The 57,671-nt window shown below is 39.0% G+C and carries 44 protein-coding genes (1 of these 44 running past the window's edge); 28 read left to right on the top strand and 16 right to left on the bottom strand.

Annotated elements, in window-relative coordinates:
• Positions 1 to 68 carry the 5' end (the start) of a hypothetical protein gene (locus MSG66_RS08085; RefSeq protein ID WP_202742856.1) on the bottom strand. The gene continues 160 nt to the left of window position 1, outside the view, so the window shows 68 of its 228 coding nt (coding positions 1–68); the start codon lies at positions 66 to 68; the stop codon falls past the left edge of the window.
• Positions 69 to 704: 636 nt separating this feature from the next.
• On the opposite strand from MSG66_RS08085, the gene MSG66_RS08080 reads away from it, so the two are divergent.
• Positions 705 to 1,427 (top strand): pirin family protein, encoded by a 723-nt coding sequence (locus MSG66_RS08080; protein WP_202742855.1) that lies wholly within the window; start codon positions 705 to 707, stop codon positions 1,425 to 1,427.
• Positions 1,428 to 1,498: 71 nt separating this feature from the next.
• Here MSG66_RS08080 and MSG66_RS08075 read toward each other — a convergent pair whose 3' ends face one another.
• Positions 1,499 to 2,122, bottom strand: coding sequence for a TetR/AcrR family transcriptional regulator (locus MSG66_RS08075; RefSeq protein ID WP_133974563.1), 624 nt, complete (start codon positions 2,120 to 2,122; stop codon positions 1,499 to 1,501).
• A 524-nt stretch (positions 2,123 to 2,646) separates the two neighbouring features.
• Between MSG66_RS08075 and MSG66_RS08070 the strand changes: the two genes are divergently transcribed.
• The 4 genes from MSG66_RS08070 to MSG66_RS08055 all read left to right on the top strand — a co-directional run bounded on the left by MSG66_RS08070 (position 2,647) and on the right by MSG66_RS08055 (position 7,040).
• Entirely contained in the window at positions 2,647 to 3,606 is a 960-nt protein-coding gene (locus tag MSG66_RS08070; RefSeq protein WP_133974565.1) for a metal-dependent hydrolase, read from the top strand.
• Positions 3,607 to 3,671: 65 nt separating this feature from the next.
• Complete coding sequence (locus MSG66_RS08065) at positions 3,672 to 4,505, top strand: SDR family NAD(P)-dependent oxidoreductase (protein ID WP_133974567.1); 834 nt, start codon at positions 3,672 to 3,674, stop codon at positions 4,503 to 4,505.
• A gap of 22 nt (positions 4,506 to 4,527) precedes the next feature.
• Complete coding sequence (locus MSG66_RS08060; RefSeq protein WP_133974569.1) at positions 4,528 to 6,051, top strand: flavin-containing monooxygenase; 1,524 nt, start codon at positions 4,528 to 4,530, stop codon at positions 6,049 to 6,051.
• 113 nt (positions 6,052 to 6,164) lie between these two features.
• Entirely contained in the window at positions 6,165 to 7,040 is an 876-nt protein-coding gene (locus MSG66_RS08055) for a class I SAM-dependent methyltransferase (RefSeq protein WP_133974571.1), read from the top strand.
• A gap of 9 nt (positions 7,041 to 7,049) precedes the next feature.
• Here the strand turns inward: MSG66_RS08055 and MSG66_RS08050 are convergent, their stop codons facing one another.
• Entirely contained in the window at positions 7,050 to 8,063 is a 1,014-nt protein-coding gene (locus MSG66_RS08050; protein ID WP_133974573.1) for an AraC family transcriptional regulator, read from the bottom strand.
• A gap of 136 nt (positions 8,064 to 8,199) precedes the next feature.
• On the opposite strand from MSG66_RS08050, the gene MSG66_RS08045 reads away from it, so the two are divergent.
• The 4 genes from MSG66_RS08045 to MSG66_RS08030 all read left to right on the top strand — a co-directional run bounded on the left by MSG66_RS08045 (position 8,200) and on the right by MSG66_RS08030 (position 13,254).
• Positions 8,200 to 9,687, top strand: a complete 1,488-nt coding sequence (locus MSG66_RS08045; RefSeq protein WP_324653505.1) for an NAD(P)/FAD-dependent oxidoreductase — start codon at positions 8,200 to 8,202, stop codon at positions 9,685 to 9,687.
• Between the two features lie 43 nt (positions 9,688 to 9,730).
• On the top strand, positions 9,731 to 10,585 hold the full coding sequence (locus tag MSG66_RS08040) for an SDR family NAD(P)-dependent oxidoreductase (RefSeq protein ID WP_324653503.1): 855 nt from the start codon (positions 9,731 to 9,733) through the stop codon (positions 10,583 to 10,585).
• Positions 10,586 to 10,661: 76 nt separating this feature from the next.
• On the top strand, positions 10,662 to 11,555 hold the full coding sequence (locus MSG66_RS08035) for an alpha/beta hydrolase (RefSeq protein ID WP_324653501.1): 894 nt from the start codon (positions 10,662 to 10,664) through the stop codon (positions 11,553 to 11,555).
• Between the two features lie 28 nt (positions 11,556 to 11,583).
• On the top strand, positions 11,584 to 13,254 hold the full coding sequence (locus MSG66_RS08030) for a GMC family oxidoreductase (RefSeq protein ID WP_324653499.1): 1,671 nt from the start codon (positions 11,584 to 11,586) through the stop codon (positions 13,252 to 13,254).
• Between the two features lie 65 nt (positions 13,255 to 13,319).
• Here the strand turns inward: MSG66_RS08030 and MSG66_RS08025 are convergent, their stop codons facing one another.
• The 3 genes from MSG66_RS08025 to MSG66_RS08015 all read right to left on the bottom strand — a co-directional run bounded on the left by MSG66_RS08025 (position 13,320) and on the right by MSG66_RS08015 (position 18,428).
• Positions 13,320 to 15,518, bottom strand: a complete 2,199-nt coding sequence (locus MSG66_RS08025; protein ID WP_324653497.1) for an OsmC domain/YcaO domain-containing protein — start codon at positions 15,516 to 15,518, stop codon at positions 13,320 to 13,322.
• A 251-nt stretch (positions 15,519 to 15,769) separates the two neighbouring features.
• A complete protein-coding gene (locus tag MSG66_RS08020) occupies positions 15,770 to 17,050 on the bottom strand; it encodes an OprD family outer membrane porin (RefSeq protein WP_324653495.1) in 1,281 nt (426 codons plus the stop codon).
• Positions 17,051 to 17,081: 31 nt separating this feature from the next.
• Positions 17,082 to 18,428 carry an MFS transporter gene (locus tag MSG66_RS08015; protein WP_324653493.1) on the bottom strand — a complete coding sequence of 449 codons (1,347 nt, stop codon included), beginning with the start codon at positions 18,426 to 18,428 and terminating at the stop codon, positions 17,082 to 17,084.
• A 552-nt stretch (positions 18,429 to 18,980) separates the two neighbouring features.
• Between MSG66_RS08015 and MSG66_RS08010 the strand changes: the two genes are divergently transcribed.
• The 5 genes from MSG66_RS08010 (at position 18,981) to MSG66_RS07990 (ending at position 25,112) form a co-directional block, all read left to right on the top strand.
• Positions 18,981 to 20,666 (top strand): arylsulfatase, encoded by a 1,686-nt coding sequence (locus MSG66_RS08010; protein WP_324653491.1) that lies wholly within the window; start codon positions 18,981 to 18,983, stop codon positions 20,664 to 20,666.
• Positions 20,667 to 20,691: 25 nt separating this feature from the next.
• The gene (locus MSG66_RS08005; protein ID WP_324653641.1) at positions 20,692 to 21,645 is read left to right on the top strand and encodes a formylglycine-generating enzyme family protein; all 954 of its coding nucleotides are present in this window, start codon (positions 20,692 to 20,694) and stop codon (positions 21,643 to 21,645) included.
• A 12-nt stretch (positions 21,646 to 21,657) separates the two neighbouring features.
• Positions 21,658 to 22,845, top strand: coding sequence for an OprD family outer membrane porin (locus MSG66_RS08000; RefSeq protein ID WP_324653489.1), 1,188 nt, complete (start codon positions 21,658 to 21,660; stop codon positions 22,843 to 22,845).
• Positions 22,846 to 23,078: 233 nt separating this feature from the next.
• Positions 23,079 to 24,155 (top strand): aromatic ring-hydroxylating dioxygenase subunit alpha, encoded by a 1,077-nt coding sequence (locus tag MSG66_RS07995; protein ID WP_324653487.1) that lies wholly within the window; start codon positions 23,079 to 23,081, stop codon positions 24,153 to 24,155.
• Positions 24,156 to 24,167: 12 nt separating this feature from the next.
• A complete protein-coding gene (locus MSG66_RS07990; RefSeq protein ID WP_324653485.1) occupies positions 24,168 to 25,112 on the top strand; it encodes a PDR/VanB family oxidoreductase in 945 nt (314 codons plus the stop codon).
• Positions 25,113 to 25,154: 42 nt separating this feature from the next.
• Here the strand turns inward: MSG66_RS07990 and MSG66_RS07985 are convergent, their stop codons facing one another.
• The 3 genes from MSG66_RS07985 to mhpT all read right to left on the bottom strand — a co-directional run bounded on the left by MSG66_RS07985 (position 25,155) and on the right by mhpT (position 27,729).
• The gene (locus MSG66_RS07985; protein WP_128814486.1) at positions 25,155 to 25,847 is read right to left on the bottom strand and encodes a GntR family transcriptional regulator; all 693 of its coding nucleotides are present in this window, start codon (positions 25,845 to 25,847) and stop codon (positions 25,155 to 25,157) included.
• Between the two features lie 123 nt (positions 25,848 to 25,970).
• Positions 25,971 to 26,426: a MarR family winged helix-turn-helix transcriptional regulator gene (locus MSG66_RS07980; RefSeq protein ID WP_324653481.1), complete on the bottom strand. Its 456-nt coding sequence runs from the start codon at positions 26,424 to 26,426 to the stop codon at positions 25,971 to 25,973.
• Positions 26,427 to 26,496: 70 nt separating this feature from the next.
• A complete protein-coding gene (gene mhpT / locus MSG66_RS07975) occupies positions 26,497 to 27,729 on the bottom strand; it encodes a 3-(3-hydroxy-phenyl)propionate transporter MhpT (RefSeq protein ID WP_202742839.1) in 1,233 nt (410 codons plus the stop codon).
• Positions 27,730 to 27,977: 248 nt separating this feature from the next.
• Between mhpT and MSG66_RS07970 the strand changes: the two genes are divergently transcribed.
• The 8 genes from MSG66_RS07970 to MSG66_RS07935 all read left to right on the top strand — a co-directional run bounded on the left by MSG66_RS07970 (position 27,978) and on the right by MSG66_RS07935 (position 37,626).
• Positions 27,978 to 28,817: a p-hydroxycinnamoyl CoA hydratase/lyase gene (locus MSG66_RS07970; protein WP_170834062.1), complete on the top strand. Its 840-nt coding sequence runs from the start codon at positions 27,978 to 27,980 to the stop codon at positions 28,815 to 28,817.
• 37 nt (positions 28,818 to 28,854) lie between these two features.
• Positions 28,855 to 30,306, top strand: a complete 1,452-nt coding sequence (locus tag MSG66_RS07965) for an aldehyde dehydrogenase (protein WP_324653478.1) — start codon at positions 28,855 to 28,857, stop codon at positions 30,304 to 30,306.
• Positions 30,307 to 30,387: 81 nt separating this feature from the next.
• Positions 30,388 to 32,274 carry a feruloyl-CoA synthase gene (locus MSG66_RS07960; RefSeq protein ID WP_324653476.1) on the top strand — a complete coding sequence of 629 codons (1,887 nt, stop codon included), beginning with the start codon at positions 30,388 to 30,390 and terminating at the stop codon, positions 32,272 to 32,274.
• A 76-nt stretch (positions 32,275 to 32,350) separates the two neighbouring features.
• Positions 32,351 to 33,490 (top strand): acyl-CoA dehydrogenase family protein, encoded by a 1,140-nt coding sequence (locus MSG66_RS07955; RefSeq protein ID WP_324653474.1) that lies wholly within the window; start codon positions 32,351 to 32,353, stop codon positions 33,488 to 33,490.
• 81 nt (positions 33,491 to 33,571) lie between these two features.
• Positions 33,572 to 34,822, top strand: coding sequence for an OprD family porin (locus tag MSG66_RS07950; RefSeq protein WP_324653472.1), 1,251 nt, complete (start codon positions 33,572 to 33,574; stop codon positions 34,820 to 34,822).
• 57 nt (positions 34,823 to 34,879) lie between these two features.
• Complete coding sequence (locus MSG66_RS07945; protein ID WP_324653470.1) at positions 34,880 to 35,416, top strand: DUF3237 domain-containing protein; 537 nt, start codon at positions 34,880 to 34,882, stop codon at positions 35,414 to 35,416.
• Positions 35,417 to 35,455: 39 nt separating this feature from the next.
• Complete coding sequence (locus MSG66_RS07940; protein ID WP_042897828.1) at positions 35,456 to 35,845, top strand: PaaI family thioesterase; 390 nt, start codon at positions 35,456 to 35,458, stop codon at positions 35,843 to 35,845.
• Positions 35,846 to 35,880: 35 nt separating this feature from the next.
• Complete coding sequence (locus MSG66_RS07935) at positions 35,881 to 37,626, top strand: tannase/feruloyl esterase family alpha/beta hydrolase (protein ID WP_324653468.1); 1,746 nt, start codon at positions 35,881 to 35,883, stop codon at positions 37,624 to 37,626.
• Between the two features lie 74 nt (positions 37,627 to 37,700).
• On the opposite strand, the gene MSG66_RS07930 is transcribed toward MSG66_RS07935, so the two are convergent.
• From MSG66_RS07930 to gudD, 4 genes are all read right to left on the bottom strand, one after another.
• Positions 37,701 to 38,414: a FadR/GntR family transcriptional regulator gene (locus tag MSG66_RS07930; RefSeq protein ID WP_009387748.1), complete on the bottom strand. Its 714-nt coding sequence runs from the start codon at positions 38,412 to 38,414 to the stop codon at positions 37,701 to 37,703.
• A 243-nt stretch (positions 38,415 to 38,657) separates the two neighbouring features.
• Positions 38,658 to 40,244: an aldehyde dehydrogenase (NADP(+)) gene (locus MSG66_RS07925; RefSeq protein WP_324653465.1), complete on the bottom strand. Its 1,587-nt coding sequence runs from the start codon at positions 40,242 to 40,244 to the stop codon at positions 38,658 to 38,660.
• Positions 40,245 to 40,274: 30 nt separating this feature from the next.
• The gene (gene kdgD / locus MSG66_RS07920) at positions 40,275 to 41,186 is read right to left on the bottom strand and encodes a 5-dehydro-4-deoxyglucarate dehydratase (RefSeq protein ID WP_324653463.1); all 912 of its coding nucleotides are present in this window, start codon (positions 41,184 to 41,186) and stop codon (positions 40,275 to 40,277) included.
• A gap of 248 nt (positions 41,187 to 41,434) precedes the next feature.
• Positions 41,435 to 42,769 (bottom strand): glucarate dehydratase, encoded by a 1,335-nt coding sequence (gene gudD, locus MSG66_RS07915; RefSeq protein ID WP_324653461.1) that lies wholly within the window; start codon positions 42,767 to 42,769, stop codon positions 41,435 to 41,437.
• 282 nt (positions 42,770 to 43,051) lie between these two features.
• Between gudD and MSG66_RS07910 the strand changes: the two genes are divergently transcribed.
• The 3 genes from MSG66_RS07910 (at position 43,052) to MSG66_RS07900 (ending at position 47,049) form a co-directional block, all read left to right on the top strand.
• Positions 43,052 to 44,410 (top strand): MFS transporter, encoded by a 1,359-nt coding sequence (locus tag MSG66_RS07910; protein WP_133974614.1) that lies wholly within the window; start codon positions 43,052 to 43,054, stop codon positions 44,408 to 44,410.
• A gap of 70 nt (positions 44,411 to 44,480) precedes the next feature.
• The gene (gene garD, locus MSG66_RS07905; protein WP_324653459.1) at positions 44,481 to 46,028 is read left to right on the top strand and encodes a galactarate dehydratase; all 1,548 of its coding nucleotides are present in this window, start codon (positions 44,481 to 44,483) and stop codon (positions 46,026 to 46,028) included.
• A 124-nt stretch (positions 46,029 to 46,152) separates the two neighbouring features.
• The gene (locus tag MSG66_RS07900) at positions 46,153 to 47,049 is read left to right on the top strand and encodes a DMT family transporter (RefSeq protein ID WP_133974618.1); all 897 of its coding nucleotides are present in this window, start codon (positions 46,153 to 46,155) and stop codon (positions 47,047 to 47,049) included.
• 14 nt (positions 47,050 to 47,063) lie between these two features.
• Here MSG66_RS07900 and MSG66_RS07895 read toward each other — a convergent pair whose 3' ends face one another.
• Positions 47,064 to 48,134, bottom strand: a complete 1,071-nt coding sequence (locus tag MSG66_RS07895; RefSeq protein WP_324653456.1) for an AraC family transcriptional regulator — start codon at positions 48,132 to 48,134, stop codon at positions 47,064 to 47,066.
• 130 nt (positions 48,135 to 48,264) lie between these two features.
• Here MSG66_RS07895 and MSG66_RS07890 point away from each other — a divergent pair, with 130 nt between their 5' ends.
• From MSG66_RS07890 to MSG66_RS07880, 3 genes are all read left to right on the top strand, one after another.
• Positions 48,265 to 49,725: a coniferyl aldehyde dehydrogenase gene (locus tag MSG66_RS07890; protein ID WP_324653454.1), complete on the top strand. Its 1,461-nt coding sequence runs from the start codon at positions 48,265 to 48,267 to the stop codon at positions 49,723 to 49,725.
• A 150-nt stretch (positions 49,726 to 49,875) separates the two neighbouring features.
• Positions 49,876 to 50,397, top strand: a complete 522-nt coding sequence (locus MSG66_RS07885) for a hypothetical protein (RefSeq protein ID WP_324653452.1) — start codon at positions 49,876 to 49,878, stop codon at positions 50,395 to 50,397.
• A gap of 2 nt (positions 50,398 to 50,399) precedes the next feature.
• Positions 50,400 to 50,978, top strand: coding sequence for a hypothetical protein (locus MSG66_RS07880; RefSeq protein WP_420714251.1), 579 nt, complete (start codon positions 50,400 to 50,402; stop codon positions 50,976 to 50,978).
• Positions 50,979 to 51,056: 78 nt separating this feature from the next.
• Here the strand turns inward: MSG66_RS07880 and MSG66_RS07875 are convergent, their stop codons facing one another.
• Positions 51,057 to 51,614 carry an SMI1/KNR4 family protein gene (locus tag MSG66_RS07875; protein ID WP_324653448.1) on the bottom strand — a complete coding sequence of 186 codons (558 nt, stop codon included), beginning with the start codon at positions 51,612 to 51,614 and terminating at the stop codon, positions 51,057 to 51,059.
• 15 nt (positions 51,615 to 51,629) lie between these two features.
• Positions 51,630 to 57,671, bottom strand: a 6,042-nt coding sequence (locus MSG66_RS07870) for a DUF637 domain-containing protein (RefSeq protein ID WP_324653446.1), incomplete at its 5' end; no start/stop codon positions are given.

Genomic DNA, 57,671 nt, shown 5'->3' with positions numbered 1-57,671 from the left:
AAGTAAGCCCAATACCCTAATACAAAGACAATACCCACACATAACACTATTAATACTTTATTGATCATTATTATTATCTCTATGTTTTTAATGTTAATGATCTTAACAAAAAAAAATAGCTTTGTGAATGTTTTCACATTTATTTACAATAACACATATTTACTCAAATATTTGAAAAGAAAAGTGATTTTAGATATACACAACTATTAATTGATAAATATAAAACTTTTCTCTTGAAAAGTAATTTATTTATCAATCTGTAATGTTTAGTTATTTTTAACATTAGGTTTTTATCAGGTTTAATTCTTAAGCTTACTTAAATATATAGATTAAAAATAATGGTACACATAAATTGAAATATCTCTGTTTTTGTAAAAATTCTATAGGATAAAAAAATTTTATTTTTACTTAATTTTCTATCTTATAAATTTTCTATTTAGATTGTTATTTTTTGAATTCATCTCGAGCTTAAAAAGATATTTTTAACTGCAAATAGAACAGCCTCATCCCCATTTAAGAAGTAATTATTTTTTAAGTTCGAATGCCCCTTTACTCTATCTGTAGCGACTAGAAAAGTAGTCATTTTATAGCTTTTTTCATCGTTCCATAAATCGCACCAAGCTTTCCATTTTCATAGCTTTATTACAATAATCGATACGATAAAATGTGCTCATAGACAGAAAAAACTAAATTAGGAGTAGATCATGTTTGATATGCGTTTATCTCATGAACGTGGTGCAGCACATCACGGCTGGTTACAGTCAAAACATAGCTTTTCATTTGCTAACTATTGGGACCCAAAACAAGTCGGTTTTTCAGATTTACTCGTAATTAATGATGACAACGTTGCTCCATCTAAAGGCTTTGGTACTCACCCTCATCGTAATATGGAAATTATTTCATATGTACTTGAAGGTGCATTAGAGCATAAAGATTCAATGGGTACGGGTTCTGTGATTGTCCCAGGTGATATTCAGTTGATGAGTGCAGGTCGTGGAGTTGCCCATAGTGAATTTAACCATTCAGCACAAGAAGGTGTACATTTCTTGCAAATTTGGGTCGTTCCAAATGAAGTAAATACAGATCCAGATTATCAACAAATTCACGTTGATGAAGCAGACAAACGCGGTAAATTGCATTTGATCATTTCACCAAAAGGTGGTGAGAAAACTTTAACAATCAAACAAGACATTAATATTTATTCAGGTCTTTTTGATGGTGAAGAAACTGCTGATTTTACGATTCCTGATGGTCGTTATGTGTACTTACATGTGGCGAAAGGCCGTATTGATGTAAATGGTAAAACCTTTAACACAGGTGATGCAGCTCGTATTCGTGATGGCGGAAACTTATCGATTACCAATGGCGATAATGCCGAAATTTTGATTTTCGATATGCGTCCGGAAGAAGTTCCAACCATGCCATAATGTAACTAAGCCCTCACATACAGCTTTATGTGAGGGCTTTTCATTAATATTGCGATTGAAAAAATTCTAATTTATGAATGCTCTTCTGAGCGTGCCATCTCTGTATTGATATAGCTCATGATCATTGTGGTTAAACCTTGCACCATCTCATCGAAACTAATGAAGGGATTTGGCAAAATAAGATGTCGTGCCACATTAAAAATCCCACTATTAATACAGATATAAGTGATAACAGCCAAATTATTGATTTTTAGATATTTTGGATTATGCATCATATATTTCATGATGACTTCCATTAAAGCCTGCTCAATTTTTGGAATATATTTATCGTATTGCAACTCACCTGCATAACGTAAAACAGTCAAATAACGGTCATTATTTTTCTTTAGTAAATCACTAAAGGTATAAAAAATCATTTCAATGACAGGCTCTAACTCCAACTGTAAAATCGTCGGTGTAAGTTCCGTAATCATGTCCAGAATTTCCCGAACAAAAAAATGATTCATCGCATCATAAATTTCTTCTTTATTTTTAAAATATTCATATAAAGATCCGACACTCACCCCTGCCATTTCTGCAATATGACGTGTAGTGGTGCCGCTGGGACCATGAAGCGCGACCGCAATAAAACCAGCTTCAATAATTGTGTCGACAGTAACTTTGGCTCGAGTTTGACGAGGTTTACGCGTGGTCATACGATCTAATCAATAATCCGAACATAAAGTCAGATTAGCATGTAATCAGACACGGTTGAAATAAAAAAACAAAATCCGAATAGTTGTCAAACTTCATTAAAAGAAAGCTAAAAAATCAAGCTTATCTAAATCATTTAAGATGTATTCTATCTATGATTCTACATATTTAAAAATTTAATTTATTGATATTTTTCAAATATATATTAGTTTAAAATTTAATAATCACTTTATAAAGTTTAAGTAAAATTAGTGTTGCTATATTTAAAAATTTACCCGAATTGAATCCGAACATAAAGTCAGATTAATATGAAAAAATTAAAGAAGAGTCATTCATTGGCTTTAGCCTGCATCGACTCTTCTTTCCGTTATTCAGCCAAATAATCAAATAAATAACGGAGCAACAACACCGTAGTCAATTACAGAGAATACTCTGCCTTTGAAAATGGAATTTATTAGTGCTTTGTTGATCATTGAATTTATTAGTTTTCAGCAAAATGCACCACTACTTGTCTCAAGGTGTCGCCATGATCTCGACCACAGTTAAAAAATCATTAAATAAACTTAAATTTCACCGTGAAATCGAGTTACCTGATTTTGCTAGCAAAGCCTCTATTCCAATCCGTCATTTAAATATTGGTTTTGATGGCAAGGAAATTGATGTCAAATTCTATATGAACAATCAATTTGCCACCTTGTTTTTTGCCACACTTTCTGTGTTTTTGACTTATGGTGAAGATCTGGTGATCGAAACAGCTCGTCATCATCGTGAGTTTATTAAAGATCCGATACTTAAACAACGCGTTACGTCGCTCATTGGTCAAGAAGCAATTCATTCAAAATTGCACAATGAATATAATGATGCACTTCAGGATGCTGATTATCCTGTTGCGCTCTATCGTTTCCTTGGATCGAACTTCTTTAAATATGTGTTTTTGAAGTTTCCACAGCCGCTTAAGTTATCGATGATGGCTGGTATTGAGCATTTTACCGCGGTACTTGCTGAATATATGATGAAGCATGAAAAGAATTTCTATCATTCAGATGATGCCAAGAGCCGTGCATTGTGGATGTGGCATATGCTTGAAGAATCTGAGCATAAAGATATTGCCTATGATGTCTATCAACTCTTAAATGGAAACTATCCATTACGAATTTCAGGTTTCTTACTTGCTCTAGTTACCATTTTGGGACTAATTCCTGCGACTACTTTGTTTGTACCAGTTTTAAGAAAGCCGCAAGAAATGCTCACCTTAAAATTCTGGAAAGATGCCCGTCGTGGCGTGGGTTTAATCTTTGGTCCGAAAGATGGTGTTTTCGGAAGTACAATTGGTCAGATTCTTGACTATTTACGCCCAGACTTTCACCCAAATGACCATGATACAACTGAATATCTTGAGTATTACAAAAAGAAATTACTGAACGAAGGCGGAGCCATTGCCCCTTACTTTGTTAAAGAATTTACCCCGCCTGTACGCGTATCTTAATCGTCCTTTATTACTAGCTATCTCGTAGATAGCTAGTTTCTCTTAAAGTTATTTATGGATGAATCATGATTTTATTTGGCAAAAAGAAAGTTAAACCAAGCCAAAAAGCTTATGCCGTGGTGACAGGTGCAGGCAGTGGGATTGGACGCAGTTTTGCAATTGAACTTGCAAAACGTGGTGGCAGTGTAGTTTGTGCAGACATTAATCTGGAAGCTGCTGAAGAGACCGTAAAATTACTTGAGCAACAAGGTGCAAAAGCTTTTGCTATACGTTGTGATGTAGGTAATGCTGAACAGGTTACAGATCTAGCTGAAAAAGCTGAAATTTTAATGCAACACCCTGTGACCCTACTGATTAATAATGCCGGTGTAGGTTTAGGTGGCAAGTTTGATGAGCTTAGCTTGGAAGACTGGAACTGGGTAATGAATATTAACCTTTGGGGTGTTATTCATGGCTGTCATGCATTCGTTCCAAAGTTTAAAAATTTGGGTTACGGCGCGATTATTAATGTTGCATCTGCTGCATCTTATACAGCCGCACCAGAAATGACAGCCTACAACGTGACTAAAGCAGGTGTGCGTGCGCTGTCAGAAACGCTTTCTGCCGAACTGCATAAGTTCAATATTAAAGTTAATGTACTCTGCCCTACTTTGGTTCCAACCAATATCATTAAAAATGGTCGGATTCCGGGACGCTACTCTAAGCTTGCAGACCATGCACTCATGAACTATGCCCTGACTACAAGCGATGATGTAGCCAAATTAACACTTAACCGCCTTGATCAGGATGAGCTGTATACCATTCCTCAACTTGATGCAAAGTTATTCTGGTTAATGAAGCGGGCATCACCGAGCTTGTATACCAAGTTCCTTGGCACATCTTACAAATTATTTAAATAAGAAATTTATAGGTAGTACGCATATGACTGCTCAAATGAAAACAAATGCATCAGCAAAAAAAGCTGTCAATTCACCCAACCACGTTTTCGATACCTTTATTGTAGGTGCCGGCATTTCAGGTATAGCCACTGCCATCCGCCTAGATCAAGTGGGCTATACCAATTATAAAATTATTGAAAAAGCGAGCCGTGTAGGCGGTACATGGCGTGAAAACACCTATCCAGGTTGTGGTTGTGATGTCCCTTCAGCACTTTATTCTTACTCGTTTGCACCCAGTGCAAAATGGAGCCATTTATTTGCTCGTCAGCCGGAAATTTTAAGTTATCTCGAAGATGTAAGTAACGAGTTTAATGTCGCATCTAAAATCGAGTTTAACAACGAACTGCTAAATGCCGCATGGGATGACTCACGCCATTTATGGGTGCTTGATACAACGACAGGTCAGTATTTATCTAAAACCGTTATTTTCGCTACAGGTCCAATTACCGAAGCTCAAATTCCACGTCTTGAAGGTTTAGATACGTTTAAAGGCGAGATGTTCCATTCAGCAAAATGGAATCATGATTATGATTTAACTGATAAACGAATTGCCGTAATTGGTACAGGTGCTTCTGCTATTCAGTTTGTGCCACAAATTCAACCAAAGGCGAAAGAGCTTTTGGTGTTCCAGCGCACAGCTCCGTGGGTACTACCAAAACCAGACACTGACTTGGGTGAATTTAGTAAATCAGTCATTGCAAAATATCCATCCATTCAGGCGAGCTGGCGTAAAAGTGTAGCTCTCACACTGAATGCAATTAATTTTGGTTTACGTAACCCACTTGCACTTAAACCGGTAAACTTACTGGGCAAACAATTACTAAAACTACAAATTAATGACCCTGTACTGCGTAAAAATGTGACGCCAAACTTTGATATTGGCTGTAAACGTATTTTATTTGCCAATAATTATTATCCAGCTCTACAAGCACCAAACACGACCCTGATTCCTCATGGTTTGGTTAAAGTTGAAGGTAATACGGTTGTTGCTGCCAATGGCGAACGACATGAAGTTGATGTAATTATTTGGGGTACTGGTTTTGAGGTATCTCACCCACCAATTGGTAAACGTGTTCATAATGAAAAAGGTCAACGTTTACAAGATTTATGGAAAGATAGTTCACCTGAGGCTTATTTAGGGACCAACATTGAAAATGTACCAAATGCATTTTTAATTTTAGGACCGAATGTCTTAGTTTATGACTCTTTTATTGGCTTGGCTGAGGCACAGCTAGACTATATTGTAGATGGCTTATTGAAAATTAAAAATAAAGGTATTAGCAAGTTCAATGTTAAGCCCGAAGTGATTAAAAAGCATAATGATCTGGTGCAAAAGCACTTAAAAACAACTGTCTTTAATAGTGGTGGTTGTAAGAGTTATTATCTTGATGCCAACGGACGTAACTTTGCTGCATGGCCATGGTCATTGAAAAAGCTTAAACAACGTTTGAAAAGCGTCGATTTGAAAGATTATGAAGTAACGTATCAAACGACGAAAACTCATTAATTTGTAATTTTGATCAAATCAGTTGTAAGAAGTGGGCAGTGTTTTTTATGTTTTCATGAAATACACTGCCTTCTTCGTTGAATATCTTCAAGAAATAAAAGAACAGGATAAAGATGAAAGAAGGCCAATCAAGCCGTACTGCAGAAGCCGCTGCTGCATTACGAGCGAATCATTTTAAAAATACAACGGACCCTGTATTTTCAGATCCTTATGCTTTTGAACTGACCAGCAAAGGCTGGAAAAAACTTCTATCTAGCCCACTTCTTGTTAAATTAATGAATTCACCTGTCTTAAACCGTACTCTTGGGTTACTCAGTGGACAGGTGGTTGGACGTTCACGTTATGCCGAAGATTTGCTTGATCAGGCAGTTCATCAAAACATTCAACAATATGTATTAGTGGGTGCAGGCTTAGACTCTTTTGTACTACGCCAATCGCACCATTACCCAACTTTAAAAATCTTTGAAGTTGATCACCCCGATACGCAAGCTGCAAAACAATCTAAATTAAAAAAACTAGGCGACCTTCCCTCTACTGTTGAGTTTGTCGCAATTAATTTTGAGAAAGAATCGATTTCAGATGCTTTGGCTCGGAGTTTATATCAACAAACAGCACCAGCTTTCTTTTCTTGGCTGGGTACTACTCACTATTTAAACCCTCAAACCACCTTGCAAACTTTAAAAAGTATTGCTGAATTTGCGGTAAATGGCAGTGAAGTTGTACTCGACTATTCAACCGATTTTCAAGAGTTAACTGGCATTGAACGCATTGGTAGCATGGGTGTTGCACAGTTTACGCATTTGCTCAAAGAACCTTTATTGGGACAATTCAAACCAACTGATTTACATCGTGCAGTTGAACAGATGGGATTTGAAGTCATTGAAGATCTGTCAGGTGAAGCTATTACTGAACGTTATTTTAATGCGCGCCCAGATGAAATCCGTCATACGGCAGCAACACGCTTATTGCATTTGCGTTTGAATAAATAAAATCAGTTATTATTTAATGCTTAACCGCATCGCATGCGGTGTCTTTCCATACCATCTTTTATAGGCATGAATAAAACTGGCTGGTTCTGCATAGCCTAACCATTCGGCAATTTGCTCAACTGAAATTTTAGGCAAGGCCAAATATTGTTCTGCTAAAACCTGCCTAACTTCTTCACGTATTTGAATAAAAGTCATCTCTTCTTGTGCCAAATGACGGCGTAAAGTACGGGCATTTATATGCAATCGATCAGCAACTATTTCCATAGATGGCATTTCTCCACGAATATGCATTAATTGCTGCTGCACTAAAGCCGTAAACTTTTTTTGCGATTGGCGTTTATCTAAAGTTTGCCGACACTGCTCTTCAGCCGTATGTAAAATCAGGTCATTGGCCATTTGCAGTTTTTGATCCACTTTGTGTGGATCGAGTAAAACAAAGTTCTGAGCTGCACCAAACTCCGGCAGAATTCCAAATAAATCGATATAAGGTTGTGCATCCCCTTTAAGCTGAAAAGCAAAAGCCAAATATTGGCAAAAATTATCTTGTACTAAATCACGTTGCACAGTGATAAGAGCAGCGGCATCGCGTTCAATAATAAATTTTTTAACTGAAGGAGGTATGCCCTCACCTTCAATCTCAATACGTGTGCCTTCATCGGTATCAGAAACTAAAAAACGAGTAAAAGCAAAAGTAAGTGAAAAATAAGTCAGTGCAAAATCAAGGGCTTCACGAATGCTGGCACTACTCATAAGGGCCATACCTAATGGTCCAAATGTTGTAAAGTGGTATCGTGCGCCCACTTCTAAGCCTAAGGTAGGCCGATCTGCAAATTGCTCAACTAGATTATGAATCAACTGTAATTCTTGTTGGCCTGAAACCACCATATTAGGGTCAAGCAATTGCTGTTGATTAATTCCTGTCTCTTTTAAAATGGTCTGATAAGAGACACCTGCTTCTGCTGCAAAATCAGCCATAAGGCGAACACTGTGTATGCTACGTTCAAAAGCCCAAGTGTACGTCACTGTACCATCCAGAATGTCCTCGAATCACAATATTTTGTCCTCATCCATCCTCTAAATCAAGAGAATAAATGTCTATGCTGTATATAGGAAATTGCGATTTTTTCGCCCACTGTTTTTAAGGATTTTAGAGCAGCCTATGTTTAATTCGTTATCTAATTCAAATAAAAATGTACGTATCGCCATTATAGGCACTGGTTTTGGTGGTTTAGGTCTGGCGATTCGACTCAAACAAGCTGGTTTTGATCAATTTACACTCTATGAAAAAGCCGCCGATGTTGGTGGTGTCTGGCGCGACAATACTTATCCAGGTGCTGCGTGTGATGTTCCGTCACATCTTTATTCTTTTTCTTTTGAACAGGAACTCGGCTGGAAAAACCGTTACGGCACATCTCAAGAGATTTATCAATATTTACGCCACTGCGCTGATAAATATGACCTTCGCCCGCATGTTCAATTTAATACCGAAATTGCCAGTGCCGAATTTGATGCCCTACAAGGTGTCTGGCACATTCAAAGTACCAATGGCGAAAGTTTTGAAGCCGAATTTTTAGTAGGTGCCGTGGGCCAGCTCAACCGTCCCGCCTACCCGAGACTCAAAGGCATTGAAAACTTTAAAGGTAAGGCTTTTCACTCCGCTCGCTGGGACCATGACTACGACTTAACTGGCAAACGTGTTGCTGTAATTGGGACAGGTGCAAGTGCTATTCAGTTTGTTCCCGAAATTGCTAAACAGGTTGCTCATCTTGATGTTTATCAACGTTCGGCACCTTACGTCATTCCAAAGCCAGATCGGGTTTATCAACCTTTAGAGAAAAAAGCTTTTCGTAAATTACCGATTTTGCAAAGTTTAGATCGTGCTTTGCAATATGGTCACCATGAAATTCGCCTACTTGCCTTCACAACATCTTTAAATGAAATGCCTTTGGTGGAATATCTATTCCAACGCCATATTCGTAAGGTAGTTAAAGACTCCAAATTACGTCACCGTTTAATGCCGGACTACCCAATTGGCTGTAAGCGTATTTTGATTTCTAATCATTGGTATGAAACGCTCACTCAACCTCATGTTGATGTCATTCATACAGGCATTCAAGAAATCACTGAAAATGGCATTTTAGATACGGATGGAAATCTGCGCGAAGTTGATACCATTATTTATGGTACCGGTTTTGCTGCAACTGAATTTATGGCACCAATGCAAATTACTGGATTGGACGGACGTACCTTAAAAGATACATGGAAAGATGGTGCAGAAGCATACCTTGGCTTAACTGTTAGCGGTTTCCCTAATTTCTTTATGCTTTATGGTCCAAATACCAATCTTGGACATAATTCAATTGTCTATATGATTGAAAGTCAGGTGAATTATATTTTAGATGCCATTCAAACACTGATAAAAAATAAGTTGTTATTCACCAACGTTCGGGCGGAAATTCAACACGAGTTTAACCAAAACATTCAAGAAAAAATGAAGAAAACCGTATGGGCGCAAGGTTGTACGAGTTGGTACCAGACTGCTGATGGCAAGAATACCAATAACTGGCCGGGTTTTACCCTTGAATATCGTCAACGCACTCGCCGCTTTGATATTGAAAATTACACTCAGGTCACGGCTATTTCTTAATCAGCTTTACGATAGGAAATCAGAAAAATAAACGGAGAAAATTATGAAGTCATTTAAGAACAAAGTCGCGGCTGTGACAGGTGCGGGTTCTGGTATTGGACAAGCACTTGCAATTGAACTGGCAAAACAAGGCTGCCATCTAGCGCTTTCCGATGTAAACGAAGCGGGTTTAGCCAAAACTGTCGAGCTATTGGCGACCTACCCAGTCAAAGTGACCACTCAACAAGTTGATGTTGCCAATCGTACCGAAATTGCAGATTGGGCAAAATTTGTTGTAGATCAACATGGACAAGTTAACCTGATTTTTAATAATGCTGGTGTGGCAATGGGCAGCACTGCCGAAGGTATAAGTTATGAAGATCTTGAATGGTTGATTGGTATTAACTTTTGGGGTGTGGTTTATGGCACCAAAGAATTCTTACCATTCTTAAAGCAAAGTGGTGATGGGCACATTGTTAATATTTCCAGCATGTTTGGTTTAACAGCTCAACCGACCCAAAGTGCTTACAATGCCAGTAAATTTGCCGTTCGTGGTTTTACTGAATCTCTGCGTCAAGAACTTGATATGCAAAATGCGGGGGTTAGCGCAACCTGTATTCACCCGGGTGGTATTCGAACCAATATTGCCAAAGCTGCCCGCATGAATAACAGTGTTCAATCTTTAGGAATGGACCCTGTTAAAAGTCAGGATGCCTTCGATAAATTACTTCGCACCCCTGCTGACGAAGCTGCTCAACAAATTTTAGAGGCTGTTCGTAAAAACCGTCGCCGTTTACTGATTGGAGCTGACGCGAAAGTCGTTGACGTAATTCAGCGTATTCTTCCACAGGGTTACCAAAAGATTTTTGCAACAGCAACTGCTTTGCAAACTCGTTTACTTAACAAACCAGCAAAATAAAAATCACTGATCAGCATCTTCTAAATTGAGGAGATGCTTATTCAATAAATGACAAGCTCTAGTATGAGTTCTTATTATGAAGCAGCTTCTTGCATGGACCATCCGGACGACATTACGTCCGGCTTTGTCTCCTAAAATTCCGGTGAAGCTACAACGTTTTTGTAGCGATGCAGCCAGTGCTATTGTGCGTGGACCACGTGGATATAAAACTCAAAAACAAAATATTGCCCAAGTTCCCACACTTCATATTTTGCCCAAGTCTACCAAAAATGGACTAGGAATTTTATATTTACACGGTGGTGGCTATGTCGTGGGCAGTAGTAAAAGTCATTCTAAACTTGCCGCCCAAATTGGACATGCAGCTCAAGCTCAAGTCTGGTTACCTGAATATCGCCTTGCTCCAGAGCATGCCAGTCCTGCTGCTATTGAAGATGTCATTGCTGTCTATAAAGCTTTACTTGCTCAAGGACAAGATCCGAAAAAGCTTGTAATTGCTGGGGATTCTGCGGGTGGTGGGCTAAGTTTAAGTACAGCAATTGCTATTCGAGATGCAGGGTTGCCCTTACCAGCCGCATTGGTTTTACTTTCACCGTGGGTAGATTTAAGTCTGTCTGGGGAAACGATGAAAACACATGCGGCTCAAGATGCCATGCTGTCTGAAGACTGGCTGTCTTGGTGTGCAAAAAACTATTGCGGACAAAAACCTGCCACCGATCCAAGCTGTTCGCCACTCTATGCTGACTTAACAGGTTTATCCCCTGTTCTGATTCATGTCGGCACCGAAGAAGTCTTATTAGATGATGCAAAACGCCTTGCTGAACAAACCGGAAAATATGGTATTCCGATGAGCTTTAAAGTTTATGACCAAGTCGGACATGTTTTTCAGTTTCACGCGGGTATACTAAAAGAATCTGATGACTCAATTGAGCACATTGGACAATTTATTCATAAATATGCCCAGTCAATATAAAAAGTATCGCCAGACAGGAGTCCTCGGCATGACAACAAACAATTATGACTATGATTATCTCATTATTGGTTCAGGCTTTGGCGGTAGTGTTTCTGCCTGCCGCCTAACCGAAAAAGGTTACTCAGTTGCCGTGATGGAAATGGGGCGTCGCTGGAAAGCTGAAGATTTTGCTAAAAATAACTGGAACTCCCGCCGTTGGATCTGGCGTCCAGGCATGAAGCTTTTCGGCTATTTCAATATGCGTTTTTTTCGCCATGTCACCATTATTTGTGGTAACGCCGTAGGTGGCGGCTCAATTACCTATGCCAATACGTTACTTGTTCCGCCTGAACATATTTGGGATGAAGGTACTTGGGCAGATGCTGCTGACTGGAAAAATGAAATGCCACAGCACTATGCTGAAGCAGAACGCATGTTAGGGGTAACTGATAATAAAATTCTTGGCCCTGCCGACCATATGCTTAAACAAATGGGTGAAGCTATCGGTGTAGGTCACACATTTAAACCGACTCGCGTTGCGACTTTCTTTCCGCCCGAAGGTGAAGAAGGTGGAAAGATCTACCCTGACCCATATTTTAATGGTAAAGGCCCAGACCGTGGGACATGTACAGCTTGTGGTGGCTGCATGACAGGTTGTAAACACAACGCAAAAAATACTTTAGATAAAAACTATTTGTACTTTGCCGAAAAAAATGGCGCCAAGGTTTATGAAGAAACCAAAGTTGTTGATGTTAAACCGCTCAATGGTAAAGCTGATGGTAGCGATGGATATGAAGTAACCACCGAATGCTCAAGTTCATGGTTTAACAAACAGCGCCGCACTTGGCGCGTTCGTAATGTGATTTTCTCGGCATCGTCTTTGGGTACTCAAGAGATGTTGTTTCGCTTAAAACAGTCTGATTCTCTGCCAAATATTTCTGATGACTTGGGTAATCGGGTACGTACCAATGCCGAGTCTATTTTAGGGGTTCGTTTCTTTGGTAAAGATGTCGACATGAGTAAAGGCGTTGCCATTGGTTCAAGCATCTATATTGACCATGACACGCATATTGAAGCCACCCGATACCAAAATGGTTCCGATGCAATGGGTCTCATGTGTACCTACATGGCAAAAGGCAAACCGGGTTGGACACGTATTTTCTTTTGGTTATGGGCTTTGATCTGCCATCCATTTATTTTTCTACGCATGAGTAATCCAGTTGGTTTTGCGCGTCAAACCTTAATTTTCTTGGTCATGCAAACAGCAGATGCCTCAATTAACATGCGCTTGAAACGTAACTGGTTTTGGCCTTTTGGCAAGGTTTTATCGAGTGAGGGCCAAAAGCTACCGGTTTATATTCCGCAGGCCAATACTTTTACCGAAAAGGTTGCCAAAATGTTTAATGGGCATCCTATGACGACCATTACAGAAATTTTGTTCAACGTGCCCTTTACTGCGCATTGCATGGGTGGCTGTGCCATTTCTTCAAGCCCCGAACAAGGCGTTGTTGATGGACAGAACCGTGTGTTTAACTATAAAAACTTATATGTAGTCGATGGTTCAATGCTAGGTGCAAATTTGGGCGTTAACCCGAGTTTAACCATCACAGCTCTAGCAGAACGTGCAATGTCGTATATTCCTGCTAAAAACACTTTAGGCGAACATCAAGATGATACAGCAGAGGCAGAAATCTTAGAGATCACGAAAGTGCCTGCTTAAAATATAGATTTGTTTTATAAAAAAAGCCTATTTTAAAAATAGGCTTTTTTAATTCGCTTTTTAAATTACATCGTCACGGCTTTAGCACGAGCTGCATGTAATTTTTTATAACTATCGATCAGACGTAAATGTCGATCTAGTCCTTCTAGTTTCATGCTGGTTGGTGTTAAACCATAGAAACGAACGCTACCATCGACAGAACCTAATACTGCATCCATTCGCGTGTCACCAAACATACGGCGGAAATTAGTCAGATAGTCTTCAAGCTCTAGTTCTTCATCTAACATCACTTCAAGCACAACGTTCATACATTGATAGAACAAACCACGCTCAACCGTGTTGGTATTATATTGCAGGTAAGTTTCGACTAACTCTTTCGCTTCTTCAAATTGCTGTAAAGCAACATAAATCAACAATTTCAACTCTAAAATTGTGAGCTGTCCCCAAACTGTATTGTCATCAAATTCAATGCCAATGAGTGTGGTGATTTCGGTGTAATCGTCTAATTCACATTCTTCTAAGCGCTCAACCAACGCCTCAAGTTGTTCATCATCTAAACGGTGTAGATTTAGAATATCTTCACGGAATGAAAGTGCCTTATTGGTATTGTCCCAAATCAAATCTTCAACGAGATAAATTTCTGAATAATCCGGTACTAAAATACGGCAAGCTGTCGCACCTAGGTGCTCATAAACTGCCATATACACTTCTTTGCCCATCTCTTCGAGAATACCGAGCAATGTTGCAGCTTCGTCTGCATTCGACTCTTCGCCTTCTCCAGAAAAATCCCACTCAACAAAGTCATAGTCAGATTTAGAGCTAAAGAAGCGCCAAGACACTAAACCGCTTGAGTCAATAAAGTGCTCAACAAAGTTGTTCGGCTCAGTCACCGCATTACTTTGGAAAGTCGGTTGTGGTAAATCATTTAAGCCTTCGAAACTACGACCTTGAAGCAGCTCAGTCAAACTACGCTCTAAGGCAACTTCAAAACTTGGATGTGCACCAAACGATGCAAAAACACCACCAGTACGCGGGTTCATCAAAGTCACACACATTACAGGGAACTGGCCACCTAACGATGCATCTTTAACTAAAACAGGAAAGCCTTGCTCTTCTAAACCTTTAATACCAGCAACAATACTTGGGTATTTCGCTAATACTTCTTCAGGTACATCTGGAAGTGCAATTTCACCTTCCAAAATTTCACGTTTAACAGCACGTTCAAAAATTTCTGACAAGCATTGAACTTGGGCTTCAGCCAAAGTGTTACCTGCACTCATACCATTACTTAAGTACAAGTTTTCAATTAAATTTGATGGGAAATATACAACTTCATCGTCAGACTGGCGCACAAAAGGTAGCGAACAAATGCCACGCTCTACGTTGCCTGAATTGGTGTCATATAAATACGTACCGAGTAATTCATCATCTGGGTTATAAATCTCAAGACAATATTCATCTAAGATTTCTTTAGGTAATTCACCATTCGGACTCGGTTTAAACCATTTTTCATCTGGATAATGCACAAATTCAGCATTGGCAATCTCTTCACCCCAGAACTGGTCGTTATAGAAGAAGTTACAATTAAGGCGCTCAATGAACTCGCCCAATGCAGAAGCTAAAGCACTTTCTTTAGTTGCACCTTTACCATTGGTAAAACACATCGGAGACTGCGCATCGCGGATATGTAATGACCAAACATTCGGGACAATATTACGCCAAGACGCAATTTCAATCTTCATGCCCAAGTTGGCCAAAATAGCGGACATATTGGCAATGGTTTCTTCTAATGGCAGGTCTTTACCCTGAATAAAGGTATGGCTTTCTGAAGTTAAGCTTGGCAATAACAATGCTTGCGCATCTGCATCAATGCTTTCAACTTCTTCAATAATAAATTCGGGACCAGTTTGAATCACTTTTTTAACAGTACAACGGTCGATTGAACGTAAAATCCCTTGGCGATCTTTCTCTGAAATATCGGCTGGTAATTCAATTTGAATTTTAAATGTTTGCTTATAGCGGTTTTCAGGATCAACAATATTATTTTGCGATAAACGAATATTATCGGTTGGGATATCTCGAGCTGCACAATACACTTTTACAAAGTAAGCGGCACACAATGCAGAAGATGCTAAAAAATAGTCAAATGGGCCCGGTGCCGAACCGTCACCCTTGTAGCGAATTGGTTGATCGGCAATTACCGTAAAGTCATCGAACTTAGCTTCCTGTCGAAGATTGTCGAGATAATTAACCTTGATTTCCATGCTGGCACCTAAATATTTTTATGTGTCAGCACAGACACATAAAATTCTAAATATTGAAATATAAGCCGAATCACAGCGAAGAAATTGACTTAAAAAAATGAGAGATTAAAGCCATGTGTTTAATGAACGACTCAATTGGCTTTAATAAGATTGGCGTATTATAGAGTGATTTTGTGAAGTTGATAACTAAAGTTAAAACATTGATGCTCACAATGTTTTAACTTGTCTTTAATTTACTTAAATATTGAGCATTAAAATTTAAAGGTGTAATCAACATTCAACCTTGTTTCATTTGCCGAGTGAAATGTCATATTGCTTGGCATATCGTTACGATAGTGAGAAAAACGAGCTCGCATGCCTAGGCCTTTTAATTTCCCTTCAGGAATTTTATAGCCCAAATCAAACTCCATCGACTCTTCTTTAAAACGCTGATCGCCATATTGCAGCAAATCAATATCTTCCCCTTTTGCATAACGGGTCATAAAGCGCAGTCCATTTAACGAAACATCACCTAACTGCACATTTTTAAAGTCATATTCATAACGAATCGAATATACTTTTTCATCTTTATTCGAATAGTCTGAACTCATAAAATCAAGCACGACTGGACTTTCTGTTCCCGACAAAAACGGCAGACCTGTTGAACCAAACGACTGCATGTAGCCCAAAGAAACCGTATGATTTTGGTAGTTCAAACCAAATAAGCCACTCATATGGCGGTTATCGACCTCTCCTATTTTTTTACTTCCTGTTTCCTCACTATTAAAAAAACGCACGTCACTTAAAAAATTAAGCTGATCGTTTAAAGGTTGTTTCCCGTTAAAACCCAAAAATTGTTGCTGGTAAATATCTTTTAGTTCGGCATGATAAGCACGTAAACGGTAGTCTTTTAATTGATAACTTCCTCCCAGCGTGTAAAAAGAATCAGTCGTTGCCGCTTTGTCAAAACGATGGTTAATGTTGTCTGTTCCAACATCTGTAAAGCGGATTGAATCGCGTTGACGCACTTCGTCAACATAAAATCCCTCTAATTGAAGATTTGGGATTTCATTTGAAACAAAGCGGATACCGCGATAAGTCTGGGGGAACAAGCGTGCTGGCGATGAAAATATGGTCGGTAATTGTGGAACCAGATCCCCCACAAAAAGCTCATTTTTTCTAAATTTGGCCTTACCTGTAATGCCGATTTTTCCATAATAATCGTCACGCGAGTTATCGGTATTGACTTGTAATAAGCCACTCCGAGCATAGTCATCGGCCCGACTTCCCATCAGGTTAAAGCCTGCCATTGCTAGTACATCAACACCGAAACCGACCGTACCCTCGGTATAACCAGACTGTCCTTTAAAAATTAAACCCTGCGCCCAATCTCTGGCAGCAGTATAGGGATATGGGTCTTTTTTATAGTCTCGGTCAAAGTAAAAATTACGCAGTGTCAGCTCAGCTTTACTGTCTGAAATAAACTCGGCATGCACAATTTGACTAAATAATGGGCACAAGCATACCCCCACCCATAATGGTGTCTTTTTCATTTTTTATCTCAACTATTTAATTTTTAATGGATTACGGCGCTGTTTTAAGCGAGTAGTTTTGCTCTTTTTTACTTCGGTAAAAAGCGCTACCCAGACTTAAAATCAGGAAAATAGCCAAAATAAAGACCACACCGTAATAGGTATAAAGCGTTGCGGGTGCAATACCTTTATCCAGAAAAATCCCTGCAACCGTTGGCGATAAAATTGCCCCAATCCGACCAAAACCAATCGCATAACCTACGCCGCGACTACGGATTTCAGCATCATAAATTGTTGGTGAAATAGAATATAAGCCTGCTACACAGCCATTAATGAGTGTGCCAAGTAATAACCCCACCATGAGTGCGACACCCACTTGAGACGAGACTGAAACAAATAGAAAAACACAAGCAGAGGTTAGCCCTAAAAATAGACTTAAGGCATAGAAAATTTTCATGCGAGAAGCGAGTAAACCAATAATCGCTGCCCCGAAAATACCGCCAATACTAATTAAAATACCAGTACTTACCCCTTGTTCAGGCGACATTCCCATTGAAATAAGAATTTTTGGCGTCCAGCTCATCACGAAGTAAAAACCAAACATCACTAAAAAGAACGCAAACCAAAGACAAAGAGTTTGCAACCCCAGCTGCCCTGCAAATAACTTACTGAGTTCACTTCCATTTTGTGTAGTATTTTTTTCATAGCGCGGCAGAACTGGTAACTCGTTAAGCCCCATACGATTTACAGTTGTATTAATTCGTTCTAGAGCCTGTTTTGGTCGTTTCGCTAATAAATAATCTAAAGATTCAGGTAATAACCATGCGCTGATTAGCAACATTGCAATGGTGGTGATTCCACCCGCTAAAAAGATTGACCGCCAGCCTAAATGTTCAATCAACGCCAGTGATAATACTCCGCCGAGTGTCGCGCCAATTCCATAACCTGTAGACATTAAGCTAACAGCAAGACTGCGCCAGCGAGCATTGGCATATTCACTTGCTAAAACATTACTGCTGGCAAGAATCCCACCTACCCCAATTCCTGTAATAAACCGAAGTGCTGCTAACATGCCGTGGCTTTGTACAAAAGCACAGGCCAACATGCTAAGGCCAGCAATAACAAGACAAACTAAGATGAGTAAACGGCGACCGATTTTATCAGCTAACGGTGCGAGAAAAATTGAACCAGCGGCCATCCCAAAAAGTCCTGAACTAAGCAGCAAGCCAATTTGTGAGCCTGAAAGTGCCCATTCTGCTGACACGGATGGTGCGGTAAATGCCATCACCATTACATCAAAGCCATCAATAATATTGAGACAGATACAAATCAAAATGACGAACCATTGGTAACGGCTCATATTATTTTGATTGATCTCACTCAGCACGTCTCTTTCCATTTGTGTATCTCCCAATGTGGATAAGACATACACACGACACTGCTGATATGAGCGATTGGGTGGTTATGCACATCCGTATCCATAATGACCTAGAGGAATATTTGTTTTTTGAGCATCCTGCTCTTTTTCTATACTGAATATTTGGATCCAAAAAATCAACAAAAATTTAAAACCTATTATTAAAAATTATATAAATACATAAATTAACTCACTATTAAATTATTAAAAACCTAAAATTAAGATGAGTTAAGATTTTTATGGATCCATAATAAAAAATCTATTATGATCAACTCAGAGTGTTTTTTAGCCAAAATTAATCACTTACCAATAAGGATTCAACTCAATGAAAAGATTTAACTTTCACTCTCAACAAAATAGCAGTTAAACTTATAAAAATTTATATTAATAAAATAATTTAACTATAAAAACAATGAGTTAAAAATAGATTATTTTTTATTTTATTGACTTTTTTGTAAGCTTAACTGACATTATTTTCATTTAAGAAGTTTTAATTAATTGCATGATGCATAAACACACAAAAGGATTGTTGTTATGAAACTCAAAAGAGTAAGCCAACTTACACTGGGACTTTTTTTTGCCAGTCAATTGTTTTACACAGCGCAAGCAGCCCCTCTAAAAAATCAGCAGCCGCCTAACATCATGATTATTTTGGCCGATGATCTTGGATTTTCAGATATTGGTGCGTATGGCGGCGAAATTAAAACACCTCATATTGATAGCTTGTTAAAACAAGGGAAAATGCTTTTTAATTTTCATGCCTCATCAATGTGCTCACCTACTCGTGCACAGCTTATGACAGGCGCAGACAACCACTTGGTCGGTTTAGGCGCCATGTATGAAACTTCAAAACGACAAGAAAAATTGGTTGGAGCCGATAACCCGCGCGCACTACTCAAAATTGATGGATATTCAGGACACTTAACGCAAAATGCTTATACACTCGCCGAGATTTTAAAAACAAAAGATTATTACACCTTCATGGTCGGTAAATGGCACTTAGGCTATGCTCCCAAACAAAACCCTAAGGCTCGTGGTTTTGACCAATCTTTTGCCCTACTCGATGGCTTCGATTTACATTTTAAAGACCAACCTAAAAATTATCCGCGCAATACACAATATACTGAAAACGGCCAAAAGGTCACATTGCCTGACAACTACTACTCAACAGATTTCTTCACACAAAAAGCGTTTGAGTACTTAGATAAAAATAAAGCGCAAAAGCCATTTTTTGCTTATTTAGCCTACACTGCTCCTCACTGGCCAATTCAGGCACCTGCTCACTATAGAGACTTATACAAAGGTAAATATGATCAAGGTTACGACGCAATTCGCAAACAACGCTTTGAAAGACAAAAGAAACTAGGCCTAATTCCTTTAAATGCAGAATATCCAACCGAACGTGGCAACCAAGCTCTACACACCAAAAACTGGAATGAGCTAACTCCACAAGAGCGCAAATATGAAGCCCGTAAAATGGAAGTTTACGCTGGCATGGTCACTCAGTTAGATGATCGAATTGGCGATGTCATTCAATATCTAAAAAAGAATCATTTATATGACAATACTTTGATTGTATTTATGTCAGATAACGGCGCTGAAGGTGGTGATCATAATTTCCCAATGGGTGATGCCGACAACCGTTATGAAAATATAGGAAACACAAGCTCATATGTTTATATGGGACCACGTTGGGCCGAAGTGAGCAGTACACCATTTACCCACTGGAAGTCAGCCGCTTCAGAAGGCGGAGTGCGCGTTCCTTTTATTGTTAAATCCCCTGTTCAAATTTCTAAAGATCGCGGAATTAACAATAACTTTGCGACAGTCAGAGATATATTCCCAACTGCCATGGAATTAGCTGGCATTCAAAATAATCAAATCTATCCAGCTACAAGCACAAAAATTAAACCGTCTGGTTTTAGCTTGATTCCTGCTTTTAAAAACAATAATGCCCGCATTCGACCTGTTAATTATTATGACTTTAAAGAGTTGCATGGCAGCCGCTATGCCCAAACTGACGAATGGAAACTTGTCGAAAACTCACCTTCTAAATTTAAAAGCCACGGCTGGGAACTCTACAATTTAAAAAGAGATTTTAATGAACAACATAATGTTTACGCAGAACATCCTGAGATTGTCAAAGTCTTAAATGACAAATATTTAAGATACGCCGATGAAAATGGTGTGGTGGATTTTGAGCAATATAACAAAAAGTAGGAAAAACCAGATGAAACAGATCATGATACTTTCATCGTTCCTCTTACTTTGTGCATGCCAAAAAACCACACCTCAACTAGAACAGACCACCTTGCCCAACTTAGGCAGCAAAGCTAAATGTAATTCTTATTCAGGCCTTCCTTTGGGTTGGCCTAAAAATAAAGAAGCAGGTATGGTCAAGCTTCCGCAAGGAAAAATTGTTTTAGGCACCACACAAGGTTATGAAGATGAACGCCCATTAAACTTACAGGCAACTTCAGTTCCCGCTTTTTTAATTGATGCGACTGAAGTCACCAATGCTCAATTTCAAGAGTTTGTCAAACAAACGGACTATGTCACCGATGCAGAGAAGCAAGGCGGCGCAGCTATGTTTGTACAACCAGATCATCCAGTTGAAGAATTACAATGGTGGCGATTTGAAAAAGGTGCCAACTGGAAACACCCATGGGGCTTAAATAACCCTAAACAACCCGCACTTCACGAACCTGTTCGCATGGTGACATGGAATGATGCCTATGCTTATGCAAACTGGCTGGGTCATGACTTACCGACCGAACTTGAATGGGAATATGCAGCCAAAGGTTTCCAGCAAAATTCCGATATTGGTCCGGCCCATGAAGGCCATATTGTAGCCAACTTCTGGCAGGGTGAATTTCCTTATAATAACGTTCAGGAAGATGGTTTTAAGGATGTTGCCCCTGTTGGGTGTTTTAGTAAAAACCCATTTGGTTTATATGACTTGATTGGCAATGTATGGGAATGGACACAAACACCCTACACAGGTCCAAGAGATCACCATATGGGAGATCCCTCAAAATATCGGCAAAGTCACGAACAGATTTTGCAATACACCATTAAAGGTGGGTCTTATTTGTGCGCGACCAATTATTGCGCACGTTATCGTGCTGCCGCGAGGCACCCACAGGAACTCGACCTAGCAACCAGCCATGTCGGATTTAGAACAGTAAAACGCTTTTAAACGGATTTAAAAATGAAGCATATTTCTATTTATGGGATTTTATTCTCAGGGACAGCGCTTGCCTGCTGTTTAGCTCACAGTGCAGAAGATTTTAATTTTCAAAATACACTTACATTAAAAACATTTAACTTTGAAAGACATTATGAGAATGACACTAGTCCCGACATCCATAGCTTGAGTCAAGGCGTGATCTATCGAGGCGACTGGTCAACCAAGCTCAATGCTGTTCAGCTACACCTCAACCCCAGCATTCAATATGCCTATCGCTTAAGTACCGATCAACACACCAATGATACGGTCATACCCTTTGACACCACTACTAAAAAACAAGCGCAGGACTACGTTAAATATGGCTTAGGAGCTGGAGTTGAATATCAAAACTTTCGGATAAATATAGGTGAAATTATTCCCGACTCACCACTTACCCCACAAGTCGACACACATCAATTACGAGTGAACTACAAAGGCTTGGAATTAAAATATAAGACACCGCAACAAAATTTCGAGTTGGGTTTGATTAACCGTTATTCTCCAAAAAATGAGGAGGACTACCACAAACTCGCAATCTCGAAAAATGAATCCGATGGGCTTTACTTTTTCCAATGGGATGGCAAAACACCTAGGTACCATTGGAAATTTTATAATGGTTACTTAACCGACCTGATTAATCAAAGCTACTTTGCTTTTGATTATCAATGGACAAAACAGCACACCACAAAATTACGGGTGTTTCGCCACGACGATGTCGGCAAGTCAAAACTTGGTGAATATGACAATACATCTGTGGGCGCCATGCATTTTATCAAATATGGAAACTTTACAACTGGAATTGGCTACCAAGAAAACTTTGGCAAAGATGGCATTCCAAAACTCGACAATATACCCATCCCCCATATGGTGAACTGGACCTTAGGCGCGTTTACCAAAGCAGATGAAAAGTCTTATCATTTCGTTGCTTCGTATGACTTTAAAGACTACATCAAAGGTTTAAAAATTACCTATAAATATATTTATGGTGATTCATTTCAAACCATGAATCAAAATGATTTTGAGCAAGAAAGTGATGTGTTGATTCAATATGACCTGAATGCCTGGGTTAAAAATCTTAAATTTCTTTTCTTAAATATTAACTACGACACTAAACACGGTAAAAGTCTGGATGAACAGCGCATGATGCTTCATTACACGTTTAACTTTTAAATCTTCACCATCCATAATGGTTTTAAATGAAGCTATTATGGATCCAATTAAAAACCAACAAAAAGTACATCCCTAAAATTCAAAATAATCAAAAAATCTTTAAAACTATTTAAAAATATACAAAAACAACAACCATGAAGAACAATATTTTTTAAAAATATACTGCTTGCCAATTGACCAATATTTTTATTTATTATAAATTGGATCCAATAAGTGATAAGGAGTCGTCACAAATGTTTATTAAAAATGCTTGGTATGTAGCCTGCCGCCCAGAAGAAATCCAAGACAAACCGCTAGGTCGCACCATCTGTGGTGAAAAAATTGTTTTTTACCGTGGTAAAGAAAATCAAGTTGCAGCCGTTGAAGATTTTTGCCCCCATCGCGGTGCCCCACTTTCACTTGGCTATGTAGAAGATGGCAACCTCGTGTGTGGTTATCATGGTTTAGTGATGGGCTGTGATGGAAAAACTGTTTCAATGCCAGCCCAACGTACAAATGGTTTTCCTTGCAATAAGGCCTATGCAGTTGTTGAAAAGTTCGGTTTTATTTGGATATGGCTGGGTGAAAAAACATTAGCAGATGAATCAAAACTCCCAACTTTAGAATGGGCAGATCATCCTGAATGGAGCTATGGCGGAGGCCTGTTCCATATTCAATGCGACTATCGCCTCATGGTCGATAACCTTATGGATTTAACCCACGAGACCTATGTTCACTCAAGCAGTATTGGTCAAAAAGAGATTGATGAATCATTGCCAGTGACGAAAGTAGATGGTGACCACGTCATTACCGAGCGTTACATGGAAAATGTGATCGCACCACCATTTTGGCAAATGGCCCTGCGCGGCAATCATTTGGCAGATGATGTGCCAGTTGACCGTTGGCAACGTTGTCATTTTTTTGCCCCAAGCAATGTGCATATTGAAGTCGGTGTAGCACATGCTGGACACGGCGGTTATAACGCGCCAAATGACAAAAAAGTTTCTTCAATTGTTGTGGACTTTATTACACCAGAAACTGAAACCTCACATTGGTATTTCTGGGGAATGGCACGTAATTTCCAACCGGACAATGCTGAACTCACTGACCAAATTCGTGAAGGCCAAGGCAAAATCTTTACTGAAGATTTAGAAATGCTGGAGCAACAGCAGCAAAATATTTTGAATAATCCACATCGCAAGTTACTGATGCTCAATATCGACGCAGGCGGTGTACAGTCTCGTAAGGTGATTGAGCGACTACTTGCCGAAGAAAATAAAACGCCTCCTGAAACATCCGCACAAAAGTTTCCAAACATTCGGATTATTTAAAGGAGCATGAACATGGACGTTATTATTCAAAAAATTCACCAGCTCACCCCGACCATTCGTGCCTTTGAACTGATTGCAGCAAATGGTACAGAGCTACCGAATTTTGAAGCAGGTGCCCATATTGATGTGCATCTTAAAAACGGTCTAACCCGTCAATATTCAATTTCAAACTGTTGTAGTGAAAAACATCGTTATGTGATTGGTGTTTTACATGATGCCAATTCACGTGGTGGGTCACGCTGTATCCATACTGAATATCGTGAAGGCGACTATTTAAAAATTGGTGAACCACGTAATTTATTTGAGATTCATCCTCAAACCAAGCAGGCGGTTTTATTTGCTGGTGGTATTGGCATTACCCCCATTTTATCGATGGCCTATCGCCTTAAATCGGCCAATATCCCTTTTGAATTACATTACTTTGTTCGTAGCCATGAAATGATTGCCTTCTATGGCAATTTAACTGAGCACTTTGGTGATCATGTCCATTTTCATATTCAAGATCAGCCAGACACCGAATGTAATATGGCAAAGGTTTTAAGCCAAGCTTCACCTGAAAAACACCTCTATGTGTGTGGCCCTACAGGTTTCATGCAATTTGTGATGAACTCGGCCGAGCAAGCGAATTGGCATAGCGAGCAATTACATCAAGAGCACTTTGTCGCTCAAAAAGCAGATACTTCAAACAACGAAGTATTTACTATTGAAGTTAAAGGTACGGGCCGCAGAATTGAAGTATTGCCAGAACAAACTGCTACTGAAGCATTAATTGCAAATGGCTTTGATATTCCTGTTTCGTGTGAGCAAGGTATTTGCGGTACGTGTATTACCCGCGTTGTAGAAGGCACACCAGATCATCGCGATATGTTTATGACTGAAGATGAACATGCGCTGAACGATCAGTTTACGCCCTGCTGTTCTCGTGCAAAAACCAAAAATCTTGTGATTGAGCTTTAATAGTTAAGTTCCTTTATTCAAAAATAAAGGAACTTATTCCATTTAAGCGTTTAAAACACTTTTTAGGGTTTCACCTAAAATTACAACACTACTGTGCTCACGCATTAAGGTTTCAGCTCGCCCTGCCTGTCGATGTACCAACGCATCAAAAATTGAACAATGCTGTAAATGTGCATAGTGCAAACGGCGATATTCCGACAAAGCTTGCTTCTCATCATAGGTAATGGCTTGGGCTGAAGCCATCGGCAATTGATTGTTTTTTGCTAAAGCTTGTATGAGCGCAACATTTTGCGCGCCCTCAATAATCGTGTCATGAAAAATGACGTTAAAATGGTGATAACGTTCCAGTTCAACATCACCAAACTCGTCTTTTTCATTAAAGAGTTTTTCGGTTTCTTGAATGCAATGTTGAAGGGTCTTTTTCTGCTCTTCACTTAAGCCTTGTTCTGCCAGAGTCTTTGCAGCCAATCCTTCAAGTACGCCTCGAACTTCGAGTGCGTCATGAACCAGTTGTTCTGAAATTTCACGGACGGTGTAGCCACGAGTTGGGTTTTTAAGGAGAAGACCTTCTTGTTCAAGCAACCTAAATGCAATACGAACAGGCTGCCTCGAAACTCCAAGTAACTCGGCAGTGGGAATCTCGGCAATTCTGGCACCACCCTCAAGTTCCCCTGAAATAATCATTTTTCTTAATTTAAGTAAAACTTGTTGTCCTGAAGACATTTGCTGCCACACATCACCAAAAACGTCACTTCGATGCTAGCAAGTTCATTTGCAAAATGAAATAAATTTTCTGTGTGAATCAGTGCTTAAGCATTTCTATAGACTTTAAACGATTAGATTGCAAACTCCATTCGATCAAAGGCCTTTAAGATTATTCACCATAATATCGAGATTATTACGAATTAAATAAGCCAAATTGATATCAATGCCTTCAAGCATTTTCTCTTCAACTTTGGATACAACTTCATTGCATTTATTGAGTTTTTCAACACCACTTTCGGTGAGTGTAATTAAAATACGGCGGCCATGGGTTGGGTCAGGTTTCTTTTCAATCCAGCCATTAACCAGTAAATCTTGCAAAATTTTATTGGCAGATTGTGGCTTTATGAAAGAGCGTTCAGCAAGCTTGGCATTAGATACGTTACTTTTTGAAGCTAAAACAGAAAGTGCCGTAAATTGCGGCAAGGTAATTTTAAGCTCTTTTAAATGTTCGGTTAAATGTTTACTAATAATTCGGTCAACACGAGCAATCATGTAACTTAACTTAGGCTCATCTTCTATTTTTTTCTGAACTAAATTTGAACGTACCATAACCTTTCATTCATCATAAGAAAATCTGTAATGAAAGTATGAGGTAATCACCCCATACTTTCGTTAAAACTTAGCGAGCACCTGAGCTTTGTACTAAATGTACAGGCTGTTTAGGTTTTTTGACAAGAAGTAATGCAGAGATCGCTGCAATTAAGATCACAGGAATGCTTGAACCAATCACAATGGTCGAGCTTTGTCCAAGTGAGAGTAAAAAACCAGCCATTAACGGTCCTGCAAAAGAACCAATACGCCCAATTGCAACCGCCGCGCCCACTCCGGTTCCACGCATTTCGGTCGGATAATACATTGCGGCTAAACCGTACAATGCCGATTGTCCACCCACAATGAATAAACCACAGCCGACTGCCGAAAGTGCCAGCAATGCAACGGTTGGAGAAATTGCCAAGCAACAAAGTGAGAATAAAATGCCTAGATAAATCAGCTTAATCACAAAACTCATGCGTATTTTATCAAGCAATACACCCATTAAGATTGAACCTAAAATTCCGCCAACGTTGTAGCCCATCTGCACATAGTTTGCCTGTAATTTCGATAAGCCTTGCGCACCCATGAGTAACGGTAACCAGTTCAACAAGAAGTACAACACCACTAAGGTACAGAAAAAACTCACCCAAAGCTGAATAGTCGACATACGACGTTCTTTGGCAAATAGAACTTCAAAGAATGGTGTGGTTTTTTGCGCTTGAACTTTACGTTGCAGGTAATCATTTGACTCAGGTAAAAAGCGCATGATGAGTGGAATTAACAAAATAGGCGCAATACCACCAATATAGAAAATATGACGCCACTCTGCATCGCCTGCCAACGACATGGCAACCACAGAAGTCAGCAAGCCACCGAAAGGAATGCCGCTATACATGACACTTACCGCTTTGCCCTTGTGCTGGTCAGTTACAGCTTCAGAGGCAAGAGTAATCATCATCGGAAGTGCCCCGCCCATTCCCAAACCCGTACAAAAACGAATGAGCAATAACAAACTAAAGTTGGCAGCATAGGCCGTTAGCAAAGACATAATTCCAAAAAGCAGAATACTAAAAATCAGAATTTTCTTACGCCCAATAATATCTGCAAATCTGCCGCCTAATATGGCACCTGGTAGTGTTCCTAAAATTGCAGCACTAAATGCCCATGCCATCTGGCCATTATCCAACATAAACTCAGCCCGCATTCGTGGAGCGGCTACCCCCATTGATTGAAGATCAAAACCTTCAAAAATTGCGATTGCAAAACAAAGTAGTAACGTAATCTTTGCCCTTGCAGACTGTCCTAATATCTTTTCCATTGTGTTGTCCTTTATTGACTAGTCGTTCCATTTAGCCCTTTGTGTATTGTTGTTTAAACACACCAAAAATATCAGTTAAACTTACTAAAAAATCAACATATTTTTATGTTAAATTGTTTATTAAATTAATTTTTATTTAAATTACATATATTTATAAAATAATTATTAAATTTTAGAAAAAAGACTTGAATGTAAGTTTAACTGATATTAAATTAAATCCCAGAACATCACAAAATCATTCAAGGAGTATGAAGATGACTTATGAAAATCGCTGGGAAACCGTAGATGTTAAAGTTGAAGATGGAATTGCCTGGGTTACACTAAACCGCCCAGAAAAGAAAAATGCCATGAGCCCTACACTCAATCGTGAAATGATTGATGTGCTTGAAGCCATAGAACTTGATCAAGATGCGCGTGTTTTAGTGTTAACTGGTGCGGGTGACTCTTGGACAGCTGGCATGGACTTGAAAGAATATTTCCGCGAAGTCGACACTCAGCCTGAAATTTATCAAGAACGTATTCGCCGTGACTCATGCCGTTGGCAGTGGCAACTTCTTCGTATGTATTCAAAACCAACCATTGCAATGGTTAACGGCTGGTGCTTTGGAGGCGGTTTCTCACCATTAGTGGCTTGTGACCTAGCGATTGCAGCAGATGAAGCAACCTTTGGTTTATCTGAAATTAACTGGGGTATCCCACCGGGCAACCTTGTAAGCAAAGCAATGGCAGATACAGTGGGTCACCGTGCAGCTTTGTACTACATCATGACGGGTAAAACCTTTAGTGGTAAAGAAGCCGAAAACATGGGACTTGTGAATAAAAGCGTACCGCTTGAACAGCTAAAAGCAGAAGTAACTGAGCTTGCAAATTGCCTACTTGAGAAAAACCCTGTAGTGCTTCGTACTGCTAAAAATGGCTTTAAACGTTGTCGTGAACTAACATGGGATCAAAACGAAGACTATTTATATGCCAAGTTAGATCAATGTATCCATCGTGATACTGAAAACGGTCGCCAAGAAGGTTTGAAACAATTTTTAGATGAAAAATCAATTAAACCGGGTTTACAGAGCTATAAACGTACTGGTTAACTTTTGATTCTTTAATGGCAATGTAAGGACACAACCCATGCAAAATGTACAGTTACTTATTCACGGTCAATCTGTTGATGCGTCAAATCAGGCAACTTTTGAGCGTATTAGCCCCATTGATGGATCTGTGGCAAGCAAAGCTGCTGCTGCAACCTTGGAAGATGTTGATCGTGCAATCGAATCGGCGCAACAAGCTTTTAAAGTATGGTCGAAGCTCTCGCCTACCGAACGCCGTTTACGTTTGTTAAAAGCAGCCGATTTAATGGACCAAAAGACCGAGCAATTCATTGAAACCGGAATGCAAGAAACAGGTTCAACTGCGACATGGTATGGGTTTAACGTTCACCTTGCTGCAAACATGTTACGTGAAGCAGCGGCAATGACCACACAAATTGATGGAAGCTTAATTCCGTCAGATGTACCCGGTAATCTTGCGATGGGTGTACGGGTTCCTTGCGGTGTTATTGTTGGGATAGCACCTTGGAATGCACCTGTCATTTTAGCAACACGTGCGCTTGCCATGCCTTTAGCTTGTGGTAACACGGTGGTGTTAAAAGCATCGGAAGCGTGTCCTACAACACATCGTCTAATTGGAGAAGTGTTACACGAAGCAGGTCTTGGCGAAGGCGTGGTGAATGTGATTACCCACGCAGCCGAAGATGCGCCAAAAATTGTTGAACGATTAGTGTCGCATCCAGCCGTGAAACGCATTAATTTTACGGGTTCAACCAAAGTCGGAAAAATCATTGCTGAAACTGCTGCTCAATATTTAAAACCTGTTTTACTCGAATTGGGTGGTAAAGCCCCTGTTGTGGTTTTAAATGAGGCCGATATTAATGAAGCTGTAAATGCAGTCGCTTTTGGAGCGTTCTTTAATCAAGGTCAAATCTGTATGTCGACCGAACGTGTTTTGGTTCAAGACAAAATTGCCGACCAGTTTATTGAAAAGCTCATTGAGAAAACACGTTCTATTCAGGCGGGTAACCCAACCTCGAAAGAAAATGCACTCGGTGTTTTAGAAAGCCGCCGTGCCGCAAACCGTATTCAGCATTTGCTTGAAGATGCCCAAAACAAAGGTGCCGACTTACCGTTAGGCATTCATATTGAAGACACTACCATGCAACCGACGCTGGTGCTCAATATTAAACCTGACATGTTGCTTTACCGCGAAGAATCATTTGGGCCTGTCTGCACAGTTCAACGTTTTTCAACCGTTGAAGAAGGTGTAGCACTGGCAAATGACAGCGAGTTCGGTCTTTCTTCGGCAGTGTTTAGCCAGAATATTTCGCAGGCATTGGAAGTGGCTAAACAGATTGATTCTGGTATTTGTCACATTAACGGCGCAACCGTGCATGACGAAGCTCAAATGCCATTTGGCGGAACAAAATCGAGTGGTTATGGACGATTTGGTAGTAAAGCCTCTATTGGTGAATTTACCGAACTGCGTTGGATCACCATTCAAACTCAATCACGTCATTACCCGATTTAGTCGGCTAATGCAGACAACGACATATTAAATAAAAATTGCATGATGCAAAAAGATAAAGCGCAGTGATGCGCTTTCCATGGAGTGAAAGAAATGCAAATGAATGCCACTCAATCACAAGACCGCGAACGGTTCGTAAAATTAGGGCAACATGATATTCATTATCACCATAAAGATGACACGCTCTATATCAGCCCAAAAGAGCAATTAAAACCGTATCCACAAAAACTGACAGATCGGTTAATTCATTTTGCACAAACCAAACCAGACCATATTTTTGCAGCAAAACGCAATGCTCAAGGTGAATGGGTCAAACTGAGTTATGCAGAAGTTTTACAACGCGCATGGCATATTGCTCAGGCTTTACATGAACGTAATTTAAGCCAAGAAAGACCACTCGTCATTTTGAGTGGCAATGATCTCGAACATTTAACACTCTCTATGGGTGCAATGCTGGCAGGTGTACCTTTTTCAGCAATTTCACCAGCCTACTCTCTTATTTCTCAAGATTTTGGCAAACTCAAACATGTGTTTGAAGTGCTCACCCCAGGCATGGTCTATGCTAGCGACGGTCAAGCATTTGCCAAAGGGATTCAGGCCTGTATTACCTCAGACATTGAAGTGGTGACCAACAAAGGTCTTGTGGGCAATCAGATCTGCACGTCTTTTCAATCGTTGTTAGATACGCCTGTTTCAAATGTTCAAGAGTTTTATCAAACCCTTGATGAAAACCAAATTGCCAAATTCTTGTTTACATCAGGTTCAACCAAACTACCTAAAGCTGTGCCGACCACGCATTTAATGTTGTGTGTTAATCAGCAAATGCTATTGCAGACTTTCCCTGAATTTGAAGAAACACCACCTGTCCTACTCGATTGGTTATCTTGGCACCATACATTTGGAGGCAGTCATAATGTCGGCATCGCGCTCTATAACGGCGGTACGATTTACATTGATGATGGCAAACCCGTTGCAGGAAAATTTGACGAAACCATTCGTAACCTCAAAGAAATTTCTCCGACAGTTTATTTAAATGTGCCAAAAGGTTGGGAAGAACTCACCGAAGCTTTAGAACAAGATGAAGAGTTAAGAGACCGCTTTTTTGCCAAAGTTAAAATTTTATTCTTTGCAGGCGCAGCGCTTTCAGAAGCTGGCTGGAACAGACTCGATAAAATTGCTCAGCAACATTGCGGAGAAAAAATTCGCATTATGAGCGGATTGGGCATGACTGAAACTGCACCATCTTGTGCTTTCACAACCGGCCCACGCGTGATGGCTGGCTTTATTGGCTACCCTGCTCCGGGATGCGAAATTAAATTAGTTCCATGTGGTGACAAACTTGAGTTTTGTGTTCGTGGCAAACATGTCATGAAAGGTTATTGGCGTTTAAAAGCAGACCAGCAAAGCACTGTTTTTGACGATGAAGGCTTTTTCCACACTGGCGATGCCGTTCGTTTGGTCGATGTAAATGATCCAACTAAAGGCCTCATGTACGACGGACGCATTGCCGAAGACTTTAAACTCAATACGGGTACTTTCGTCAATGTCGGCACGATTCGCAACAAAGTGCTCATTCAAGGTAATTTACTGGTTCAAGATGTCTGTATTACTGGTTCAAACCTCAATGCCGTAGGCTTTCTGATTTTTCCAAAATTAGAAGCTTGTGCTCAATATGCAGGTCTTAAACTTGGTGAGCATTCGTCAGCAGAGATATTACAGCACCCTAAAGTTCAGCAATGGTTCCGTCAATTTTTAACGACTTTTAATAAAGATGCGACTGGCAGTTCAAATACAGTCTCAATGCTTTATTTAATGACTGAACCACCTCAACTCGATGCAGGCGAAGTGACCGATAAAGGCAACCTCAATCAAAGCAATATTACTAAACGTCGTGCTGCCTTAATTGATGAACTTTATCAAAAGCAGGCCGAAAACCCGCTGATTATTCGAGTACCCACCTTAAAGCAATAAGCAATTGAATTAAAAAAAGGAAGCTCAAACTTCGGTTTGGGCCTTAGCCTCACTTTTGCCTAAAAAAAGGTTCAACATGCCACACGATACAGAATTTGAACTATTTCGGGACAGTTACCGCAGGTTCTTAAAAGAACAGGTTGCTCCGTATTATGAACAGTGGGAACACGATGGCCTGATCCCACGTGATCTATGGCTTCGTCTTGGGGAAAATGGCTTTTTGTGCGTAGATGTGCCTGAAGAATATGGCGGCTATGGCGCTCCTGTTCATTATTCCCTCATGCTGGTTCAAGAAACGGCTCAAGCTGGCTTTGCATCTTTGGCGGTTGCCATTGGAGGGCAAAACGAATTGGTCTCTCCTTACCTGCAAAATATCGGGTCCGAAGCGCAAAAACGCTATTGGTTACCCAAAATGGTGACAGGCGAAGTCGTCACTGCAATTGCCATGACCGAAGCCAATGCTGGTTCAGACTTACAGGCCATACGCACTCAAGCCATTTTAGAAAATGACCACTACCGTGTGAATGGTTCAAAAACCTTTATCTCAAATGGTTTGCATGCCGACCTGATCGTTTTGGTAGCGAAAACTGATCCTCAAGCCAAAGCAAAAGGTATTTCGATTTTTTTAGTCGATGCTGCTTTAGACGGCGTTAAAAAAGGCCGGTCTTTACAAAAAATCGGACTACACGCTCAAGATACAGCCGAACTGTTTTTTGATGATGTCTATGTTCCAGCAACCCAGCGTTTAGGTGAAGAAGGACAAGGCTTTGCTTATTTAATGCAAGAGTTACCGCGCGAACGTTTAAGTATTTCTATGATGGCTTTGGGGTCCATTTTGGGGGCCATCGAAATTACCAAAGACTATGTGATGGAGCGTAAAGCTTTCGGACAACCTTTAAGCCAAATGCAAAACACGCGGTTTGTGCTCGCAAATGCACAAATCAAAGCCAAAGCTGCCCAAGCTTTTGTAGACCAATGTGCAGCGCTGTATCAACAACACCAGTTAAGTGTGACTCAGGTTGCAGCATTGAAATGCTTTATCACCGATATCCAATGTGAAGTGATTGATCAGTTACTTCAGCTTTTTGGTGGCTACGGTTACATGCAGGAATATCCGATTTCACGCTTTTTTGTGGATGCACGGGTACAAAAAATTTATGGGGGAACCAATGAAATTATGAAAGAAATCGTCGCCCGAGAACTGCTCGGAAAATAATTCGATTTAAAAACCAGACAAGGCGGACATAACAACCATGCCTTGTTAAAAACAAGAAATGATATTTCAGGAAGAAATGCTATGTCGAAATTATGGATGTACTCTACCCTCATGCTCTCTAGTTCAGTCTGCGCGGGCAGTTTTATTGACAACAGTTCAGTAGAACTCACCACGCGAAATTTCTATTTTGACCGCGACTACCAAGAGCAATCCGCTTACCCTGCCGCCAAGGACTGGACACAAGGGTTTATTCTTAAAGCCAATTCAGGTTATACCGAAGGGACTGTCGGTTTTGGGCTGGATGTACTTGCAACGGCGGGTTTTAAACTTGATGCCGATGCCGAGCACGGAGGTACAGGTAACTTACCTAGAGACACACGCACCAATGAACCTGCTGACTCTTATGGCGAAATTGGGGTCACAGCAAAAGCGAAAATGAGCCAGACCGAACTGCGCATAGGTACGCTAATGCCGATGAACCCAGTTTTAGTGGCTTCACCTGCTCGCTTGTTACCTCAAACTTATCGAGGAATTTCACTGACCAGTAAAGATATTAAAGATTTTGATTTACAGGCAGCCTATCTCGATAAAGTGAATCATCGTGATTCGACCAACTATGAAAAAATTAAAATTTCAGGCGTAAATGGGCGATTTAAAGGTGCCGAAACTGACGGGCTCTATTATTTAGGTGGAAACTATCAGCTTGATCCAGCAATCAAGCTCACAGCGTTCTATATGGATGTTGATGATCTTTATAACCAAACCATGGTTGGTGCCTTACATCAACATAAAATTAATGACACTACTAATCTTAGTTCGCAATTACGCTACTACCGCAGCCGCGATGACGGTCAAGCAAAAGCAGGTTTAGTCGATAATGATCTTTATCATGCGCATTTCGAACTCAAACATCAAAACCATAAGTTTATTTTTGGTACCTTCCAACATCACGGCGACACTGCATTTCCGTATTTGACTGGAGGTGAAACCGGACTTCTCATTGATACATGGCCGGGTGAGTTTTTAAATCCAAAAGAGAAAGCCTACAGCTTCCGCTATGAATATGACTTTAAAGATTATGTTCCGGGTTTACGTTTCATGACCCGTTACACCACAGGTCACAATATTTATGCACCCAACTTAGGTGGAACCAATCTAAAAGAACGCGAAACAGACTTTGATTTAGGCTATACCGTTCAAAGTGGCTGGTTAAAAAATTTAGGGCTCCGCGCGCGCTATGCAATCTATGACAACAACATGCTCTCTACAGCCAACATCAAACCTGTAAACGAAACCCGTATCAACATCGATTACACATGGAAATTTAAATAATTCAAAACAAGAGGTTCTGCTGTGCATAGAACCTCTTTTTATTTAGGGACATTCATCATGAAGAAAGTTGTAACGCTACTCTACGGATTTAGTTTCATTGCCCTAACTCACGCCGAGACGCAATATAGCCCGCCACCTATTCAGCTTGAGCCTTTAGCAAAATTTAGTGTGGATCTGAATGCGCCTGTTTGGGAATTAGGCACCACCAGTGACGCAGGTAAACGCCGAATTATTCCTATTACAGGTGGGACATTCGAAGGCAAATCCTTTAAGGGCCGCATTTTAAATAATGGTGCAGATTGGCAAATTGTCGACAGTAAAGGACTAGCCATTATTGATACGCGATATTTATTAGAAACCGATGACGGTGCACTCATTTATCTTCAAACCAAAGGTTACCGACATGGCTCGGCAGAAACGCTAAAACAGCTCGCCCAAGGCAAAGATGTCGACCCGAAAAACTACTATTTCAAAATTACCATGCAGTTTGAAACCAGCTCACCTAAATATTCTTGGCTGAACCAGACCGTTGCTGTAGGCAGTGCAATGCGTTTGGGCAAAGCGGTTATTTATGATGCCTATACCCTGAAATAATAATTTTTATAACACTTACAAAAGGATGGACCCTTCATTATGGATCAAAAAACTTTAGAACACTTACCGCCAATTCATCACCATTTAGGCGGTCACAATATTCATTGGAATGAAAAAAACACTGAACTCACCATCTACTACACGGCGCTAGAAAGCTTTACCAACCCGCGCGGTACGGTTGAAGGCGGCATGATTTGCGCGATGCTTGACGATGTGATGGGGCTTTTTGCGTTTCTGGCAAATGACCGTAAACCAGCAACCACCATTAATTTAACCATGGACTTTTTAAGGCCCTGTGCTGTGGGCGAAGTCATTACAAAATGCCGCTTTATTAAACAAGGAAAAACCGTACTGAACCTTGAAAGCGAAGCTTGGCAAAACAACAAAATGATTGCACGAAGTACAGCTAATTTTCTGGTTTTAGATTAAATCCATCAACCTTCATAAAATAAGGATATTTATAAATGAATGAAAACAAAAAGCGTCTTTGGACACAATCTACCGTATTGCTTGCGATTGCGGCAGTATTGACTGGTTGTGGTAATGACAATGACAGTACAACCTCATTACCTCAAACACCTCCACAACTTACTCCTGCGGTTGGTGCAAAATTAAATGGAAGCTGTTCAGATCTGACCAGATTTCAATATAACAATACTGTGATTAGCTCATCCACGCTTCAAGAGGCGGGTATATTGACTGTAGCCAACAAACCGATTGGTGCACATTGTTTAGTTAAAGGCTATATGGACCAACGTGTAAGCCCTGTTGATGGACAAACCTATCAAATTGGTTTTGAAATGCGCTTACCCGTTAACTGGAATGGCCGTTTTCTCTATCAAGGCAATGGTGGAACCGATGGCAATCTAGTGCCTGCAACAGGTCAGGTTGGCAGTGGTGGTCCGCTCACCAATGCCCTACATGACGGTTTTGCTGTCATTTCTTCCGATGCTGGACATAACGCTTCACAAAACCCCATGTTTGGTTTAGACCCTCAAGCCAGAGTTGACTATGGATATGGCGCTATTACCAAACTCACGCCTATGGCAAAAAATTTGATTAAAACAGCGTATGGTAAATTGCCTGACCGCTCCTATGCCGGTGGTACATCTAATGGTGGTCGCCACGCCATGATTGCAGCAACTCGTTTGGGCGACCAATATGATGGAATTTTAGCAAGCACACCGGGTTTCCATTTGCCTCGAGCAGCCGCAGCACAACTTTATACAGCACAACAGCTTCGTCGTGTCGCAACAGATGAAAATGACTTAAGTACCGCCCTCACTCTTTCAGAACGCAAAGTATTAGCGAAAGCAATTTTAGATCGATGCGATGCCTTAGATGGTGTTGCAGATGGACTCGTTCAAGATGTTGAGGCTTGCCGTATTGCTTTTAATATTCACCAACATGTACCTGTTTGTTCAAGTACAAGAGATGGCACCTGCCTAAGTACCGAACAAATTGATGTTCTAGCCAACATTTACCGTGGCCCTGTAAACTCTGCTGGACAAGCTCTGTATGCAACCCAGCCTTTCGACCCAGGTTTAGTCGGCAGTAACTGGGCAAGCTGGAAATTTGAATCTTCGGTTGGAACAGCGCGTGACCCTGTTGCAGTCGGCATTCTTTTTCAGGTTCCGCCAGATCCAACTGTAGTTCAAAACTCTAGACAATTTGCCTTTAATTATAATTTTGATACTGATTATCTAAAACTATCGGCAACCAACGAGCTGTACACCGAAAGCTCCATGTCTTTTATGATGCCGCCCGATGAACTTAATCTGGATAAACTGCGCAACCACGGTGGAAAAATGATTGTGGTACAAGGCACAGCTGACGGTGTTTTCTCTGTCGATGACACCCAAAATTGGTATGATCAACTACTCCAACACTATAAAAATGATGCAAAAGGTACAGCGCCTGAATTTGCACGTTTCTTTAGAGTTCCGGGCATGAACCATACCCGTGATGGTATTGCGACCGACCAGTTTGATGCATTGACTGCTTTAGTTAACTGGGTCGAATATGGGCAAGCACCTGACAAAATCATTGCAACTGCACGCGGCGCAGGTAACCCAAGTGGTCAAGTGAATACTGAACTTCCGCAAAACTGGGCGCCAGACCGTACCCGCCCACTTTGCCCTTACCCACTGATTGCCCGTTACAATGGTCAAGGTGATAGCGAAAAAGCTGAAAACTTTAGCTGTAAATAACAACCCTATCAAATTAAAAGAGAGCTTCTATAAGCTCTCTTTTTATCTTACTCTGCCTAATCTTAGCTCAAGCTTTACTGCTTAAACTTTTTAATACTTTTAGACAGATGAGCACGCATCATTTGTCGAGCCAATAAACCATCTTGATCAACAATCGCGTTATAAATATTGACATGATCATGATGAACCGCTTTTAAATATTCTTCACGGTTTTCTGGACTTTGCTCAATAGATTTAAGTCGTGCACGCGGAATAATCTTTTCGCCAAGGTACTTTAAAAAATCAACGAAATATTGGTTTTCAGAAGCTTCGGCAATGGCAATATGAAAATCATAATCCGCTTTTACCGTACCATCATTTGCATCTGATGAAATATGACGTTCAAAGTCTTCAAGCGCAGCTTTCATTTTATCGATGTGGATTTGTTTACGACGCTCTGATGCTAAAAAGACTGCTTCAGACTCAAGGCTAATCCTAAGCTCCAGTAAAGAGACAATATCGTTAATGGTTTCTAGACTGGCATTAGACAGTAAAAAATTCTGCTCAATGGTTTGCTCTTTTACAAAAGTACCAATCCCGTGACGAGTTTCAACAAAGCCCAGAGAACGCAATTCAGTAATTGCTTCACGAATGACAGAGCGGCTAACTTCAAAGGTTTCAATTAATTCTAATTCTGTTGGAATTTTCTCTCCAACCTGAAAATCTCCAGACTGAATTTTCTCGATCAGTTGTTCTACAATAATCTGGCTTAGTTTTTTTGTTGATCTAGGTTTAATTGCACTAGACATAATCTGAAGAACTCATGAGATGTTGAAAAAATTAGGAAATTCATTTTACTATAATCTTACACGATAGTCATATTCGCTTTTCACCGTCCTAAGTTCTTAAAATTAAATTGTTTTATATGGTTCATTAATCTCACGCATATATTTTAAAAAGTGAGTAACTTGTGCTTATTTAGACAGTTACATCAAACTAAATGGCTTAAATAATATGCAGCTCAATACCTTTAATTGAGCTGCACAATCTTATTAAATCGTAGCCTGACTCAGCTGTCCATTGACCAAACGAGTAATTTGCAATGGATTACTGTCTTTTAATGCATCGGGTAATAACACTTGTGGTGTATTTTGAAAACAGACAGGGCGTAAGAAACGTTCAATTGCACCTGTGCCTACCGAAGTTCCACGAGCATCACTCGTTGCAGGGAACGGACCACCATGCACCATAGCATCAGACACTTCAACTCCTGTCGGGAAGCCATTAAATAGAACACGACCGGCTTTGCCTGTGAGTAAATGAAGAAGTGTACCAGCCTGAGATAATTCAGCGTCATCACCAATAATAGTTGCCGTGAGCTGCCCACCTAAAGCGTCAATTCCTTTTAATAAGGTTGCCTCATCTTCTACAGCAATCACAATCGACATCGGTCCAAACACTTCATGCTGAAGTTTTGGATTGCCCGATAATAAAACCGATTGATCTGCTTTAAATAGGTGTGCTTTTGCTTGAGAAACTAGCTCAGGTTCTTGTCCAGTTGCAATTACCTCAAAGCCAGCCTCACGTTTTAGAGCATCAATCCCTTGTCGATAGCTTTTTAAAGTACCTTCGTTCAACATGACTTGAGGCACAGATTTTTGAGTCGTTTCACTTAAAGCTGCAACAAAACGATCAAACTCAGGACCTTTCACACCCAAAATTAAACCCGGTTTTGTACAGAACTGGCCACATCCCATATTAAATGAGGCAACCGTTTCTTGAGCGATTTGTTCACCACGTGATGCAAGTGCCTGTGGCAACACAACAACCGGATTAACACTCGACATTTCAGCAAAAAATGGAATTGGCTGAGGACGACTCTGAGCAAGGTTATAAAGTGCCATTCCACCCTCAAGTGAACCTGTAAAACCGGCTGCTTGAATCAATGGATGCTCCACCAAGTTTGCACCAACACGAGCACCAAAAATCATGTTGAATGTACCCTTAGGCATGCTGCAAACTTCAATTGCTTTTTCAATCGCTTCTGCCACAAATTCGGCAGTCGCCATATGGCCAGAGTGTGCTTTGAACACAACCGGGCAGCCTGCTGCTAAAGCCGCTACGGTATCGCCACCCGCGGTTGAAAATGCAAGTGGGAAATTACTTGCGCCAAAAACAGCAACTGGACCTACCCCAACTTTGTACTGGCGAAGATCAACACGCGGCAAAGGCTTACGTTCTGGCAATGCAACATCTATGCGGGCACCATAAAAATCACCCCGACGTAAAAGTTCAGCAAACAGTCGAAGTTGGCCTGTAACACGGCCTGTTTCACCTTGAAGTCGGGCAAGTGGCAAACCTGTTTCAAGTGAAGCCACTTCTTGTAAGTTCGCGCCTAATGCTTCAATTTGACGAGCAATTTCTTCAAGAAAAGATGCACGTTGCTCTTGAGATGTTTGGCTATAAACTAAAAAAGCATTATGCGCAGCTTGAGCAGCTTGATCCACTTCTTCAAGGGTGGCTTGGCTAAATACATAGCCCGTTGGCTGATAGTCTTTTGCATTAATACTTTCTATGCTCGGTGCATTTGCAGCAATACGTTGACCATTAATAAACTGCTGACCATTATTTTTACTCATGTTTCGTCTCCAATGCCTGAACACATAAAATTATTGCGGACCTAATGTTGCGATTAGGGCAGCTAGATCGTCATAGTCTGCTTGAGTTAAATCACTCAATGGTGGACGTACAGGACCTGCATCATGCCCAACAATTTTGGCACCTGCTTTAATCATGCTTACCGCATATCCTGATTTACGATCACGAATTTTAATAAGCGGCAAGAAGAAATCCTTGATCAAACGATTGGTTGTTTCAAAGTCATCGCTACGAAGTGCGTTATAAAATTCCATGGCAGTCTTTGGAATAAAGTTAAATACAGCCGATGAATAAACTGGACAACCCAAAGCTTTATAAGGCGCTGCAAAAACCTCTGCTGTCGGCAGGCCACCTAAATATGACAAACGATCACCCATCGTTTGAGTCACTGCTGTCATCATGTCGATTTGACCAGAACTATCCTTAAAACCAATTAAGTTCGGGCACATCTCAGTTAATTTTTGAATTGAATCGAGATTTAATTTTGAAACGCTACGGTTATAAAAAATTACGCCAAAGTCTACTGAGTTACATACTTGCTTAACGTGTTCGATTAATCCTTCTTGGCTTGCTTCAGTGAGGTAATGGGGCATTAATAAAATACCGTGAGCACCTAAGCGTTCTGCTTCTTTCGCTTGTGCAATCGCTTGTCGTGTCGGACCACCTGCCCCAGCAATAATCGGTACGCTGCCTTTACAAGTATCAACTGCTGTTTTAATCACGTCAGAATATTCATTTCCAGTTAACGAGAAAAACTCACCCGTACCACCCGCAGCAAATAAAGCACTTGCCCCATAAGGTGCTAACCACTCAAGACGTTTTGCATAAGAAGATTTATTGAAGTCCCCATTTTGGTCAAAGTCAGTCACCGGAAAAGAAAGAAGGCCATCAGAAACAATGTTTTTTAACTCAAGAGCATCCATTAGAAAATATCCATACCTATTTATGTTGTCAGACATCTTACATCATAAATTTTATTTTAATCAATATATTTTCTCGATGAAAACTGAAAATTTTTAAAGAGATAAAACTTTTCTATAAAAACTAAATTAAATTAGAACTAAGCTTTTGTTTTATATTTAAAAGTTAAAAATTATCTAAAATTTATGCACACGCATAAAAAAGCTGCCCATAAGAGCAGCCATAAAATAAAAACAAGTTTTATTTAAATCTAACGAACCAAACACGGTTTTTTATTATTAAACGACCAGTTTGGAATTAAAAATTGCATCGCATCGGCATCATTACGTGCACCTAAACCTTTAAGTTTATATAACTCATGTGCCTGATTAATGCGATCCCAATCAAGTTCAACCCCAAGCCCTGGTACAGTAGGTACTTGAATTTTACCATCTTTAATTTCAAGCGGTGCTTTAGTCAGCTGATCTGTACCTTCTTGCCAAATCCAGTGTGTATCAATTGCGGTGACTTTGCCTACCGCTGCTGCTGCAACGTGTGTAAACATGGCGAGTGAAATATCAAAGTGATTATTTGAATGAGAGCCCCACGTTAAGTTGTACATATTACAGAGTTGAGAAACTCGAACCGAACCTTCCAGAGTCCAAAAATGTGGATCAGCCAAAGGAATATCAACCGCTTGCAACTGAATGCTATGCGACATTTCTCGCCAGTCTGTAGCAATCATATTGGTCGCTGTGGGCAAACCTGTAGCGCGCTTAAACTCAGCCATAATTTCACGGCTTGAATAACCTTGTTCTGCGCCACACGGATCTTCTGCATAGGCTAATACACCTTTAAGATGTTTACCCAAAGCAATAGCTTCATCTAAAAACCATGCCCCATTTGGGTCAAGCGTAACACGGGCATCTGGAAAACGGCGTGCAATTGTAGTGACGGCTTCAGCTTCTTGTTCACCGTGCAAAACCCCACCTTTGAGCTTAAAGTCTTTAAAGCCATATCGGTCATAAGATGCTTCAGCCAAACGCTGTACAGCATCAGGTGTTAATGCTTTTTCGTGACGAACTTTGTACCAGTCATGGGTATGCTGAGGTGTTGTCGCATAGTCCAAAGAAGTCTGTTTTTGGTCGCCAATAAAGAATAAATATCCTAAAACCTCAACTTCACTACGTTGCTGCCCTTCACCCAGTAAACTTGCAACATTCACATTTAAATGCTTACCGAGCAGATCAAGTAATGCTGACTCATAGGCAGTCACTACATGAATTGTGGTACGTAAATCAAAGGTTTGGTTCCCTCGTCCACCACTATCGCGATCAGCAAAAGTCTGCTGGATTTTTTTGAGTAAATTCTTATATTCCCCAATAGGTTGCCCTTCCACCAACGCTTTTGCATCATTTAACGTGGCTAGAATTTTTTCTCCACCCGGAATTTCTCCAACACCAATATTTCCAGAGTTATCTTCGATAATAAGTATGTTACGAGTGAAATAAGGTCCATGAGCACCACTCAAATTGAGCAGCATGCTGTCATGTCCAGCAACAGGAATTGCTCGAATTGATTTAACGATAGGTGTAGAGGTCGCCATTAAAATACTCCTTGGCATACTGATATATTTTTCACAAATAAAACTTATAAGACATCATATGACTTGTCAATATAAACTCGCATAAAAATTATTTTTCGGGGCTACTTGCCAAAATAATATTTTTAATCATATGATGTCATACATCTAAAGACGCGGTTTTAGAACTAGGACTATAGAGTAGATACAAAATTCCGTTTTCTCATCTATTCTATCGATGAATTTGACATGACGTCACCTATTTCACGGATATGCAAATAGGTCGATTATTAAAAGAGTTTGTATATGGATAATTTGCAAACAAATATCGCTGTAGTGACTCAGCAAAGAGCCAAACATACGAAAACTCGCTATTACATTTTAGCGATGATTTTTTTGGTAACGGCCTTTAATTACGGTGATCGTGCAACCCTTTCAATGGCTGCAACACCAATGTCTCATGAACTGGGCATCGACTCGGTTACCATGGGATATATCTTCTCGGCCTTTGCATGGGCCTATGTTATTGGTCAAATTCCAGGTGGTTGGTTACTCGATAAGTTCGGTGCTCGCCGTGTATATTTCTGGAGCTTGTTTTTGTGGTCTTTATTCACAGTCTTAATTGGCTTTACCAATATTTTGGGTGATACAGCAACCATCATTACATCTCTATTTATTTTAAGATTTTTAGTTGGATTATCTGAATCACCAGCTTTCCCGGGTAATAGTAAAATTGCTGCTGCATGGTTTCCTACCAAAGAACGTGGAACGGCTGCTGCCATTTTTAACTCATCTTCTTATTTTTCCACTGTACTTTTCGCCCCCCTCATGGGTTGGCTTGTTGCAACCGTACATTGGCAATCTATTTTCTGGGTCATGGGTGGTTTAGGAATTCTACTTTCCTTTATCTGGCTAAAAGTTATTTATAGCCCGACTACCCATCCAACGGTTAACCCAGAAGAAGTGAAATATATTGCTTCAGAAGGTGCATTACTCGACATGGGTGAAAACAGCCAAAATACTAAAAGAGAAAAAATCACATGGAGTAAGGTCAAGCAATTACTTTCTTCACGCATGATGCTCGGTATTTTTATTGGACAATATTGTGTAAATACGCTCACTTATTTTTTCTTGACTTGGTTTCCTGTTTATCTTGTAAAAGAAAGACATCTCAGCATTTTAGAAGCTGGTTTTGCAGCAGTGGCACCTGCACTCTGCGGCTTTGTAGGTGGGATTTTAGGTGGGTTAATTTCGGATAAATTAATTCGCATGAATTACAGCTTAAGCTTTTCAAGAAAACTTCCTATCGTGGTCGGATTCTTGGTTTCAACCTCGATCATTATGTGTAATTACGTTGATTCACAAGCAGCCATCGTGTTCTTTATGTCGTTATCTTTCTTTGGTAAAGGCGTAGGTTCTTTAGGTTGGGCGGTTATGTCTGACGTTGCACCAAAAGAAATGGTCGGACTATCTGGTGGAATGATGAATGCGTTTGGTAATACGGCAGGAATCGTCACCCCAATTGTGATCGGATATGTCTTGGCCAGTACTGGTTCTTTTAACCTTGCATTGACTTATGTAGGCGTGCATGCAATTGCAGCTGTCATTTGCTACACCGTTATTGTCGGCAAGATCCAACGCTTCGAGTTAAAACCAACATCTTAAAACTTTAGTGCTATAACGCTTGAAAAAATTAAGCGTTATAGCCCTCTTCAAATGTATACAAGGAATGATCATGCCCAAGCCTATCCTGATAAAAATTAGTCCTCTTGATAATGTCGCCATTGTGGTGAATGATGGCGGGTTGCCACAATCGACACATATTGAAGAATATCAATTGACCTTGGTTGATCATGTACCACAAGGGCATAAAGTTTTATTAGAAGAATTAAAACAGGGCGAAGCAATTATTCGTTATGGCGAAACGATTGGCTATGCCAACAAAGACTTACCCGCAGGCTCATGGGTAAATGAAAATGTGACCGAAATGCCCCAAGCACCTGAACTCGATGATTTAGAACTCGCAACCCGCCCAGATCCGAAGCTTCCTGCTCTTAGCGGATATACATTTAAAGGCTATAAAAATAAAGATGGCAGCGTAGGCACAAAGAATATTTTAGGCATTACCACAAGTGTTAACTGCGTAGAAGGTATTGTCGATTATGTCGTCAAAATTATTGAAAAAGATTTATTACCTAAATATCCAAACGTAGATGGTGTCGTCGGTTTAAATCATTTATATGGATGTGGTGTGGCCATTGATGCACCTGCTGCAATTGTGCCTATTCGTACTATCCATAATCTTGCTCTCAACCCTAATTTTGGTGGAGAGATTATGGTTGTAAGTCTGGGCTGCGAAAAAATGCAACCAGAACGACTCTTAAATATTCCAAAAGAAAACAAATATATTCCCCTAGCAAATGAAGACATTATTCAGTTGCAAGATGAACGCCATAACGGATTTGAAAGTATGGTGAACCATATTTTAGCCGTAGCAGAACAACATCTGGAAAAATTAAACCAGCGTACACGTGAAGAAGTTCCAGCATCTAACTTAGTTGTAGGAATGCAATGTGGTGGGAGTGATGCATTTTCTGGAGTAACCTCAAACCCTGCCGTTGGTTTTGCAGCCGACCTGATTGTGCAATGTGGTGGCACAGTCATGTTTTCCGAAGTTACAGAAGTACGTGATGGTATTCACCTACTCACCCCACGTGCAGCAAATGAACAAGTTGCCAAAGACTTAATTCGGGAAATGAAATGGTACGACGACTATTTAGCAGCAGGTCAAGTAGACCGAAGTGCCAACACCACACCGGGCAATAAAAAAGGTGGACTCAACAACATTGTAGAAAAAGCGATGGGATCGATTGCTAAATCTGGTCATTCGCCAATTGTAGAAGTTCTCTCACCTGGGCAAAGACCGACTAAAAAAGGATTAATTTTTGCGGCGACGCCTTCAAGTGACTTTATCTGTGGTACCCAGCAAATGGCATCGGGAATTACGGTCCAAGTCTTTACCACAGGCCGTGGTACACCTTATGGTTTAGCTGCCGTGCCCGTGATTAAAATGGCAAGCCGAAATAATATTGCAAACCGTTGGTATGATCTGATTGATATCAGTGCAGGCGATATCGCTATTGGTAAAAAAACCATTGAGGAAGTGGGCTGGGAGCTGTTTGAACTGATTTTACAAGTGGCTAGTGGCGAACAACAAACGTGGTCGGACCGTTGGGGTATTCATAACTCACTCGCTGTATTTAACCCCGCACCTGTGACCTAACAAGCTTTAAAAGATGAGGATACCCCTCATCTTTTTCACATTTTAGTTATTAATTACGACACATTTCACCAAAACTTACCATCGCTGCTAAAATAACACTGAAAATTAAGAACCTTATTTCTATATGCAAAACCAGACTGTTCCAACACTCCCCTCAACTCAACTTGGAAAAGCACTGCTTTGTCTCATGACATCGGCATTATTGTTTTCCATTATGGGGGTGTGCATTCGTTTTGTTTCACAAACGGTAGACAATGCCACAGTCGTGTTTTTTAGAAATGCGGTGGGTTTATTTATTTTTATTCCGATGCTCTTTAGGCAAGGACTGGACTTTGTTAAGACCGATAAACTCTGGATGCATACTTGGCGAAGTGTTGTGGGGCTCGCTGCAATGTATGGCTTTTTCTATGCCATTGCGAACTTAAAACTATCGAATGCGATGGTTTTTAGCTACTCATCCCCAATCTTTATTCCACTCATTGCATGGCTTTTCTTAAAAGAAAAAATTACTAAATCGATGATTTTTGCTGCTGTGATTGGACTCGTTGGGGTTTTATTTGTTGCTAAACCCGACCAAGGCCTACTCAATGCATTGTCCTTTATTGGTTTAGGTGCATGTTTTTTATCAGCCATGGCCTTTGTAACTGTCAGAGCTTTAACCAGTACAGAACCACCTGAGCGTATTGTTTTTTATTTCTGTATTTTTGGTAGTTTAATTTCATCAATTCCAATGTTCTGGCATTGGCGCATTTTCACTTGGCACGAACTGGCATTACTGGTTGCCGCTGGACTTTTAGCAAACATTAGTCAGCTTTTTATGTCTTATGCGTACAGCTTAGCGCCAGCAGGACAAATTGGCCCAATGAACTACATCGCAATTGTTTTTGCAGGAATTTGGGGATTTATTTTTTGGCATGAATTACCAGATCTGTTTAGTATGATCGGCATATTTATTATTTTATTTGCCATTTTGCTCTGTAATCCATTTTTACAGAAAAAATTATTAACTCGATTTAAGTAACGGACTTAGCTCATTTAATTCATTTGCTGTATTCGATACTCATTCGGTGAAATGCCTGTCCAGTGCCGATAGGCTTTTCTAAAATTAGAGGTATCTGAAAAGCCAATTCTCTCAGCAATTTCATCTATAGATAAAGTCGTCTCTCGCAAATATTCATCAGCAAGACGGCGCCGAGTTTCATCTAATAATTCTTGATAAGTTAAACTAAAACCCGCTAACCGCCGATGTAAAGTACGTTTTGAAATATGCAACCGCTCAGCCATTTCTTGAGCCGATGGAAAAAGCCCTGTTCCATCCAATAATATTAAACGAATTGTTTTCACCAACTCAGGCTCTTCAGGTGCAGTAGTGCCTAACATCCGCTCACAAAAAGACTTACACATATCCGCAGTAATCGGGTTGGCATTTGGACAAGGCACATCTAGCCACTTTAAATCAAAGTGCCATTGCATCACTCCAGCATTAAACTGAACGGGGCAATGAAAAACTTTTTCGTACTCTTCTGCATAATCAGGCGCAGGATAAGGTAATAAAAGCTTCTTCGCTTGAAATGGCCCTTCAAGTACACGTTCAATTAAGGTTTGCATGGAACTAAACCAAAACTCACACACTAAAGGCAGAAGCTTACCAAGTGCAATAATATCCTGCCCTTCAAAAACCGCAGCGTCATCTCGAATATAAAAAGACTTCTTTAAAATAGGGCCTGCAAGTTTAATATGTCGAATGCCAAGCTCTACTGCTTGTCTAAAATTGCGCGAAGAATAGAGTGCATAACTATATACCCCGAAATCTGACAGCCGCTGCTTTTGTCCTGCACGTAGTCCAATTAAGGGATCGTGAGATAAACGTTGAATATTTTGAAATAACTGAATTTTTTGAAGTTGAGAAATATATAAAGAGGATTGATTCATGGTGTCTGGCAAAATATCTGTGCCAGATAGAACATCTGATATTGAATGACCTTGTGAACCCATTTCATCAAATAAACTGCTCAAACCCAGCAAATATGTATTAGAACCGAAAGATGCATTATCATAATTTCCTTTGATAACAGTATTTTCATTTTTATAAAGATTATTAGGCATTTAACTTACACCATCCCTAGAATGACGTGCATAATGGCACTAAATTACCTCTTGTTGTCTCAATTTAACATCGACCATACAACGCTTCAAGCATAAAGTATGATAAGCAAAAGTATGGGAAGGAATAAAAATGGAACGCTCCACTTTAAAAGAATATAGCGGCTCTGCCACTGAACATATGGAACTTATTTTTTCCAAACAACGTGCCAATTTTGAGGCGGACCCTTACCCAAGCCTTGAAACACGCCGTACAAAACTGCATCAACTCAAAAAACAAATTATTCGTTATCAAGATGCTTTAGCTGCTGCGATTAATTCTGATTTTAGTTCAAGATCACTGGATGAATCTAAGTTACTTGATCTGCTTGGTTCAGTGTTGGAAGCCGATCACGCGATTCATCATTTACGCCGCTGGATGCGTCCAAGTAAACGCCGTACCGAGCTTTTATTTTTATCAAATCGTTTAAGTGTTCAATACCAACCAAAAGGTGTGGTTGGTGTGATTGTGCCATGGAACTTCCCCGTTTATTTAGCACTTGGTCCGCTCATTGCCGCGTTAGCTGCAGGCAACCGAGTCATGATTAAGCTATCTGAAATTACACCAAACACCAATGCAATGCTACGACGTATGCTCGCCGAAGTCTTTAATGAAGATGAAGTGGCAGTTTTTGGTGAAGAAATTACAGATCCAGCCAGATTTACCTCTTTACCCTTTAACCATATTGTCTTTACTGGCTCTCCAGCTATTGGCAAAGTCGTCATGCGAGCAGCGGCTGAAAACTTAACGCCGGTCACACTCGAGTTAGGTGGTAAATCGCCAGCAATTGTGGGCCGCAACTACCCGCTTGCAGATGCCGCCAAACGTATTACACATGGTAAAGCGACAAACAGTGGGCAAATCTGTGTAGCCCCTGACTATGCGTTGGTTCCTAAAGAAAGTATTGATGAATTTGTTGAAGCCTCTAAAACAAGCTTTATAAAAATGTTTGGTCAAAACATCACAAACAATGAGAATTACACGTCCATTGTGAATGACCGTCATTTAAAACGTATTCAAGATATTTTGACCGATGCACAAGAAAAAGGTGCGCGGATTATTCCTTGCGACACTTATAGCTTTGACCAACAAGGTCGTAGAATGCCTGTACAGATTGTGCTGAATTGCACTCCCGACATGCGCATTATGAAAGAAGAACTTTTTGGCCCTATTTTACCTGTGGTTGCATACGATTCTTTAGATGATGCGATTACCTATGTAAAATCGGACGAACGACCTTTAGCACTTTATTGCTTTACGCATAGCTCGGTAGAACGTGATCGTATTTTACGTGAAACTCATTCGGGTGGTGTAACTATCAATGATTGGGGCTGGCATGTGGTTAACCATGATGCTCCTTTCGGCGGTATCGGCAACTCGGGCATGGGGTCATATCATGGTGAAGAGGGTTTCCGTGAACTTTCACATGCCAAAACTGTATTTATTCGTCATCGGTTTTTCCCTACTCAGCTTTTCCACCCTCCTTATGGAACATTCCTGCAAAAATTAGCGATCCGCTTTTTCTTGAAAAAAGGCGATCCAAATATTAAATAAAGATTATAAAAAAGCCTCGCAATGAGGCTTTTTGTTAATCCTTGTTTTCTTATAAATAGTCATATCCAACCCAATTTCACATAATTTTGTTTAAATATTTCTTATTTAGATTAGAATATATTTATAGATAAAATTATATTTAAATTAGAAATGAAGAACTCTCATAAAATCTTTTTAGTAATTTTTATAAACCTAGTTACTTGTTTTGGACTCCAAAAACTTTCTTACGCTCAAATACCGGCAGAACTACTCTACAAAGCTCCCAAAGAAGTAAATATCACTCATCTTGCTACTATCAAAGGTTTTCAAAAAAATAGCAATATTTTAAAGTTAATCAAAGCTCGTATCTATATAACGTATATCGACGGTAAAGCAACTTTGAATGACTCAAGCAATTGGGATAAAAATTATCTTATTACTTCTGGTTTTCATAAAATTAAAATTATTTCAGATACCCCAAAAATATTTTCTTATGGAATTCTAACCTTTGAAGCAAAACCCCAACAGGCCTATCAAATTAAAAATAATCAAGCAGAGAAGAAAAAAGGGGATGATCTCGTCTTCTGGATAGAAAATATAAATACAGGTGAAATTGTCACACCTAAAGAATCTTTTACTACTTATTCAAATCAGACCCAGCCAATCTACACTCCTGTCATACTTAATAAATAAAGGTGAAGCACTTGTTTAATTCAAATAAAATTATTTCTATTGGTATGTATTCATTACTATTAAAAGGTTGTATAAGTACAACCCCAAGTCTCACTCCAATCGAATACTATGTTCCAGCAAAGAATTCAACTCATACAGCTACAATCATTGGCAATTTATACGATCGCAAATATGTAGCAGATACGATAGCCTTTGTATTTGCTGTAGATAAAAAGAAAGTAACTGATGGCTACCATAAATTAAAGGAACCTTTAATACTTCAAGCTGGCGAGCATGATTTACAAATTTGGTGTGGCCGCGGAGCTTTTAACTATACAAACTTGATAAAAGTAAATATTGAAGCTAATAAGGCCTATCAGGTCGGCTATGAATTAAACCCAAACAATAGAAAAGGTTGTGCATTTTGGATTGTTGATTTAGAAACAAAAAAGGCCGTTACAGAGTTAGTTGATGGAGTAGAGTTATGGCGAGCTAACCCAATTACTTATAGACAAATTCAGGATTTTTTAGAACCAAGACCTAGTATGAGTAATAGCTATACTGTTCCTATTACAGTCATCAATAAAATAGAGCATAATTAAAGTAGCAGTCACTATTTAAAAATAGTGACTGCTACTAATCATTAAATTTTCTTAACTTTTATTCATAATTAAAACTATCTAAAGTAAACGACCTGTAATAGATCTATTAATTTGTTCTTCTGTTAAATCAAAATCTATAAATCGATTTCTTTTAGTTTTTTCAAAAACATAATCTTTTAAATACTCTAATAAAGTTATATTTGTTTTTTCTAATACATCATCGTCAGCATCATGTAATGACCATATAAAGTCATCATTTTCAGCAGTTAATAGATAGTAAAAATATGTCTCATACTCTCTTGATAAGTAAAACATTTTCATATCAACAGGATCTAGTTTACCTTTACTTGTTAAGATATAACCCAAATCTTCTTTTTCAGATTGTTGAGCATGTCTAAACTTGTTTGGGTTCCATAAACTTTTATACATATAGAACTCATCACTCCATATTAACCCCCCAGAACACCTCCCCATTTGAAGAAGAAATTCTCTAAATTGTCCATGAATATTTAAGTTACAATGTTCAGTAATCAACTCTATTTCTTGCTCTGTATAACCTTGTACCTTTTCAGGATAAAAAGGAAGCTGTGTTCCCTCAACACGGCAAGCAGATAATTCTTTAACAAAATCGATCATCATATTCTCCATAAATTAGTTTTTACCTGTAGTGCCATGAAATATTGATAACCTCATAAAAGGAACTTCATTAGTAAAATATTTTCCACTACTAAATAAACATCCATTACACATTCCAGCAGGATCATTTGTCGTATTCTGAATTGACATCGTCACTTTTGATGGAGTAGATGAGTAAGTATCTTTGATATAACTAAATAGCTTTGCTTCAGCATGATTATTATTACTTATAGGTTTACCATTTTTATCTACCGTATATGTAATTGGCTGAACACTATGAGAGTCAATTGGAACAACCGTATATTTTAAACCATTAATAACCACATTTGTTGGAGCATTTCCATTCCAAGCTTTCCCACTCACAGCAAGTAGATTTTCTGTACCAGACTTTGTTTCAACTTTTGCTACTGCAATTGAAAGATTTTCAGGATTATATTTCTCATGAGCTTTTAACCACCCCCTATTTTTTTCCAAAGCTGCTCGAACAGTATCTGGGTTAATGGTGGTATCTTTGTTGCTAGTTAAACTGGCCGTAGTATAACGCTGTCCAGCATATTTAGGTTGTGCAACATGAACAACAGGTCCAACTTGTGGAATATAACGTGTAATACCAACAGAAGCTATTTCAGCCAGAGCAACTAAACGGCTCGGATCTTTAGTACTCAAGCTTAGGCCTGTGATTAAAGTAATGACTGCGTCACCCACAGTCACTGTATTTCCAATCACTGGCATAGATTTGACTCTATCCAAACCAGCCGTTATTTGAACCCGAGTAGCTTCATCCGCATTCAAGTATTGCTTATATTTAGTTTGGCAAGCTGCGGTTGAAATATTATTACAATTTGTTTTTTGCCAAAAATCTATTTTTTCGAAAGTAGAATATAAACTGCCAAGATCTCTGATATTAGTTTCTGCTGCTGAAAGACCATTAAATTTAGACCAACTATTGAATTTACTATACTCAGAATTATAAAAAATTTTATTTAGTTTATTTAGTTCATTTCGGGTACGCTCTCCTTCAAAAAGTTCTTTTATACCATTAATACATGCATCATTTGTAGCATATAAACAGTCAGATCTTAAACGTTTATCATTTGTTTTACTTATAGTTTCTGCAACAGCTATCATTGCACCACTACATTTACCTACACTGCCCCCGCCTTTAATACAGGCATCATAATTTGTTTTCAAATCTCTATAATTTTTTGAAGTTAGGTAATTATTACTGACCGCTAAAGAAGCTGATGAGGCAGCATAACCAGCATCATAACCAGCTAAACTAGCTAAACTGCCTGATATTAATTTAGAAGTGTTAATGACTTTTTCTTGATATTTATTTATTTCCTCTGCTGTTGCATCTTTATTTGGTTGCTCTATCATTCCTGCAACAATCTCACCAACGCCAGCACCAATTGCTCCAGCTTCACATTGTTTTTGAATAGCTCCAGTTAAGCAACCTGATGCAATATGAGCAATCTTATGTAACAGAGAATCTATGACCGTAGGGTCTTTTATATCTAAGCTTAATCCAATATTCTGAGCAAATTCAGCCTGTAAACTATTACTAAGACCCGCTAAAAGTGATGCTTCAAGATTATCACTCAGGCTCCCCCCATTGATTGCAGAATTAATAATAGATGAGCTAGTACTATTAACAAATGCTACATATAAACGGTCATTAAATGCGGTACTAGTTTCCGGTAAGTTAAATTGAACAGATATACTTTTTAACGCGCCCGCTGTAGCAATAGAAGCAACTAAATTACGTATTGATTGGTCACTACCCAATTCTTTTAACGTGGCGGCAACATTTCCTCCATTATTGATTAAGCTGATACTTGCCTGAGTAGAAAGTGAAGTAATTGCAGCTTGAGCCATTGAGGCAGCCACTCCAGTGGTTGAGAAACCAAGTGCTCCTGCGGCAGAAGACCCTGCACCAGCTGTTAAAGCTGTAACAATAATAGTTAATATTGCAGCGCCTGCTGGCGTTAAGCCTTGCTGCTTATAGTCCCAATTTTTTTTCGTTAATTCAACCGCAGTCCAGCTTACATTTTTATCTTTATTATCAATTAAATTTTTTAAGTACTCATACCCTTTTTCTTTCGATAAGTTATTAATAATATCGATAACTTCTGAATTTTCCCCTTGTTTAATAGGAACTTGTACCGATAAATTACCTTCAATTTTAATATTATTAACTGGACCATTAAATTTAGGTAAATTCGCAAGTTCTTCAACTGTACCTTTACTTTCCATACTTTGCCAGAAAGTATTCTTTTTACTATTATCCTGAATATTCGAATACAAGCCCTTAGCTGAAGTAATAACCAATTTTGCATCGGGAGAAGGATTAGGCCCATCACCTACTTTAATTGAAACACCCTCAGTAAAGTTAAACTGGGTACCTTCTAAATAGGTACTTCCACCAGATGAAGAAGCAATATAACGCCCTGTTATTACAGTGGGTATTTGGTTATTAACAATCTTTGAACCAACTGAATTTGAATCTCTATATTCAAGCCCTAAAAAACCAGCATCTTTTTTAATAGTATTTACTTCATTTATTTGATCTTGAAAAGTAATCATATAAATGTCTTTAGCTGCTTTTAGCTTTACTTGATCTTTAGGTGCCTGAATTTGGGTACCATATAAAGATATATTCCCCCCCAAAGACTCAATATTTATTTTATTTGCTTTAAGAACGTCACTTTTACCAATAACCCCTTCTAGTATTCTTGTTTCAGTTGTACTAGACTTTTTTAAACCAAATAAAGATTCCTTTGTGGTAGTCTGTTGTGTTTTTGTATAAATATTATCAATATTATGACGAAAATCGATATTTCCACTTCCCACGATATTGATTGTATCAGCAGCTTTAATATCTGTACCTTGTACTATTAAATTTAACCCACTTTGATCATTAGCAATTAAATTCACATTTTTCGCATTAATATTATTTGGTTTAGTAATATCTATTTTTTGATAGTAATTTTCATTATCACGCCCAAGCTCATATTGATCTTTTACATTTGCAAACACAATTGAAGAATCCAACTGATTTTCTACCAACTCGGCTGTTTTTTTCTTATCCAACTTACCTTTAGCGTATACAGTAAAATCCCCTAACGTGTTTACATTAGCAGAGTTTAAAATTATACCATTATTTGAAATTAAATTAATATTTCCATCCGATTGTAAATCAACCCCTCTATGCAGATATCCTGAAAAATTTAAACCAGAATAATCTATATTCTCATTAATTTGTTTAAAATCTTCAAAATAATAGTTAAATCTTTTTTTACCTAAAATAACTGCATATTCAGAAGATAAAAATTTATTTCTATTAAAAATATTTGTTACACCATATGCATTATTAAGATTAACAATTTCTTTTTCTGCATTATTTATTTCATCATTAGCATAATCAATACGCTTTTTTCCAGCCCCTTTACCCGAGACTCCCCGCCTAGTCAAATAAATATGATAGTTTAAATCATCAAGTTTCTTTTTATATTCAGGATTATTGTTTTTAAATAATTCAAATTCACTATAGGCATCACCATAACTCTCAGTAAATTTCCCCATAACATTTACATCATCTAAAGTTACTTTTTTAGAATTAAGGCTAATATCTCCTTTATTAGCTACAATTGAAATTCCATTTTTTGATGTCAATCTTGCCCCGTTAAGATCAACATATTCTGCAGAAATATTAACAGCCCCATTTTCTGAAACAATATCTTTATAATTTCTTAAAATTTCTTCAATATAATCTACCTTTTTATTAAATACTATTCCACCATTTAAATATAGATTAATATCACCATAAGCTTTAATACTACTTCTTGTGTATTTACCTACATTAAAATTTAAATTTCCATCACCCCTAATATCAATAGTTCCAGCATATTTTTTTAATAATGGATTTTTATCAAAAAAATCGGTTTTATTTGAAGTTAAATCTAATTCTATCTCTTTTTCCTTATTAACACTTCCTTTTAAGGAGTTTATTAAAATTGCACCACCTCTAGCGATTAAATAATCTTTTATCTCAACACTACCTCCTAAAATAGAAATCAATCCTTCTGATTGAAAAGAATTAATTCCGGTCATAAAGTTATCGTCTAAAATACTTTTAGCTTTGTATGCATCTTTAATAATTAATTTATTTTTAGCCTCAACATTTAAATGACCACCAGATCTCAATGTAGTCACTTGAGAATCAACATCACCATTAGAGAATAAATTTATATTTTTTTTTGCTTGATATATACCAGAAACAGTCTTCAAATAATTATTAGCCAATATAAAAATATTATTTGCATTAAACCAATGCTTTTTATTATCACTAAAATACCAATATTTATCTTCACCATTAAGATTGGCTTTAAAATAATACCCTGCTCTACTAACATCAAGATTAATATCTTTACCACTAATGAGCAAATCTCCAAAATCAGTTTTAAAGTCAGCTCCATTTATGTATATGCTATTATTAGAATAAATATCTATATCTTTAGATGAACTAATGTAATTTTCACTTACCTCTTTATTAAACAGCCCTGTTTCAATTCCATTTAAGTCTAAAAATTTTTTTTCAATTATTTTTGAATTAATATTAATATTTCCATTAGATTTAAAATAAATTCCACCAAAATTTGATGTTAAATTTAACGTATTTGCTTTAATATCGCTACCAGTTGAAATAAAACTAATATCACCATCTAAATTTAATTTAAGACCTTCCCCAAGATTGATATTACCTCTTGATTCGAAAGCACCACCCCCCTTTGAATTAAAAGTAAAATTATCACCTAATTCTAGAATTCCACCTGATCCTACTTTAATATTTTGTTTTTTCAAGTTATCTTTACTTTGTGAAAAATCAATTTTATTAATAGATATATCTCCACGACTATAAAAATTATAATCTTCTTCCGCTTTAATTATGGAATCATTGATTAACAACTTCTTATTTACACTACTATTTTGAAGATTAACATTTTGCCCAGAGGTCAATTCACTTCCTTCTAAACTTAAACCACCACTCAATATATTTATACTTTTCCCTGATTTAATTTTGTTGTTTTTCTTAATTAAAATGCTTTCTTTACCTACAATATTAACATCAGACTTCCCATCAATGGTTGCATTACCCTCTAAATTAATATTATTAGCATTTAAGTAAATTCCACCATTTATTGCTGAATTTTTTAATTGTATTTCATTTTTTAAGTTAATATTGCCATTTGCAGCTAAAATTAATGCCGTATTATTACCTTCATCAATTTTAACTTCTTTTGCAGTAATATTTAAATCATTAGCTGAATCTAAATTAACTATCCCCTTACCAGAGATTGTTCCACTATTATTAATATCACCCGCTGCACCAGTACCCGTTGTTTGTATGTTTACTAAACCTTGGGTTTTACTGGTTGAACTGATTGAGCCACTGTGCTCAATTTTTCCGGCACTGGTAACCACCAGATTGTTTACTGCCTGAATAGTCCCCGCGTTAGTCACACCTAAGCCTTTTTCAGTCCCCATCAGATAGATATTATTGGCATACATGCCACCCAGTGCTTTAACATCCACAGCCAATGTTGGTGCAGTTCCAGTACCTGTTTTAGCTGTAACATCCTGCAAATCTGCACTGACATTATTTGCCCCAGCAATGACCTGAATATCATTTTTGGCACGTAGTTCAGCACTGAGCTCTAATGCACGGGCATAAAGGTCAACATAGTTTGCATCGTTATTATTTCCACCTAGTCCAAATTTAGAATTAGGGTTCGCTGTAACCGTAATTTTTCCTTGGTCAACCGTAAACTGCTTGATACTGCCATCAGCATTTAACTGAGGCTTACCTGTGGTAAAAATTGCCTTATTGGCATTAATAAAGCCACCACCTTTAATGCTAATACCAGACGGGTTGGCAATAATCACATCTGCCATTTGCCCTGCAACTTCCAAGTTTCCTTCAAAGCGTGAAGCGGCTGATGAATTTACTTCATTTAAAATAACTCGCGCTTCGCCTGTAGCTAAAAATGGGTTGGC

This window comes from Acinetobacter sp. IK31 (assembly GCF_035615195.1).
Taxonomy (GTDB): Bacteria; Pseudomonadota; Gammaproteobacteria; order Pseudomonadales; family Moraxellaceae; genus Acinetobacter; species Acinetobacter calcoaceticus_C.
The sequence above is the reverse complement of the archived record's forward strand: the minus strand, read 5'-3'. Positions and strand labels throughout refer to the sequence as shown.

Coding starts and splice junctions, on each gene's coding strand:
- MSG66_RS07885 (WP_324653452.1), top strand. CDS start 49,876: ATGAAGAACTCTCATAAAATCTTTTTAGTAATTTTTATAAACCTAGTT.
- MSG66_RS07895 (WP_324653456.1), bottom strand. CDS start 48,134: ATGCCTAATAATCTTTATAAAAATGAAAATACTGTTATCAAAGGAAAT.
- MSG66_RS07935 (WP_324653468.1), top strand. CDS start 35,881: ATGAATGAAAACAAAAAGCGTCTTTGGACACAATCTACCGTATTGCTT.
- MSG66_RS07900 (WP_133974618.1), top strand. CDS start 46,153: ATGCAAAACCAGACTGTTCCAACACTCCCCTCAACTCAACTTGGAAAA.
- MSG66_RS08075 (WP_133974563.1), bottom strand. CDS start 2,122: ATGACCACGCGTAAACCTCGTCAAACTCGAGCCAAAGTTACTGTCGAC.
- MSG66_RS07970 (WP_170834062.1), top strand. CDS start 27,978: ATGAAGATGACTTATGAAAATCGCTGGGAAACCGTAGATGTTAAAGTT.
- MSG66_RS08040 (WP_324653503.1), top strand. CDS start 9,731: ATGAAGTCATTTAAGAACAAAGTCGCGGCTGTGACAGGTGCGGGTTCT.
- MSG66_RS08025 (WP_324653497.1), bottom strand. CDS start 15,518: ATGGAAATCAAGGTTAATTATCTCGACAATCTTCGACAGGAAGCTAAG.
- gudD (WP_324653461.1), bottom strand. CDS start 42,769: ATGGCGACCTCTACACCTATCGTTAAATCAATTCGAGCAATTCCTGTT.
- MSG66_RS08030 (WP_324653499.1), top strand. CDS start 11,584: ATGACAACAAACAATTATGACTATGATTATCTCATTATTGGTTCAGGC.
- MSG66_RS07875 (WP_324653448.1), bottom strand. CDS start 51,614: ATGATCGATTTTGTTAAAGAATTATCTGCTTGCCGTGTTGAGGGAACA.
- MSG66_RS08080 (WP_202742855.1), top strand. CDS start 705: ATGTTTGATATGCGTTTATCTCATGAACGTGGTGCAGCACATCACGGC.
- MSG66_RS08020 (WP_324653495.1), bottom strand. CDS start 17,050: ATGAAAAAGACACCATTATGGGTGGGGGTATGCTTGTGCCCATTATTT.
- MSG66_RS07930 (WP_009387748.1), bottom strand. CDS start 38,414: ATGTCTAGTGCAATTAAACCTAGATCAACAAAAAAACTAAGCCAGATT.
- MSG66_RS08015 (WP_324653493.1), bottom strand. CDS start 18,428: ATGGAAAGAGACGTGCTGAGTGAGATCAATCAAAATAATATGAGCCGT.
- MSG66_RS07910 (WP_133974614.1), top strand. CDS start 43,052: ATGGATAATTTGCAAACAAATATCGCTGTAGTGACTCAGCAAAGAGCC.
- MSG66_RS07890 (WP_324653454.1), top strand. CDS start 48,265: ATGGAACGCTCCACTTTAAAAGAATATAGCGGCTCTGCCACTGAACAT.
- MSG66_RS08070 (WP_133974565.1), top strand. CDS start 2,647: ATGATCTCGACCACAGTTAAAAAATCATTAAATAAACTTAAATTTCAC.
- MSG66_RS08065 (WP_133974567.1), top strand. CDS start 3,672: ATGATTTTATTTGGCAAAAAGAAAGTTAAACCAAGCCAAAAAGCTTAT.
- MSG66_RS07940 (WP_042897828.1), top strand. CDS start 35,456: ATGGATCAAAAAACTTTAGAACACTTACCGCCAATTCATCACCATTTA.
- MSG66_RS07950 (WP_324653472.1), top strand. CDS start 33,572: ATGTCGAAATTATGGATGTACTCTACCCTCATGCTCTCTAGTTCAGTC.
- MSG66_RS07980 (WP_324653481.1), bottom strand. CDS start 26,426: ATGGTACGTTCAAATTTAGTTCAGAAAAAAATAGAAGATGAGCCTAAG.
- mhpT (WP_202742839.1), bottom strand. CDS start 27,729: ATGGAAAAGATATTAGGACAGTCTGCAAGGGCAAAGATTACGTTACTA.
- MSG66_RS07995 (WP_324653487.1), top strand. CDS start 23,079: ATGTTTATTAAAAATGCTTGGTATGTAGCCTGCCGCCCAGAAGAAATC.
- kdgD (WP_324653463.1), bottom strand. CDS start 41,186: ATGGATGCTCTTGAGTTAAAAAACATTGTTTCTGATGGCCTTCTTTCT.
- MSG66_RS07955 (WP_324653474.1), top strand. CDS start 32,351: ATGCCACACGATACAGAATTTGAACTATTTCGGGACAGTTACCGCAGG.
- MSG66_RS08010 (WP_324653491.1), top strand. CDS start 18,981: ATGAAACTCAAAAGAGTAAGCCAACTTACACTGGGACTTTTTTTTGCC.
- MSG66_RS08060 (WP_133974569.1), top strand. CDS start 4,528: ATGACTGCTCAAATGAAAACAAATGCATCAGCAAAAAAAGCTGTCAAT.
- MSG66_RS07945 (WP_324653470.1), top strand. CDS start 34,880: ATGAAGAAAGTTGTAACGCTACTCTACGGATTTAGTTTCATTGCCCTA.
- MSG66_RS08000 (WP_324653489.1), top strand. CDS start 21,658: ATGAAGCATATTTCTATTTATGGGATTTTATTCTCAGGGACAGCGCTT.
- MSG66_RS08055 (WP_133974571.1), top strand. CDS start 6,165: ATGAAAGAAGGCCAATCAAGCCGTACTGCAGAAGCCGCTGCTGCATTA.
- MSG66_RS08035 (WP_324653501.1), top strand. CDS start 10,662: ATGAAGCAGCTTCTTGCATGGACCATCCGGACGACATTACGTCCGGCT.
- MSG66_RS08045 (WP_324653505.1), top strand. CDS start 8,200: ATGTTTAATTCGTTATCTAATTCAAATAAAAATGTACGTATCGCCATT.
- MSG66_RS07965 (WP_324653478.1), top strand. CDS start 28,855: ATGCAAAATGTACAGTTACTTATTCACGGTCAATCTGTTGATGCGTCA.
- MSG66_RS07990 (WP_324653485.1), top strand. CDS start 24,168: ATGGACGTTATTATTCAAAAAATTCACCAGCTCACCCCGACCATTCGT.
- MSG66_RS07925 (WP_324653465.1), bottom strand. CDS start 40,244: ATGAGTAAAAATAATGGTCAGCAGTTTATTAATGGTCAACGTATTGCT.
- garD (WP_324653459.1), top strand. CDS start 44,481: ATGCCCAAGCCTATCCTGATAAAAATTAGTCCTCTTGATAATGTCGCC.